General features: G+C 62.2%; 50 protein-coding genes (1 of these 50 only partly in view). 24 read left to right on the top strand and 26 right to left on the bottom strand.

The features are described 5' to 3' along the window. Positions 1–188: 188 nt before the first annotated feature. Both BMZ24_RS05820 and BMZ24_RS05825 read left to right on the top strand, forming a co-directional pair. Positions 189–797, top strand: a complete 609-nt coding sequence (locus BMZ24_RS05820) for a hypothetical protein (protein ID WP_092190254.1) — start codon at positions 189–191, stop codon at positions 795–797. After that, positions 794–1,567, top strand: coding sequence for a septal ring lytic transglycosylase RlpA family protein (locus BMZ24_RS05825; protein WP_092190256.1), 774 nt, complete (start codon positions 794–796; stop codon positions 1,565–1,567). The genes BMZ24_RS05820 and BMZ24_RS05825 overlap by 4 nt, the downstream gene beginning before the upstream one ends. Here the strand turns inward: BMZ24_RS05825 and BMZ24_RS05830 are convergent. Continuing rightward, entirely contained in the window at positions 1,554–1,847 is a 294-nt protein-coding gene (locus BMZ24_RS05830; protein ID WP_092190258.1) for an integration host factor subunit alpha, read from the bottom strand. The genes BMZ24_RS05825 and BMZ24_RS05830 overlap by 14 nt on opposite strands. Positions 1,848–2,026: 179 nt before the next feature. Between BMZ24_RS05830 and BMZ24_RS05835 the strand changes: the two genes are divergently transcribed. The 7 genes from BMZ24_RS05835 to malQ all read left to right on the top strand — a co-directional run bounded on the left by BMZ24_RS05835 (position 2,027) and on the right by malQ (position 11,299). Further along, entirely contained in the window at positions 2,027–3,058 is a 1,032-nt protein-coding gene (locus BMZ24_RS05835; protein ID WP_092190260.1) for an elongator complex protein 3, read from the top strand. Further along, on the top strand, positions 3,058–4,383 hold the full coding sequence (gene rimO, locus BMZ24_RS05840) for a 30S ribosomal protein S12 methylthiotransferase RimO (protein ID WP_208599810.1): 1,326 nt from the start codon (positions 3,058–3,060) through the stop codon (positions 4,381–4,383). The genes BMZ24_RS05835 and rimO overlap by 1 nt, the downstream gene beginning before the upstream one ends. Before the next feature lie 159 nt (positions 4,384–4,542). Next, a complete protein-coding gene (locus tag BMZ24_RS05845) occupies positions 4,543–6,324 on the top strand; it encodes a 30S ribosomal protein S1 (RefSeq protein ID WP_092190263.1) in 1,782 nt (593 codons plus the stop codon). 92 nt (positions 6,325–6,416) lie between these two features. After that, positions 6,417–7,499: an aminofutalosine synthase MqnE gene (gene mqnE, locus BMZ24_RS05850; protein ID WP_092190265.1), complete on the top strand. Its 1,083-nt coding sequence runs from the start codon at positions 6,417–6,419 to the stop codon at positions 7,497–7,499. Between the two features lie 120 nt (positions 7,500–7,619). Beyond that, positions 7,620–7,763 (top strand): hypothetical protein, encoded by a 144-nt coding sequence (locus BMZ24_RS19875; RefSeq protein WP_167364135.1) that lies wholly within the window; start codon positions 7,620–7,622, stop codon positions 7,761–7,763. Between the two features lie 129 nt (positions 7,764–7,892). Further along, the gene (glgB, locus tag BMZ24_RS05855; RefSeq protein WP_092190267.1) at positions 7,893–9,794 is read left to right on the top strand and encodes a 1,4-alpha-glucan branching protein GlgB; all 1,902 of its coding nucleotides are present in this window, start codon (positions 7,893–7,895) and stop codon (positions 9,792–9,794) included. Next, on the top strand, positions 9,791–11,299 hold the full coding sequence (malQ, locus tag BMZ24_RS05860; protein ID WP_092190269.1) for a 4-alpha-glucanotransferase: 1,509 nt from the start codon (positions 9,791–9,793) through the stop codon (positions 11,297–11,299). Before glgB ends, malQ begins: the two co-directional genes overlap by 4 nt. 75 nt (positions 11,300–11,374) lie before the next feature. On the opposite strand, the gene BMZ24_RS05865 is transcribed toward malQ, so the two are convergent. The 5 genes from BMZ24_RS05865 to BMZ24_RS05885 form a co-directional block, all read right to left on the bottom strand. Beyond that, on the bottom strand, positions 11,375–11,692 hold the full coding sequence (locus BMZ24_RS05865; protein ID WP_015775122.1) for a TusE/DsrC/DsvC family sulfur relay protein: 318 nt from the start codon (positions 11,690–11,692) through the stop codon (positions 11,375–11,377). Between the two features lie 400 nt (positions 11,693–12,092). Then, on the bottom strand, positions 12,093–12,311 hold the full coding sequence (locus tag BMZ24_RS05870; RefSeq protein WP_092190271.1) for a hypothetical protein: 219 nt from the start codon (positions 12,309–12,311) through the stop codon (positions 12,093–12,095). A 140-nt stretch (positions 12,312–12,451) separates the two neighbouring features. After that, positions 12,452–13,882 carry a phospholipase D-like domain-containing protein gene (locus BMZ24_RS05875; RefSeq protein WP_092190273.1) on the bottom strand — a complete coding sequence of 477 codons (1,431 nt, stop codon included), beginning with the start codon at positions 13,880–13,882 and terminating at the stop codon, positions 12,452–12,454. A gap of 42 nt (positions 13,883–13,924) precedes the next feature. Next, positions 13,925–15,463 (bottom strand): PAS domain-containing protein, encoded by a 1,539-nt coding sequence (locus BMZ24_RS05880; protein WP_092190275.1) that lies wholly within the window; start codon positions 15,461–15,463, stop codon positions 13,925–13,927. 170 nt (positions 15,464–15,633) lie between these two features. Next, positions 15,634–16,146, bottom strand: a complete 513-nt coding sequence (locus tag BMZ24_RS05885; protein ID WP_092190277.1) for a lipocalin family protein — start codon at positions 16,144–16,146, stop codon at positions 15,634–15,636. A 264-nt stretch (positions 16,147–16,410) separates the two neighbouring features. On the opposite strand from BMZ24_RS05885, the gene BMZ24_RS05890 reads away from it, so the two are divergent. Genes BMZ24_RS05890 through BMZ24_RS05905 form a run of 4 tightly spaced genes read left to right on the top strand, consistent with a single transcriptional unit; the run spans position 16,411 to position 22,337 of the window. Next, positions 16,411–17,535, top strand: coding sequence for an efflux RND transporter periplasmic adaptor subunit (locus BMZ24_RS05890; protein ID WP_092190279.1), 1,125 nt, complete (start codon positions 16,411–16,413; stop codon positions 17,533–17,535). A 40-nt stretch (positions 17,536–17,575) separates the two neighbouring features. Then, positions 17,576–20,689: an efflux RND transporter permease subunit gene (locus BMZ24_RS05895; protein WP_092190281.1), complete on the top strand. Its 3,114-nt coding sequence runs from the start codon at positions 17,576–17,578 to the stop codon at positions 20,687–20,689. Then, positions 20,689–21,306 carry a methyltransferase family protein gene (locus tag BMZ24_RS05900; protein WP_092190283.1) on the top strand — a complete coding sequence of 206 codons (618 nt, stop codon included), beginning with the start codon at positions 20,689–20,691 and terminating at the stop codon, positions 21,304–21,306. The genes BMZ24_RS05895 and BMZ24_RS05900 overlap by 1 nt, the downstream gene beginning before the upstream one ends. Beyond that, on the top strand, positions 21,303–22,337 hold the full coding sequence (locus BMZ24_RS05905) for a glycosyltransferase (RefSeq protein WP_092190285.1): 1,035 nt from the start codon (positions 21,303–21,305) through the stop codon (positions 22,335–22,337). Before BMZ24_RS05900 ends, BMZ24_RS05905 begins: the two co-directional genes overlap by 4 nt. On the opposite strand, the gene BMZ24_RS05910 is transcribed toward BMZ24_RS05905, so the two are convergent. The 5 genes from BMZ24_RS05910 to BMZ24_RS05930 form a co-directional block, all read right to left on the bottom strand. Then, positions 22,282–23,406, bottom strand: a complete 1,125-nt coding sequence (locus BMZ24_RS05910; RefSeq protein ID WP_092190287.1) for a 4Fe-4S dicluster domain-containing protein — start codon at positions 23,404–23,406, stop codon at positions 22,282–22,284. The two genes, BMZ24_RS05905 and BMZ24_RS05910, sit on opposite strands and share 56 nt — an antisense overlap. Before the next feature lie 4 nt (positions 23,407–23,410). Next, on the bottom strand, positions 23,411–24,004 hold the full coding sequence (locus tag BMZ24_RS05915) for a MarC family protein (protein ID WP_092190289.1): 594 nt from the start codon (positions 24,002–24,004) through the stop codon (positions 23,411–23,413). Between the two features lie 121 nt (positions 24,005–24,125). Beyond that, positions 24,126–25,013, bottom strand: a complete 888-nt coding sequence (locus BMZ24_RS05920; protein WP_092190291.1) for a DMT family transporter — start codon at positions 25,011–25,013, stop codon at positions 24,126–24,128. A gap of 111 nt (positions 25,014–25,124) precedes the next feature. Beyond that, positions 25,125–25,682, bottom strand: a complete 558-nt coding sequence (locus BMZ24_RS05925; protein ID WP_092190293.1) for a periplasmic heavy metal sensor — start codon at positions 25,680–25,682, stop codon at positions 25,125–25,127. 83 nt (positions 25,683–25,765) lie between these two features. Continuing rightward, positions 25,766–25,996 carry an SHOCT domain-containing protein gene (locus BMZ24_RS05930; RefSeq protein ID WP_244150296.1) on the bottom strand — a complete coding sequence of 77 codons (231 nt, stop codon included), beginning with the start codon at positions 25,994–25,996 and terminating at the stop codon, positions 25,766–25,768. Between the two features lie 214 nt (positions 25,997–26,210). Between BMZ24_RS05930 and BMZ24_RS05935 the strand changes: the two genes are divergently transcribed. Further along, the gene (locus BMZ24_RS05935; protein WP_092190295.1) at positions 26,211–27,965 is read left to right on the top strand and encodes a PAS domain-containing sensor histidine kinase; all 1,755 of its coding nucleotides are present in this window, start codon (positions 26,211–26,213) and stop codon (positions 27,963–27,965) included. Then, positions 27,962–29,314, top strand: coding sequence for a sigma-54-dependent transcriptional regulator (locus BMZ24_RS05940; RefSeq protein WP_092190297.1), 1,353 nt, complete (start codon positions 27,962–27,964; stop codon positions 29,312–29,314). The genes BMZ24_RS05935 and BMZ24_RS05940 overlap by 4 nt, the downstream gene beginning before the upstream one ends. 167 nt (positions 29,315–29,481) lie before the next feature. On the opposite strand, the gene BMZ24_RS05945 is transcribed toward BMZ24_RS05940, so the two are convergent. Next, on the bottom strand, positions 29,482–30,618 hold the full coding sequence (locus BMZ24_RS05945) for an MFS transporter (RefSeq protein ID WP_092190299.1): 1,137 nt from the start codon (positions 30,616–30,618) through the stop codon (positions 29,482–29,484). Between the two features lie 242 nt (positions 30,619–30,860). Between BMZ24_RS05945 and BMZ24_RS19775 the strand changes: the two genes are divergently transcribed. Then, positions 30,861–31,211 carry a GrlR family regulatory protein gene (locus BMZ24_RS19775; RefSeq protein WP_161949057.1) on the top strand — a complete coding sequence of 117 codons (351 nt, stop codon included), beginning with the start codon at positions 30,861–30,863 and terminating at the stop codon, positions 31,209–31,211. Between the two features lie 23 nt (positions 31,212–31,234). Here BMZ24_RS19775 and BMZ24_RS05955 read toward each other — a convergent pair whose 3' ends face one another. From BMZ24_RS05955 to BMZ24_RS05975, 5 genes are all read right to left on the bottom strand, one after another. Then, positions 31,235–32,503 carry an amidohydrolase family protein gene (locus BMZ24_RS05955; RefSeq protein WP_092190303.1) on the bottom strand — a complete coding sequence of 423 codons (1,269 nt, stop codon included), beginning with the start codon at positions 32,501–32,503 and terminating at the stop codon, positions 31,235–31,237. 126 nt (positions 32,504–32,629) lie between these two features. Beyond that, positions 32,630–33,571 carry an ABC transporter permease gene (locus BMZ24_RS05960; RefSeq protein ID WP_092190305.1) on the bottom strand — a complete coding sequence of 314 codons (942 nt, stop codon included), beginning with the start codon at positions 33,569–33,571 and terminating at the stop codon, positions 32,630–32,632. Position 33,572: 1 nt separating this feature from the next. Then, on the bottom strand, positions 33,573–34,622 hold the full coding sequence (locus BMZ24_RS05965; RefSeq protein ID WP_092190307.1) for an ABC transporter permease: 1,050 nt from the start codon (positions 34,620–34,622) through the stop codon (positions 33,573–33,575). After that, positions 34,619–36,148 (bottom strand): ABC transporter ATP-binding protein, encoded by a 1,530-nt coding sequence (locus BMZ24_RS05970; RefSeq protein WP_092190309.1) that lies wholly within the window; start codon positions 36,146–36,148, stop codon positions 34,619–34,621. The genes BMZ24_RS05965 and BMZ24_RS05970 overlap by 4 nt, the downstream gene beginning before the upstream one ends. A gap of 44 nt (positions 36,149–36,192) precedes the next feature. Then, complete coding sequence (locus BMZ24_RS05975; RefSeq protein ID WP_092190311.1) at positions 36,193–37,176, bottom strand: BMP family protein; 984 nt, start codon at positions 37,174–37,176, stop codon at positions 36,193–36,195. A gap of 716 nt (positions 37,177–37,892) precedes the next feature. Here BMZ24_RS05975 and BMZ24_RS05980 point away from each other — a divergent pair. The 6 genes from BMZ24_RS05980 (at position 37,893) to eutC (ending at position 45,006) form a co-directional block, all read left to right on the top strand. Next, entirely contained in the window at positions 37,893–38,948 is a 1,056-nt protein-coding gene (locus BMZ24_RS05980; protein ID WP_092190313.1) for a TRAP transporter substrate-binding protein, read from the top strand. A 151-nt stretch (positions 38,949–39,099) separates the two neighbouring features. Further along, a complete protein-coding gene (locus tag BMZ24_RS05985; RefSeq protein WP_092190315.1) occupies positions 39,100–39,636 on the top strand; it encodes a TRAP transporter small permease subunit in 537 nt (178 codons plus the stop codon). Beyond that, positions 39,633–40,958 carry a TRAP transporter large permease gene (locus BMZ24_RS05990; RefSeq protein ID WP_092190317.1) on the top strand — a complete coding sequence of 442 codons (1,326 nt, stop codon included), beginning with the start codon at positions 39,633–39,635 and terminating at the stop codon, positions 40,956–40,958. The genes BMZ24_RS05985 and BMZ24_RS05990 overlap by 4 nt, the downstream gene beginning before the upstream one ends. Before the next feature lie 80 nt (positions 40,959–41,038). Beyond that, on the top strand, positions 41,039–42,259 hold the full coding sequence (locus BMZ24_RS05995; protein ID WP_244150297.1) for a glycoside hydrolase family 3 protein: 1,221 nt from the start codon (positions 41,039–41,041) through the stop codon (positions 42,257–42,259). A gap of 72 nt (positions 42,260–42,331) precedes the next feature. Then, a complete protein-coding gene (locus BMZ24_RS06000; protein WP_092190319.1) occupies positions 42,332–43,690 on the top strand; it encodes an ethanolamine ammonia-lyase subunit EutB in 1,359 nt (452 codons plus the stop codon). Continuing rightward, positions 43,687–45,006, top strand: coding sequence for an ethanolamine ammonia-lyase subunit EutC (eutC, locus tag BMZ24_RS20410; protein WP_161949058.1), 1,320 nt, complete (start codon positions 43,687–43,689; stop codon positions 45,004–45,006). The genes BMZ24_RS06000 and eutC overlap by 4 nt, the downstream gene beginning before the upstream one ends. Before the next feature lie 249 nt (positions 45,007–45,255). Here the strand turns inward: eutC and BMZ24_RS06010 are convergent, their stop codons facing one another. Genes BMZ24_RS06010 through BMZ24_RS06035 form a run of 6 tightly spaced genes read right to left on the bottom strand, consistent with a single transcriptional unit; the run spans position 45,256 to position 51,504 of the window. Continuing rightward, on the bottom strand, positions 45,256–46,080 hold the full coding sequence (locus tag BMZ24_RS06010) for a M55 family metallopeptidase (RefSeq protein ID WP_161949059.1): 825 nt from the start codon (positions 46,078–46,080) through the stop codon (positions 45,256–45,258). Then, positions 46,077–47,060, bottom strand: coding sequence for an ABC transporter ATP-binding protein (locus BMZ24_RS06015; protein WP_092190323.1), 984 nt, complete (start codon positions 47,058–47,060; stop codon positions 46,077–46,079). Before BMZ24_RS06015 ends, BMZ24_RS06010 begins: the two co-directional genes overlap by 4 nt. Further along, the gene (locus BMZ24_RS06020; RefSeq protein WP_092190325.1) at positions 47,057–48,037 is read right to left on the bottom strand and encodes an ABC transporter ATP-binding protein; all 981 of its coding nucleotides are present in this window, start codon (positions 48,035–48,037) and stop codon (positions 47,057–47,059) included. The genes BMZ24_RS06015 and BMZ24_RS06020 overlap by 4 nt, the downstream gene beginning before the upstream one ends. Beyond that, the gene (locus BMZ24_RS06025) at positions 48,034–48,891 is read right to left on the bottom strand and encodes an ABC transporter permease (protein ID WP_092190327.1); all 858 of its coding nucleotides are present in this window, start codon (positions 48,889–48,891) and stop codon (positions 48,034–48,036) included. Before BMZ24_RS06025 ends, BMZ24_RS06020 begins: the two co-directional genes overlap by 4 nt. Before the next feature lie 9 nt (positions 48,892–48,900). After that, entirely contained in the window at positions 48,901–49,911 is a 1,011-nt protein-coding gene (locus BMZ24_RS06030) for an ABC transporter permease (RefSeq protein ID WP_092190329.1), read from the bottom strand. Between the two features lie 51 nt (positions 49,912–49,962). Continuing rightward, a complete protein-coding gene (locus BMZ24_RS06035) occupies positions 49,963–51,504 on the bottom strand; it encodes an ABC transporter substrate-binding protein (protein ID WP_092190331.1) in 1,542 nt (513 codons plus the stop codon). Between the two features lie 215 nt (positions 51,505–51,719). Here BMZ24_RS06035 and BMZ24_RS06040 point away from each other — a divergent pair, with 215 nt between their 5' ends. Both BMZ24_RS06040 and BMZ24_RS06045 read left to right on the top strand, forming a co-directional pair. Next, the gene (locus tag BMZ24_RS06040; protein WP_092190333.1) at positions 51,720–52,139 is read left to right on the top strand and encodes an HIT family protein; all 420 of its coding nucleotides are present in this window, start codon (positions 51,720–51,722) and stop codon (positions 52,137–52,139) included. Further along, a complete protein-coding gene (locus BMZ24_RS06045) occupies positions 52,136–53,080 on the top strand; it encodes a prenyltransferase (protein ID WP_208599811.1) in 945 nt (314 codons plus the stop codon). Before BMZ24_RS06040 ends, BMZ24_RS06045 begins: the two co-directional genes overlap by 4 nt. 87 nt (positions 53,081–53,167) lie before the next feature. Here BMZ24_RS06045 and BMZ24_RS06050 read toward each other — a convergent pair whose 3' ends face one another. The 3 genes in view from BMZ24_RS06050 to BMZ24_RS06060 are tightly spaced (at most 11 nt apart) and all read right to left on the bottom strand, a layout consistent with a single transcriptional unit that may run on beyond the window. Further along, positions 53,168–55,120, bottom strand: a complete 1,953-nt coding sequence (locus BMZ24_RS06050; RefSeq protein ID WP_092190335.1) for an alpha-amylase family glycosyl hydrolase — start codon at positions 55,118–55,120, stop codon at positions 53,168–53,170. A gap of 11 nt (positions 55,121–55,131) precedes the next feature. Further along, positions 55,132–55,965 carry an HAD-IIB family hydrolase gene (locus tag BMZ24_RS06055; protein WP_092190338.1) on the bottom strand — a complete coding sequence of 278 codons (834 nt, stop codon included), beginning with the start codon at positions 55,963–55,965 and terminating at the stop codon, positions 55,132–55,134. After that, positions 55,962–56,625 carry the end of an HAD family hydrolase gene (locus tag BMZ24_RS06060; RefSeq protein WP_092190340.1) on the bottom strand. The gene runs 1,493 nt beyond the window's last position, so 664 of the gene's 2,157 nt are visible here — the last part of the coding sequence; the start codon falls outside the window, past its right edge; the stop codon is at positions 55,962–55,964. Before BMZ24_RS06060 ends, BMZ24_RS06055 begins: the two co-directional genes overlap by 4 nt.

The following is a 56,625-nucleotide window of genomic DNA, read 5'->3' on the forward strand; positions in this document are numbered from 1 at the left end:
CACGACCTCCAAGACCGGCCAGCTCGCCGAGTTCTTCAAACTTGAAGCTTTTGGTTCTGGTATTGATGCGTAGGATTTTCATGAAGACTCCTTGAAGGTTGAGCGCGGTTGCGCGTGTTGAACTTGCTTTTAGGTGCATGTTAGCAGACAGTCTTCATGGAAAGTCAAGAAAAAAGGGGGTTTATGTCATGGAAGGCATAACTTGTGCGGCGTCAAATCAACTGGTTCTGACCATTCCGGAAAATTCGGCCAAAATCTGGCACGGCCTGCTCAGGCGCGGGGTGGGTGTTTTTCTGGAACAGGCGGTCAGTGTGCGTGATTTCATGACCGAAATTCTCGGGATGGATTTGCACTATGCGACCAACAGCGTGCCGGGGCTCTTTCTCAACAACGCGCCCGTTGACGAATGGCGTGAGGAGCTTGTCGGCGACGGTGACGAATTGGGCATGAGCGGGACCATGCCGGGCCTGTGCGGCATCGCCCTACGCCGGTCGAGTCCCATCAGGGCGTTTCGCCCCGACCTGGTCAGTCGGCATGACGATGAGAAGAGCAAGGGCGGAGTGGCCGTGGTCAAGATGTTCAATTTCGTGGCGCTGGATTGCTTCAAGCCGGTCCTGAAGCGCGGGGTTGTCGTCTCCCCGCAGGCTGTGTTGCAATACGTGGACGATCAGCAGATCGATCTGCAAGAATGCGATTGCGAGTGGAACGGATCGTCCGCGAGTCCCTCCGAGGTGCGCGAGATTCTGGCCGGAGCGTGCGAGGACATAACCCTTGTGGTAAGGATGAACGCTGCATGATCCCGGACATGTTCCGGGGACGTGGTGGTTGCGGATGGCTGGCCGCGTTGCTGGCCATCGCGCTTTTGTGCGCAGGCCTGAGCGGATGCGGCTCGAAGTATGTTCCCGGAATCAGCATTCCCCCGGCCCCATCGAAGAAGACCGCTCCCGCGCCTGCCGGCAAGGGAGGAACATACAAGCCCTACACCGTGCTCGGGCAGACCTATTATCCGCTGGGTTCCGCCGAAGGATACTCCGAAACGGGGGTCGCCTCCTGGTATGGTTCGGATTTTCACGGCAAGAAGACGGCCAACGGCGAGCGTTACGACATGTATCAGATGACGGCCGCGCATCGCATCCTGCCCATGCACACGCGTCTGGTGGTCAGGAATCTGGACAACGGGCGCACGACCGAGGTGCGGGTTAACGACCGCGGCCCGTTCGTGGGCAATCGCATCATCGATCTGTCATATGCGGCGGCGAGCGTTCTGGGAGTTGTCGGCCCGGGCACGGCGCGGGTCAGTTTGCAGACCATTGCCGGACAGCGCATTCAGTATGTGGGACCTTTCTATGTGCAGTATGGGGCGTTCGTGGTCGAGGAAAATGCGCGCAGACTCAGATCGCGTCTTGTTTCCCGGGGCTTTGCGGGCACCAGGATCGCGAAAGGCGAGTTGCACGGCACTACGTTCTGGCGGGTGCAGGTCGGGGCTTTCTCCAGCCTTGGCGAAGCGGAGTCGATGCGGCTGCGTTTGACCAAAGAAAGCCCGGGGTGCTTTATTATTGCGGATTGAGCTCGGCTCGCAGCTTACGCGAAATGCGGAAGACCACAACCTTGCGCTCGGACAGGATTATGGATTCGCTGGTCTGGGGGTTGCGGCCCTTGCGCGCGTCTTTTTCGTAGGCTTCGAACTTGCCGAATCCGCTGATGAGAAGGGAGTGGTCTTTCTTGACCGCTTCCTTCATGATGTCGAGCATGGTTTCAACCTGCGCCTTGACCTCGGCACGATTGCGCTCCGACTTTTCGTAAATGTTGTCGACAATTTCTGCTTTCGTCAGCGTATTGTTGCTCATCAGTCCTCCTGGTCCGGGAAGCTCCCGGATGACGATATGTCTATCTTCCTGAAATAAATGCGATTTTTGGAAGAATGGTCGTAAGTTGCCGCTTGAAATGGCTATTCTTGAATGTGCAATATCCAACGTAGGTTTTTTTTTCAAGCCTAACAGCTTGTTTTTTTTTCTTTTTGGCAAATATGACAAAAATTTCCAGGCATCATTTTTCCCATCCTGAACCGTCGCAAAAGAGACTCAGGCTTCTTCCGGTTTTTTTGCCTTTTGCCGGCTGTCCCAGCCGTTGCGTTTTCTGCGATCAGCATGCCCAGACAGGGCTTGGGGGCCTTCGGCTTGAAGACGCCCTGGATGCGCTGAGCGAACGTCTGTCCCTGGAAAGCGGGCCATTTGGGCTGGGATTTTTCGGGGGCACGTTCACGGGCCTTGATCCTGCCTGGCAGGAACGGTTTCTGGAGCTTGCGGCGCGTTTCGCGGGGCCGGGTGGCCTGGTTCATTTGCGCGTCTCCACGCGCCCCGATCGCGTGGACCTTGAATCCCTCGGGCGTTTGCGCGAGCACGGCGTGTCCATGATCGAGCTTGGCGTGCAGACCTTCTCTTCGTCCGTGCTGGAGGCGAGCGGGCGCGGCTACGACGGGGCCGTGGCCGAAAGGGCCTGCGCCATGGTCCGGGAGGCCGGTCTTGAGCTTGGCATTCAGCTTCTGCCGGGGCTGCCCGGACATGATGCGCTCTTGTGGCGGGAGGATGTACGCAAGACCCTGGCCCTGGGCCCGGACGTGGTGCGCATCTATCCGTGCGTGGTGGTGCGGGGCACGGGCCTTGCGGACATGTACCTTCGCGGCGAATACGCGCCCTGGCCGCTTGAGGCTGCCGTGGAAGAGACCGGTCGTGCGTTGCTTGATTTCTGGAAGGCGGGAGTGCGGGTCATCCGTCTGGGCCTTGCCGGAGAACCGGGATTGCTCGAACGCCTCCTGGCAGGCCCCTGGCATCCGGCCTTCGGCAACATGGCGCGCTCTCTGGCCTTGAGGCTTTTCCTGGAGGAGAGGCTCGCCGGTCGGGCTGGGCGGGTGACAAAAATTTTTCTGCCCTTACGTTTCGGTGGCGAGCTTTGGGGGCATGGCCGGGTCAATGCCGAGGCGTTGGCCCGGCTTGGCATCGTAAGGGAAAACGTGAATTTCTGGTCCGAGCCGGACATTGCCCTGGAATTGGAGGAATAATGAAACAAGTGCGTATACATACCATAAGCCTGGGCTGTCCCAAGAACCAGGTGGACACGGAGTGGATGCTGGGCGGGTTCGGCTCGTCCTTCGTCAACGCCGCCGAACCCGAGGACGCGGACGTTGTGCTGATCAACACCTGCGGCTTCATCGAGCCTGCGGTCAGCGAATCCCTTCAGGTCATTCTCGACATGGCGCAGCATCTGACCGACCTTGATCCCCGGCCCAGCCTCGTGGTCACGGGTTGTCTGGTCTCCCGTTACGGCCAGGATCTGCGCGGCGAGTTGCCGGAAGTGGACCTTTTTTTGGAAATCGGACGTCAGGGGGAGCTTGGCCAGCGGTTGCAGGAGCTTGCCGCACTGCGGGAAAACGTGCGGCCGGGACTTGAGTCCGCTCTTGGCGGGTTTTCAGCGGCGCGTCTTTTGACCACGCCGTCCAGCTTTGCCTACCTGAAGATCGCGGAAGGGTGCGACAACCGTTGCCGCTTCTGCACCATCCCCTCCATCCGCGGCCCGCTGGTCAGCCGGGACGAGGCGCGGATTCTCGACGATGCGCGTCGCTGTCTGGACCAGGGCCGCAAGGAGCTGGTGCTCATTGCCCAGGATGTGACCGCCTATGGCCGGGATCGGGGGCAAAAGGCACTGCGTGGGCTGCTTGAAAAACTTGCGCCCTTGAACGGGCTTGAATGGATGCGGCTCATGTACCTGTACCCGGCCGGGCTTGACGGCGACCTGCTGCGTTTTCTGTCCGAGCTCGGCAAGCCCTTCATTCCCTACTTCGACATTCCGCTGCAGCACGCCCACCCGGATATCCTGGCCTCCATGGGGCGTCCTTTCCAGCGCGATCCCCGGGCCGTCGTGGAGCAGGTCCGTGAATTTTTCCCCGAGGCGGCGCTGCGCACGACCTTCATCGTCGGCTATCCCGGAGAGACCGAGGAGCGTTTTCAGGCTTTGGAGTCTTTTGTGCGCGATGCGAGGTTCATGCATCTGGGGGTTTTCCCCTACTACGCCGAGGACGGATCCGAGGCGGCGCTCCTGCCGGATCAGTTGCCCGAGGAGGTCAAGGAAGAGCGCCGGGACCGCATCATGCAGATGCAGGCCGAAATCAGCGAGGACCTGCTCGCCGGATTCGAAGGTCAGGAGCTTGACGTGCTGGTGGACCGGGCTCATGAGGAGTGGCCCGGGCTTTACGAAGGCCGGGTCTGGTTTCAGGCCCCGGAGGTGGACGGGATCACCTATGTCAGCGGCGATATTGTCGGGCCCGGCAAGATGGTCCGGGCCGTGATCGAGGAGGTCAAGACATACGATCTGGTGGCCCTGGCGTAAGCGCCGAAAGGGGCGTGAAATGCTTTTTACGCCAAAATGATTTTTGATCTCAATGTATTATATACATGAATTGGATATTTTTCCGGAGATTATTCTGGTTGTCAAGGTAGATTCACTCTGCTAGGACTGCCCAAATTTATTTTGTTAGGGGGTAAACATATGAACAACACTCAAACCACGCCAGAGTCCATGAATGATTTCGACATGGAGATGGATTTTGAGTCTCAACTCGAGAACTATCTCAACTCCGATTTCGGTGACATCGAAGAGGGAGTGATCGTTTCGGGCGAGGTCGTGAAGATTGATGACAGCTACATTCTCGTGGATGTCAATTTCAAGTCCGAAGGTCAGATTCCGCTCGATGAGTTCATGGAAAACGGCCAGGTGACCGTCAAAGTTGGCGACACAGTCGACGTATATGTTGTCCGTAAAAATGAGCGTGAAGGCTCCATTGTCCTGTCCAGGGAAAAAGCCAAGCGCATGCAGGTCCTGGACGAACTGGAAAAGCTGCTCGACTCCGGCGATGTCGTGGTCGGCCGCATCGTGCGCCGCATCAAGGGCGGCTATGTTGTCGAAATCAAGGGGATCGAGGCCTTCCTGCCTGGCTCCCACGTCGATCTTCGTCCGGTTCCGGACATGGATGCCCTGGTCAACCAGGATTTCGAATTTCGCGTGCTGAAGATCAATCGCCGCCGCAGCAACGTTATTGTTTCCCGTCGTGTGCTTCTTGAAGAAGATCGCGACCGCAAGCGCGGCGAATTGCTGACCACCCTCGAAGAGGGCCAGTCCGTCAGCGGCGTGGTCAAGAACATCACCGAATACGGTGTGTTCATCGACCTCGGCGGCCTCGACGGTCTGCTGCACATCACCGACATGTCCTGGAAGCGCATCAAGCATCCCAAGGAAATGGTCCAGCTGGGCGACGAGCTGACCCTGAAGGTTCTTTCCTTCGACAAGGACGAAAAGAAGGTTTCCCTGGGCCTGAAGCAGCTGGTCATGGACCCCTGGGCCAACATCTCCGAGAAGTACCCCGAGGGCCACAAGCTCACCGGCAAGGTCACCAACCTGGTCGACTATGGTGCGTTCGTGGAGCTGGAAGCCGGAGTCGAAGGTCTGGTGCACATCTCCGAGATGTCCTGGACCCGCAAGCTGCGTCATCCCTCCCAGATGGTCCGTCCCGGCGACGAAGTGGATGTCATCATCCTTGGCGTCGACGTGGACCGCAAGCGCATCTCCCTTGGCATGAAGCAGGTCGCTCCCAATCCTTGGGATCTGGTGGCCGAGAAGTACCCCGAGGGCACCATCCTTGAAGCCAGCGTCAAGAACATCACCGAATTCGGTCTGTTCATCGGCATCGAGGACGGCATCGACGGCCTGATCCACGTGTCCGACCTGTCCTGGACCAAGAAGATCCGTCACCCCAACGAGCTCTACAAGGTGGGCGACGTTGTCCGCGCCAAGGTTCTGACCGTGGACAAGGAGAACGAGAAGTTCACCCTGGGCATCAAGCAGCTGGCCGACGATCCGTGGCTGGACGTGCCCAACCGCTACCCCGTGGGCACCATGCTGACCGGCACCATCACCAACATCACGGACTTCGGTCTGTTTGTTGAGGTCGAGGAAGGCATCGAAGGTCTGGTTCACGTCAGCGAGATGAGCAAGAAGAAGATCAAGAGCCCCAAGGAAGCCTTCAACGAAGGTGACTCCATCGAGGCCAAGGTCATCCATGTCAGCGCCGATGAGCGCCGTCTGGGTCTCTCCCTCAAGGCGCAGGAGCCCGAGCGCAAGCGCAGCGGTGGCGCCGGTGAATTCCGCACCACTCAGAGCGGTTCCATGACCGGCAGCAACCTCGGCGACATGATCCGTCAGAAGATGGAAGAGAATGCCGAAAACGGCTCCGAGCCCGAAGCCGAGACCGAAGCCGGGACCGAAGAAGAATAGCCTGACGGCAGCTTCGTGCCCGATATCCAAGCATGACGCGAGGCTGCATCCGTAAAGGGTGCGGCCTCGCTTTTTTTTAAAGGACCATGAAGATGATTGAAAGCAGACTCGACAGCGCCGCCAAAAAGCGGCTGGCCACGTTGAACGCCGGAGAGCGCATCGACCCGGAGTTCGCCCTGAAAATTGCACGCGACGCCTCGGTGCACGAGCTGGGCGAGGCGGCCCTCAAGCAGCGCCGGGCGCGGCACGGGGACAAGGCCTACTACGTCTACAACCAGCATCTCAACTATACCAACGTGTGCCGCAACCAGTGCCGTTTCTGCGCATTTTTCAAGAAGGCCGGGGAGGAAGGGGGCTACACCTACTCGCTGGAAGAGGCCAGAAAGCGCCTCATGGACCGCATCCACGAGCCCATCCGCGAGATCCACATCACGGGCGGTCTGAATCCGGATCTGCCCTATCAGTACTACCTCGATCTTTTGGCCCTGTGCAAGGAAGTGCGCCCTCAGGCCGTGGTCAAGGCCTTCACCGCCGTGGAAGTGGCTCACTTCGCCGACACTTTGGGCACGGACGAGGCGACGGTGCTCCGCGAGATGATGGCTGTGGGGCTGGATGCCCTGCCCGGCGGCGGCGCCGAGGTCTTTTCCCCCGCCATGCGCGAGCGGCTGTGCCCGGAAAAAGTCACCGCCGATCGCTGGCTGCACATTCACGGCCTTGCTCACGACATGGGCATGAAGACCAATTCCACCATGCTTTTCGGGCACATCGAGTCCTGGGAGGACCGCATCCATCACATGGAACGCCTGCGCGCCGCAGAGGACGAGAAGCCCGGCTTCATCGTCTTCATTCCCCTGGCCTATCAGCCGCACAACAACGAACTCGGTGCCGCCGGCCCCACGGGCGAGGAATACCTGCGCACCATTTCTGTGGCACGCCTCTTTCTGGACAATATCCCGCACATCAAGGCCTACTGGGCGTTTTCCGGCATCAAGGCCGCGCAGATGGCGCTGTGGGCCGGAGCCGACGATTTCGACGGAACCATCGTGGAAGAGAAGATCGGCCATGCGGCGGGCGCCGATTCGCCCAAGGGGATGACCATCTCCGAGTTGGTCGAAACCATCTCCGCCACGGGATTCACTCCGGTTGAGCGGGATACATTCTTCAACGAACTGTAGATTTCCGTCTGCCCGTCGCCACAGGCCGGATCGGGCGTTTTTCCTTGACTTTTTTGGTCAAGATATGGTTGTGAAAAGTTCCACATACGAATTTCTGGGACACGTTACGAGGAGGGAGTCATGCTGGGTGAGCTTTTTGGGAACATGCTGCACAGTACGGTGCAGGGCTTCATCGGGGTCATCGGGATTTTCACGTATCTCGCGGCCATTGTCATTGCGGCGATTTACCGCATCAAGGAAGGCATGAAGGAAGGCCATCATTAGAAAGGCTTCCTTGCGGGATTTTTTAAGCGCGGCTCTGTCCGCGCTTTTTTTATGTCCGATCCTCATCCGGCCTTGCCAATAGACCTCTCTCTTCCCTATCGTGATAGTCAGAATCATCGGAGGTTATTCATGGACGCAAGGCACAGTCTCGGCGATCTCGACATTTATCTCTTCAAACAGGGGCGGCATACCCGCCTGTACGAACATTTCGGAGCGCACCCAGAGTCCCTGGGGCCGGAATCAGCAGGAACACGTTTCGTGGTTTGGGCCCCCAACGCCGCGTTTGTCTCGGTCATCGGGGATTTCAATGCCTGGGACCGCAACGCCGCGCCCATGACCATGCGCGCGGACAGTTCCGGAGTGTGGGAATGCTTCGTGCCCAAGGCGAAACACGGGCAGCGCTACAAATACTATCTTTCCTGGCCTGGCGGTGAAGGAGAGCGGGCCGATCCCTTTGCCCTTTTAAGCGAGGAGCCTCCAGCCACGGCCTCCATCATCTGGGACCTGGATTATGTCTGGGAGGATGGGGATTGGATGCAAACCCGCTCCGGACGCAACGCCCTTGACAGCCCATGGTCCATTTACGAGCTGCACCTGGGATCCTGGCGGCGCGACGAGCACGGGAACTTTCTCGGCTATCGCCAAATGGCTCATGATCTGGCGGCCTACGTCAAGGATGCCGGCTTCACCCACGTGGAGATCATGCCCGTGGCGGAGCATCCTTTTTACGGCTCCTGGGGTTACCAGAGCACGGGCTATTTTGCGCCCTCCAGCCGTTACGGCAGCCCGCAGGATTTCCGTTACCTGGTCGATGTCCTGCACCGCGAAGGGATTGGGGTCATCCTGGACTGGGTCCCCGGACATTTTCCAACGGATGTTCATGGGTTGGCCAACTTTGACGGGACGGCCCTGTTCGAACACGCCGACCCGCGTCAGGGTTTTCACCCCGAATGGAAGAGCGCAATCTTCAATTACGGTCGCTACGAGGTGGCTGGATTTCTCATCTGCAACGCCATGTACTGGATCCGCGAGTTTCACCTCGACGGGCTGCGCGTCGATGGTGTGGCATCCATGCTGTATCTTGATTATGCGCGTCAGCATGACGAATGGGTGCCCAACCGCTACGGTGGGCGCGAGAATCTCGCTGCCATTGAGCTTCTGCAGGAACTGAATAAGGCCATCTACGAGGAATTTCCCGATGTGCAGACCATAGCCGAAGAGTCCACCTCCTGGCCCATGGTTTCAAAGCCCGTCTACTTGGGGGGGCTGGGGTTCGGGCTCAAATGGAACATGGGGTGGATGAACGATTCCCTGACCTACATGGAGCTTGATCCGATTTTTCGCAAATTCCACCACAACCTGCTCACCTTTGCCCTGTGGTACGCCTACGCCGAAAACTTTGTCCTGCCTCTCTCCCACGACGAGGTGGTCTATGGAAAGAAGTCGCTGCTGTCGAAGATGCCCGGGGATTACTGGCAGAAGATGGCCGGGCTGCGGGCCCTTTTCGGTTACATGTACGGGTTGCCGGGCAAGAAGCTGCTCTTCATGGGCGCGGAATTCGGACAATGGCGCGAGTGGAATCACGATCTTTCCCTGGATTGGGATTTACTGAATTTTCCGGCTCATGATGGAATCCGCGCCTGGGTCCGGGACCTGAACCGGGTTTACCGGGAATGCGGGGCCCTGCACGAGCTTGATTTCAGCCCGGAGGGGTTTGCCTGGGAAAATTGTCATGATTCCGACCAGAGCGTGCTGAGCTTCTTCCGCAGGGACAAGGCGGGGCGGCCGGTCCTGGTGATCTGCAATTTTACCCCGGTGCCCCGCGAAAACTATGCAGTGGGCGTGGACACAGGCGGCACGTGGCGCGAGATCCTGAACTCCGACAGCCATGCCTACGGTGGCAGCGGGGCGGGCAACATGGGGCAGGTCCGGGCCGAGCCCATTCCCGTGCACGGGTTTGCCTACTCCGTGAACCTGATCCTTCCGCCCCTGAGTGTGCTCTTTTTTCAACCGGCGGAGGGTGGCGCATGACTCTTGCGCGAAGATGCGGGGTGCTGCTGCATGTCTCTTCCCTGCCAAATCGGCACGGGGTCGGTGATTTTGGCCCCCGCGCCCATGAATTCATCGATTTTCTGGCCGATGGCGGGCAGGAGGTGTGGCAGATGCTCCCTCTTGCGCCCATCAATGCCGGAGCAGGCAATTCCCCATACAGCAGCTACTCGGCCTTTGCCGGGAACACGCTTTTCATAAGCCCCGAGCTTTTGGTGCGCCAGGGCGTGCTCCGGTCACGGGACGTGGAGCCGCCGCCGGATTTTCCCCTGGACCGTGTGGACTACCGGGCGGCTGCCGCCTGGCGTGAAAAGATTCTGGAGCAGGCCTTTGATAATGCATTCCCCGGCTTGCGCGCGGACTCGGGCTTTGACGCCTTCTGCCGCAAGGCGGATTTCTGGCTAGACGACTACTGCCTGTTCGCGGCCCTGAAGCGTGAGCACAAAGGGGTGCCGTGGCTTAGCTGGCCGCGCGGTCTGCGTCTGCGGGAGCCTGCCGCTCTGGAGCAGGCCCGCGAGCGCCTTGGCTACGATATTTTGCGGGAACGCTATTTTCAGTATCTTTTCAGCCTGCATTGGAAAAATTTGCGCGATTATGCAGCCGAGCGAGGGGTATCCCTACTTGGGGACGTGCCCATTTACGTCAGCCTCGACAGCAGTGACGTCTGGGCGCACAGGGAGCTTTTTGAACTCGACCGCGAAGGCCTGCCCATCTATTGCGCCGGCGCGCCTCCGGATTATTTTTCCGAAACCGGGCAGATGTGGGGCAATCCCGTCTATGATTGGGCTTTTCAGGAAAAGGACGGTTTTTCATGGTGGGCCAGGCGGCTGCAACACGAGAGCGAGCGCTTCGACATGATCAGGCTCGATCATTTCCGGGGGTTTTGCGGGTTCTGGCAGGTGCCGGCCTGTGAGCCCACGGCGGAAAACGGACTCTGGATTCCAGGACCCGGAGCGCGGTTCTTCAATGCCATGAAGGAGCGGGTGCCGGGCTTGTGCATTCTGGCCGAGGACCTGGGCGTCATCACCGAGGACGTGGTAGCGCTCATGAGCGAGTTCGGATTTCCCGGCATGAAGATTCTGCAATTCGCATTTTCACCGGACATTGGAAAAAACGCTTACATTCCGCACAACATGCCCGTGCAAAGCGCGGTCTACACCGGCACTCATGACAACAACACCACTCGGGGCTGGTTTTCGGACGAGCTGGATGAGGAGGGGCGGAGGCGCTTCTGCGATTATGCTGGGCGACAGGTGTCCGCGGATAGCGCGGCCGACGTCATGATCCGCATGGCGCTCGGCAGCGTGGCGGCCCTTTGCATCATTCCCATGCAGGATTATTTGAACCTTGGCGCGGACGGTCGGATGAATATGCCGGGAGTCGCGGGTGGCAACTGGGGCTGGCGATTGCAGCCTGACATGGCCACGAGGGGGCTGTCGGAAAGAATGCTTTTTATGGCCCGGATTTATGGACGCACGGAAGGCTGATCCATGCGTACCGGGCTGGCCAAAGCATAAAAAAAACCCTGCGTGAGCAGGGCTTTTTTTGGAAAAACAGCTGAATTAAACGCAGCCGGTGGGCTTGGGCAGGCCAGCCATCTTGCAGGCGCCTTTGCCGGGGCCGGAGGGGAAAAGTTCGTAGATCTGCTTCAGCTTGTAGCCGGTGGACTTGGAAAGAATACGGACCATGGGGGCAATACCGTTTTTCTTGTAGTAGTCCTGCAGGAAGTCGAGGATCTGCTGGTGAGCTTCGGTGATTTCGGAAATGCCTTCGCTCTCCTTGACGTATTCAGCCCATTCCGGACCCCAGTCTTCAAACTTCAGCAGAAAACCGTCTTCGTCGATCTCGAAACTTTTACCCTTGAATTCGATCATTGCCATGCTCAATTCCTCCTTAGATGTTGTTCCTCAAAATTTTTCCTTCCGGAAAAAGAGTTTGCAAAGACTCCCCCTATGGGGAAGGACTATTTTTGTCAATGAGAGTCGGCATCCTTCCCCGTCAAGTCAACACTACCGGCCTCTCTAGCAGATAGGGGACTACACTTCAACAGGAAAGACGAAAGTCGACCCGGGGGAGAGGCTACTTGAAATCCCGGATAATTATCTGTTCCTTGCGCATTCTGCACCAGGTGGGGCGCTCGTCTGCCTCAGGGATGGGACGCTGGCTCGGGGGCCCGACATTGCAGACCCGCTGACCTTCCACATAGCTGAGCAAGGGACAATTCGCGCATTTGGTCACGACGAAAATCATGTTTTTTCCGTGGTTTATGAAGTTTACGCCCTAGACGTCGGCGGGCAGGGGGATTTCATGACAGTACTCGTCCCACTCCGCGCAGGCCAGGCCCACGGGCTGTTCGAAACTGGCCTGACAATGGGCGCACAGTATCTTGATAGTCGCATCATTGCCGAACGCTTCCTGCATGGCTTCTTTCGTGTGATGCGCCTCGGTGCGATGTCCGCACTCGGGGCAGGTGGCGGATACGGTGAATTCCTTGGTCACGGAGTTTCTCCTCTTGGATGGTGAATCTGTATCTGGGATGAATGACTCATAAGTACTCGCGGCGTGCGCGTCAAAGTCAAATCCGATAAGCCCCGGAAGGTCCTTGCCGGGAGCGGTTTGTCCGCCCCATGCGGACCTGACTAGAGGTACGGTGAGAAAAGCCAGAAAAAAGCGTCCCGCAGGCGCACGGGCAGGGAGCGTCCATTGAGTTCCTGGCGGGTCACCGGACGGCTCTTGGCCATGATGGTGTCGAAATGCCGCGTCAACTGTATGGCCAGGTGCTGGTCCAGGACTTCCAGGGTCAGTTCGAAATTGAGCCGCAGGCTGCGGCTGTCCAGATTGGCCGAGCCAAGGTGCACATAGCAGCCGTCCACGAGCATGAGCTTGGTGTGATTGAAGGGCGCGGGCTGGAAGGCGATGCTGATTCCGGCGCGCAGCAGCTCGTCGAGGATGTGTCTGCAAGCCCAGTGTACAAAGGGGATGTTGTTGCGGCCCGGCAGCAGGATCTCGACCGTGACCCCACGGTAGCGGGCCGACATCAGGGCGCTCAGGAACGTGCGCGGGGGAAGGAAGTAGGGGGTCATGATCCTGATGCTCGTCGTCGCGGCGGAGATGATTCCGGTCAGCAGCGTCTTCAGGTGGTCTTCACCGAGGTTGGGTCCGTCGACAACGGTGCGGCACAGGCAGTCACCCGTCGGTTCCGTGAAGAGAACGGGTGGGTGGATGCGTTCCTTGGTTGCGAAAAACCAGTCATCGACAAAGGAGTCCTGCAAAAGGTTTGCGACTGGGCCGTGCACGATGAAATGCAGATCCTTGACCGGCCAGGGCGGTTTTGCTTCAAGCACATGCTTCTGGGTTATGTTCATGCCGCCCGTGAAGCCAAGGCAGCCGTCGACGACCAGGATCTTGCGGTGATTGCGCAGATTGAAGTGCAGGTCGGGCGGGAAGAGGCGGGGCGGGATGAAGAGGGCGTTTGGCACGCCTTTCTTCGCGAGCATCCGGGAGGCCCGGGGCCATGAGTACTTCTCGCCCACCCCGTCGATGAGCACCCGCACGTCCACTCCACGTTGTACGGCCCGGGCCAGGGCGTCGATGAATTTGAGGCCGAGGTTGTCGGTGTCGAGAATGTAGGTGGTCAGATAGATGCTGTGCCTGGCGTCTTCCATGGCCCGCAGCATGACGGGATAGGCCTCGTCTCCGTTGAACAGGGGCTCGACGCAGTTGCCCCCGACCAGTTCCGTGCCGAGGATGTTGTGCCCGACGCGTTCCAGGCGCTGGAACGCGTGGTGCAAAACCGTGGGATTGATGGCCGCGCTCGGATACGAAGGGACGCTCGGCGGAACGTTGGCGGACAGGGCGTCGACTTCCTTCCGCATGCGCGACGCGCTGCGCCGGACCCGGTTCACGCCGAAGAGGATGTACAGAATGGGGCCGGCCAGAGGAAAAGTCAGACAGACGCCAACCCAGCCCAGGGCCGAGCGGGAATCGCTTTTGCGCAGCAGGGCGTGCCCGGCCGCGCCCAGGGCCAGGGCGGCCAGGAGCAGCAGGCCGAGCCAGTTCAGGACGTGCATGCCTCGCTCACCAGGTTCGGCAGGGTGGAGAAGCCGCGTGCGTCATTCATGTGCATCCTTTTTTCTGTCCGGGAGAGCTTGCCTGCTGCATTCCAGCGGGTCTCCCAGGCAGGAATTGAAGATGTCGAGGATTGCCTTGTCCAGATAGGATTCCTCCTTGTAGGTCAGGAAGGCGGAGTTGAAGGCCTTGGTCACGGCCGTGATCTTGCGGTAGGCAAGGTCGAGCCCCTCGCAATAGGCGTGCAGGGAAGAGGCGGCGGCTGTCCATGTCGCCCTGGTGTTTTCGGGCAGGGCCTTGGCGGTTTCGTCCAGGCTCTCGATCTCTTCCCGGATGCCGTCCTTGGCGTTGACGATGTGCATGAGGTGTGTGTTCAGATAGTGGCACATGCCCCCGGCGGCGTTTCTGAGCACCCGGTTGCTCTGGTCTTCCATGGCCTGGGTGATGTTGTGCGCGATGCCCTCGTAATAGAGCAGGTATCCGGATTCATCGGTCTTGGCCCGGGCCGTGATGGCCACCTCGATGGATCTTCCGTCCTTGAGGCGGAAGCGGATGTGCTTGTCCGTGACAAAACCCTCTTCGTTGATCTGGGCCAGCAGGTCGGCACGTTCGGACAGATTCTCGTAAAAATCCTTGAGGTTGGCACTAAGCGCCTCCTCGCGGCTGGAAAAGCCCAGCATCTGGATGCCGGCCTCGTTGATGTCGATGAAGGTGCCGTCCGGAGTCACGGAGTAGGCCATGTCCTTGGTGCTCTGAAAGAAGTCGCGATATTTTTCCTCGCTGCGGGTCAGGGCGTCGAGGGCTTCCTTTTGCTCGGTGATGTCGCGGATGACGTGATCGAGGCGGCGGATGGACCTGGTGGTGCAGTAGACCAGATGCCCTTCGTCGTGCACCCATTTGATGCGTCCGTTGCTGCTGATGATACGGTACTGCATTTCCCCGAACTCGTCGTCCACCAGGGACCGGTAGTACTTGCTCACCGCCTCCCGGTCCTCGGGATGGACGAAATGCATGAGCTGCATTTCCCCGGCGTTGAAGGCGCGTCTGGGGATGCCGTAGAGGGCTTCGGCGGCGGGGTTGATGGCCAGGATGGAATGATCCGTGGGAGAGATGGACACGACCACGTCGTTCAGGGCGTGCAGGATGCTTTCCAGCCTGTCCTTGACGCGCTGAAGCTCGATGCGGGTCTTGCGGCGTTCGGTGATGTCCGTGATGGCGGCCAGAATGGCCGGTGCGCCTCCGCAATCGACCACGGTCAGCTTCATCTCCACGATGGCGTCTTCGCCGGGCCGTGAGATGGAAAACTCGATCCGGTCCGAGAGGTCGGAGGTGTAGAGTTTGTCGACGCAGTGCCGGATGACGCGATTCTGGTCTTCGGGAATGACAAAGTCGGCAAATGGCTTGCCCAGAAGCCCTTCCAGATTGGATCCGACGATTTCGCAAAACGCTCCGTTGGTGAAGACTATGTTGCCTTCACGCAGGATGAGCACACCGTCGTTGATGTGTCTGACAATGCCCTGGTAGTCGATGCTGTCCAGGCAGACATTCAGCAAATTCGCTTCTTCGAAACAAGATCCGTTCATGCCCCGTGCTCCTGATTCCCGACGGGTTCATCATTTTCGGTTGCCGTCGTTCCCCTCTCAATACGCATTTTGCCCCGAGCAGGGCCAGCAATTTTTTACCAACCCCCGGTTTGCGGGGATTTGCAGGCCTTGTCCTCAAACTCCCGCAAACGGGACGCGGAAAATGCGGATCAATCGTGTTCGACAAAGATCAGGGCGCTCGTGTCGAAGCCGCGTGCGGCGGCCTTGGCCACGAGTTCGCGTCTTAGCGCTTCATCCAGGCGCTTCTCCCTGGCCAGTATCCAGAGATAGGATGTGTCCGGCCCGCTGACCACGGCATGACGGTAGCCTTCGTGATCAAGTTCAAAGATCACGTAGGCGCCGTAGAATGGTCCGAAAAAGGAGACCTTGAGGAATCCCGTTTGCGGGTCTTCAACGAAAAACGCCTTCCCTTCGGCTTGCTCCCATTTTCCTGTCTTGGCGTTGTAGCCGCGATTGACGACCCGAACCCCGCCATCCTCACGCAGGCTGTATTCGGCGCTCACGCGGCTCAGACCCCGCTCGAAGGAGTGATCGAGGCGCGCGATCTCATACCAAGTGCCAAGGTAACGCTCCAGCTGGAAATTTCCGACGGGGCGCACTGTGTCCGGCACGCCTACGCATCCGCCAAGCAGCATGGCGAGAATGGTGACGAGTGTTTTCATGGTTCCTCCGGGAGTCGTATTTATATCGAGATGGCGAAAATCCTTTTGCCGACGTTGAGAACTTCCCCCGGCATTGGGGAGATGTCAATTGTGGCGGGGATTTTGGATACGCATTAGTTCGTATTTTTTTAAAACGAAATGCGTTCAACCTGTACGAAGATTGCGATGCTGAGTGGGTGGGTTCTTTACGATGAGTGGGATTGAATGTAAGTGCCCAAATTGGCCGCACTGGGCGGATCGCATCAACTCAAGCCCCGGAATGTCATGATCAAAAAAATACTCATCGCCATCTTGCTTGTGGCCGTCGTGGCCGGTGTCCTTGTCGGAATCAAGGCCATGCAGATCAGGGCAATGATCGCCCAGGGAGAATCCTTCTCCATGCCCCCGGCCGTGGTTTCCACGGTGAACTCCACTTCCGCCAGTTGGGATACGGTTTATACCGCCGTGGGTTCCGTCACCGCCGTGCAAGGCGTGACCATGACCGCCGAGACTCCGGGCAAGGTCGTGCGTATCGATTTCGAATCCGGGGACCGGGTCGAGGCCGGGGATGTGCTCGTACAGCTCGACATTTCCGAGGAGGCGGCCCGGCTGCGGGCTCTGGAGGCCACGGAAAACTTGGCCCGCCTCAACCTGCGGCGCATCGAGTCCCTGGTGGCCCAGCGCTCCACGGCCAAGTCCGAATATGACGCGGCCCTGGCCGAACACCGTCAGATTCTGGCCCAGATGGATGCGCTCAGGGCCGTCATCGCCAAAAAGACCATCCGCGCGCCTTTTCAGGGCGTCCTTGGTATCCGTGAGGTCAACCTGGGGCAGAATCTTGGGGATTCGGACGTCATTGTCAGCTTGCAGCGCCTGGACCGGGTGCATGTCGAATTCGCCCTGCCGCAGCAGCAGGTCGGCGCGGTTCTGCCCGGGGCCACGGTGCGCGTGACCAGCGACGCCCTTCCGGGGCAAACAATCGAAGGGCGGCTCTCGGCCGTGGAACCTCTGGCCGACACTGCCACGCGCACGGTGCGCATGCAGGCCGAACTGGCCAATTCCGGGGAGATCCTGCGGCCGGGCATGTTCGTCAATGTGGACGTAGTCCTGCCTGAGAAACGGGAACTGGTCCTGATTCCGGCCACGGCGGTGCTCTATGCCGCGTACAGCGATTCGGTTTTCATCGTTGAGCAAGCGCAGGGGAACGGAACGGAAGGCCTTGTGCTCAGGCAGCAGTTTGTGACCCTGGGCGAGCGGCGTGGAGATTTCGTGGCCGTGGCCCGGGGACTTGCGTCGGGTCAGAGCGTGGTCAGCACCGGCGTCTTCAAGTACCGCAACGGGCAGTCCGTGGTCGTGGACAACTCCCTGGCCCCGGAATTCAACATCTCTCCCACGCCGGAAAATTCCTGATGCGGGCCGCCGGGAAAGAGCTCCGATACGGAACGACTTCATGAAATTCACAGATATCTTTATCCACCGTCCGGTCCTGGCCATCGTCGTCAGCCTGCTCATCGTCATCGCCGGACTCCAGGCCGCTTTCACCCTCACTGTGCGACAATACCCGCGCAGCGAAAACGCCATGGTCTCGGTCAGCACGACCTATGTCGGGGCCAGCGCCGAACTCGTGCGCGGGTTCATCACCACGCCTTTGGAGCGGGCCATCGCAGCGGCCGACGGCATTGACTACATCCAGTCCGAGAGCACGCAAAATCTCTCGACCATCAATGTGCGCCTCAAGCTCAACTACGATCCCATCAAGGCGCTGTCCGAGATCAGCTCCAAGGTCGACCAGGTCCGGGGCGACCTGCCGCCCGAGGCCGAGGTGCCCATCATCAACGTGGAGTCGGCCGACAGCCAGTTCGCCTCGGCCTACCTGAGCTTCACATCGCCTGATCTGGATCAGAACCAGATCACAGATTATCTCATGCGCGTGGTCCAGCCGCGTCTCTCGGCCCTGGAAGGGGTGCAGCGGGCCGACATCCTGGGCGCGCGTACATTCGCCATGCGCATCTGGCTCAAGCCCGACCGCATGGCCGCCCTGAACGTCAGCCCCGCCGCCGTGCGCCAGGCCCTGGCTGCGGGCAACTACCTTGCGGCCCTGGGGCAGACCAAGGGTCAGCTTATCCAGATCAACCTGACCGCCGATACGGACCTGCGCTCCGCCGAGGAGTTCCGCCGGTTGGCCATCCGTTCGCAGAACGGCGCGGTGGTTCGTCTTGGCGATATCGCCGACGTGGTCCTGGGCGCCGAGGACTACGGGGCCGAGGTTCGCTTCACCGGGCAGACGGCCGTATTCATCGGCGTCTGGCCGTTGCCCAACGCCAATTCCATAGAAGTGCTGGAGCTGGTGCAGGCCGAGATGAAGGATATCCAGAAATCCCTGCCCACGGGCATGGAGGGCCGGGTCGGGTACGACGCCACCGAGTACATCAACAACGCCCTGAAAGAGGTGCGCACCACGCTGGTGGAAACTTTGGCCATCGTCGTGGTCATCATTTTCCTTTTTCTGGGGTCGGTGCGGTCCGTGCTCATTCCCATCGTGGCCATCCCCATCTCTCTCATCGGGGGCGTGTTTCTCATGCAGGTCTTCGGATTTACGGTCAACCTATTGACTTTGCTTGCTTTTGTTCTCTCCGTGGGCGTCCTGGTGGACGACGTCATCGTCATCGTCGAGAATGTCTCAAGGCACCTGAGCGAGGGCAAGACGCCCCTTGAAGCGTCTCTGATCGGCGCACGCGAGCTGGTGCGGCCCATCATCGCCATGAATGTGGTGCTCATCGCCGTCTACGCGCCCATCGGCTTGCAGGGCGGGCTGACGGGTTCGCTCTTCCGGGAGTTCGCCTTCACGCTGGCCGGCACCGTGGCCATGTCCGGGGTGGTGGCCTTGACGCTCTCGCCGTTCATGGCCTCGCGCATCCTCGTCGCGGGCATAGAGGAGCGGGGGCTGTCCGGGCGCATCTATCGCGATTTCAACCGGCTCAAGAATTTCTACGGTCGCCTCCTGGCCGGGACGCTCAACTCCCGGCCGGCGGTGTATCTGGTCTGGGTCCTGATCGCCGTGCTGACCGTGCCCATGTTCATGATGTCGTCCAAGGAGCTAGCTCCCTCCGAGGACCAGGGCGTCATCTTCGGCATCCTCGATGCCTCGGCCGACGCATCCCTCGATCAGACCAGGCAGTTCGCGGCGGCGGCCAACGATGTATTCATGAGCACGCCCGAGGCCGAGTTCACGTTTCAGATTACCTTTCCTTCCAGTGGATTCGGCGGTTTGGTGGTCAAGCCGTGGGAACAGCGCGAGCGGACCGTCGCGCAGATCCTGCCCGAGGTGCAGGCCGGTCTGGCCGCCATTCCGGGCATCCGGATGTTCCCGGTCACCCCGGCGGCCTTGCCGGGCGGCGGCGATTTTCCCGTGGAGTTCATCATCGCGTCCACGGCCGACCCGGAGCAGATCCTGGCCTTTGCAGAACAGGTTCAGTTCAAGGCCATGCAGAGCGGCATGTTCGCCTTTCCGCCGCTCATCGACGTGAAGATCGACAAGCCCCAGGCCGAGCTGATCATCGATCGCGACAAGGTCGCCGCCATGGGGCTGAGCCTCGCATCCGTGGGCGCAGACGTGTCGGCCATGCTCGGTGGGGCCTATGTCAACCGCTTCAATATCGACGGGCGCAGTTACAAGGTCATCCCCCAGGTCCAGCGCGTGGATCGCCTGAACCCCGAGCAGCTGAAAAATATTCATGTGACCGGACCAAATGGCGAGCTCGTGCCCTTGTCCTCGGTGGCGACCATCAAGAACACCACCGTGGCCCGTTCCCTGAACCGCTTTCAGCAGCTCAACGCCGTGAAGATCAGCGGTGTGGCGGTGCGTCCCCTGGACGAGGCCCTGCGCTTTCTGGAGGACGAGGCGGTGAAGATCCTGCCCCAGGGATACGTTCTCGACTACACGGGTGACTCGCGCCAGCTGCGCACCGAGGGCAACACCTTTCTCTTCTCCTTCGGCCTGGCCGTGGTGCTCATCTTCCTGACGCTCGCGGCGCAGTTCAACAGCTTTCGCGATCCCTTCATCATCCTGGCCGGGTCCGTGCCCCTGGGCATGTTCGGAGCGCTCATCTTCACCTTCCTGAAGATGCCCGACCCCAACGTCGCCTTCTGGACCGAGGGTTGGACCACTACCCTGAACATCTACTCCCAGGTCGGGCTGGTCACGCTGGTCGGGCTGGTGGCCAAGAACGGCATTCTCATCGTGGAGTTCGCCAACCAGCTCCAGCTCGGCGGCATGCCCAAGCTGCAGGCCGTGCACGAGGCATCCATGACCCGCTTGCGGCCCATCCTCATGACCGCCGGTTCGACCATCGCCGGATTCTTTCCGCTGGTGCTCATCTCCGGCGCCGGGGCCGCGGCCCGCAACTCCATAGGGCTTGTCCTGGTGGGCGGCATGACCACCGGCACGCTCTTCACGCTCTTCGTCATCCCGTCCATCTACGTGCTGGTGGCCAGGGACCACTCCGCGGACAGGAAGAACGACGAGGTTTCGCTGCATCTTCAGGAAGAGGGGCAGGCGGGGTGATGCCCCTTGTCCTCCTCGCCCTGGGCTGGGTAGTGTGGGGGAGCCTGCACAGCCTGCTCATCAGCCCGTCCTGGATGCGGCTGGTCTCGAACCGCTTTCCCCGGCTTTGTCCATGGTACCGGCTGGGCTATAACGTCCTGGCGGTCCTGAGCATCCTTCCGCTGTTGTACTTCAAGGAGGCGCTGGCCGGTGACGCGTTCCTCGGGTGGGGCGGCGTCCTGGCCCTGCCGCGTTTTTTGCTGCTGGGCGCGGCCCTGTGGCTGTTCTGGGCCGGGGCCCGGGAATACGATCTTGGCGTGGTCGGCGGTCTGGCGCAGCTGCGGTCGAGCTGCTCCTTTGCCGGCAGCCCGTACGCCGAGGAGCTTCGTACCACGGGCATCCTGAGGCGGGTGCGCCACCCGTGGTACGGCGGGGCGCTTCTTTTGCTCTGGACACGCACGGGAACCTTCGATGCGGCGGAGCTGGTCACGAGTCTGGTTTTGACCGGATACGTGCTCGTCGGCGCCTGGCTTGAGGAGCGCAAGCTCCTCCATGTTCACGGCCAGGCCTACCGGGACTACCAGCGCGGCACGCCCATGTTCTTTCCCTGGCCGCGTCGCGGGGATGGCAGGCGATGAAGCGTGTCTGGTGGCACCTTTCGGACTACATCAGCCATCGCAGGGCCGGCGAGGCCTACAGGAGATGCCTGGTCCTGGCCGGATTTGAGATCGTGGAGCGGCCCGAGGAGGCGGATCTGGCCGTGCTGCACGATGACCCGATGAATTGGTCCGATATCCTGGAGCGATACCCTGCCGCCCGCGCGAAGCCCAAAGTCGGATTTGCGGTCTGGGAAGGGCTTGCGTTGCCCGATGTCTATCGTGCGGGATTTGCATTGGTGGACGAGATCTGGACGGCGTCGGCGTTTTCCGCAGAGGCGCTCGGCCAGGGTCATGTCCAGGTGAAGGTGCTGCCGCATGTGGTCGAGCTTGCGACGTTTGCGCCCGAGGACCTGGAGTGGGCGCGCACACGCTTGGGCGTGCAGTCCAGGGGACGTTATTTTTTCAGCATTGTCGATGCGATCAACCCGCGCAAGAACCTCGATGCGTTGTTGCGGGTCTTTGCTCGATTGGCGCATTCCAATCCGGATGTAGTTCTTGTTCTCAAGCAGTATCGGATGAGCGTATCTTTCGGCGGGGGGGCGCAGATTGTGAGCATAGGGGAGAGCGTGAGCGATGCCCGCATGGCCGCCCTGCACTCGGGGGCCCTGGCCTATGTCGCCCCGCATCGGGGCGAGGCCTGGGGGCTGGGGCTCAGCGAAGCCATGAGCCACGGGGTGCCGGTCCTGGCCACGGGCTGGTCCGGGAACATGGAGTTCATGGACCAGCGCAACTCCGTGCCCTTGCGTTTCGAATTGGAGCCGGTGGGGGAGCGCATGTCGAGGATGCTGCCCCATTTTCGGCCCGAGATGCTATGGGCTCGGGTCGACGAGGAGCATCTGCTGCGGGAGATGCTGCGCCTGGTGCGCCGCGGCCCTGACCCGGGCATGTGTAAACGGGCCCGCGCCGTGGCCGAGAGGTTTTCGCCGCGTCGCGTGTCCCGGATTCTGACCGGACTTATCCGCGAGTTCGAAGAGAAGGCCGGTTCCGGGGCGACCAGAATTTCCATTTGAAGAGTAGCCGGTGCAGATAACTGCCAAGGCCCTTGGGTCTGGCGAGTGTTCCCCGCAACGCCGCCTGCGGGAAAAAAATCAGATCCAGCAGATGGATGGCGCGTGTGCTTTGCGCGAGGGTCTGGACACACCCCGCGCATGAGGTCAGCACAATCCGTCCTTGCGCGCGTGTCTTTATGTCCCCGGTCCAATTTTCCGCGTAATCCGCCCGTAACGCGCTGACGGCGCCCCCGGCCCCGCAACATGGCGCCAGGGATCCATCCTGTCTTGTCTTCTCTACGTCCAGCCCCGATTCGCGGGCTAATCCCAGAAGGTCGTCCTGCACCTTTTTTTCAAATCTCAAGGGGCACGGCGTGTGCACAATGGCCGTGCCGTGCAGCCGGGGCAGGCCGATGGGGGGATTTTCGGCCAGCGACTCGAACACGCTGCGCACGGCAAGCCCGTCTCCGTACTGGTCGAATATCTTGAAGCAGTTGGGGCAGGCCGTGAGCACCGTGCGCACCCCGCGCGCCAGGAGGTTCGCGCGCAATGCGCCAAAACGTTTCTCGAAGAATTTTTGCCGACCAAGGTCGTGCGAAGGCTTGAAGCAGCAGCCCAGAACCAGGCCCAGGGCAGGGTCGCTCGCGCGCAGGTGCCTGTACAGGGCAAGGGCGGTGTCCGGGTGGGCACCGGGAAAGGCGCAGCCGGGGAAAAGGACGGTGTGGCCCCCGTCCGGCAATCTGAAAAGACGGAACAGGGCGGAGGCTCCCACCGCTTCATAGTTCAGTATTGAACGGTATGGAGTCAGGCTGCCCCGCCCTGCCTTCAGCGCGGCCCGGCGCATGGCCAGGAAAAAGTCGGGCAGGGGCAGGCCCAGGGGGCAGACGGCTTGGCACAGCCCGCACAGGCTGCATTCATAGGCGCGGGCCAGGTCGATGCCGCTTGCGAGCAGACGCTCGGCAAGCTCTCCGGGCGTGCCGTGCTCCTTGAGGAACGCGCAGCGGATCTGGCAGGCCAGACACCGCGTGCATTTTGAGGAAATGTTCCGGGCCAGCGTGAGCAGTTCTGGAGTCAGCTTCGGGATATTCATGGACCTACTGAAGGAAGTTTCTGATCCCCGTGAAGACAATCTGCGCGGCCATGGCCGAGAGGACCAGCCCCGTGATCTTGGTCATGACGGACAGGCCCACGGAGCCGAGCAGCTTTTTCAGGGGCCTGGCCGAACGCAGCAACACTCCCACGGCCAGGCAGGAACAGACCAGTGCCCCTGCGCCCACGGCCTGTTCCGCGGCACCGCCCAACTCCGCACCGAGGATGAGCAGGGTACCGATGGTTGCCGGGCCCACGGTGATGGGGATGGCCAGGGGCACCACGGCGAAATCCACGTCGGGAGCCGCCTCCTGGGCGGAACGCTTGCCCGAGACAAGAGACACGGCCGAGAGGAAGAGCAGGCTCCCCGCGCCGATGCGGAATCCGTCCAGGGTGATGCCCAGGGTCGAGAATATGGGGTTGCCCGCGAAGTAGAGGATGAGGCTGATGACCATGACGGCCATGGTGGTGCGGATGGCCACCTTGCGCTGCTCGGCCTTGGTCATGTGCTCGGTCATGGACAGGAACACGGTCAGGACGAAAAAGGGGGTGAGCAGGAAAAAGAGTTTCATGCTCAAACTGATGAAAAGGGTGATCATGGCTGTATCCATCTGCGCCGCGAGGCGCGGTTGTTCGTTTGGTTCCCGGCCGGATGCCGGGACGAGCCGTCTTTAGAACCGGTGTCGAGGAAAGGCAATACCGGGAGAGACCCTAGAATCTTTATCCGCGCGTGGCCAGCAGAATGCCGCCGAGGATGCAGCCGGCGCTGCCCAGATGGATAAGGCCCATGGGTTCGCCAAGCAGCACAAAGGCCGAGACTCCGCTGAAAAGCGGCAGGGTATAGTAGATGAGCCCGGCCAGGGACGGGCCGATGGAGGTCACGGCGCTGTTCCACATGGCGTAGGCGGCCAGCGACGCGCCGAGGCCAACGTAGAGGATGGCGCCTGCCGCGCCGAGGGTGACCGACGGGAGTCCATGAGTGAAGATCTCCCATCCTGCCCAGGGGATCAGGAAAATGATGCCCGTGCCGAAAAGCGTCAGCAGAAACACGGACTGGCTCAGGCCGCCCGGGAAACGGCGCACCAGAATGCTGTAGGCTGCAAAGATCACGGCGGCCAGGCTCATCCACAGATCCCCGATGGAAAATTCCAGGCTGGTCAGGCGCTTTGGGTCGCCACCGGTAATGAGCAACACGACCCCTGCCAGCGCAACGGTCAGGCCGGTCATTTTTCGGACGGTCAGGCTTTCGCGCAGAAAGATGCGGGCCAGGAGAATGATGAACACCGGCGTGGACGTGGCGATGAGCGAAAGATTCAGGGCCGAGGTGGTGTGGGCCGCCTTGTAGAGCAGGGCATTGAAGGTCGTGACGCCGAGGAGCGCCATGGGAATCATGGCCGGCATGCTCTGCTTGATGGCCGCGCGCTGTGACCATGCCGCGCGGCAGGCGAACGGCAAAAGCCCCAGAAAGGCCGTGGCCCATCGCAAAAGGGAGAGGGTGGCGGGCTCGACGCTCTGGTTCAGGCTGCGGGCCACGATGAAGTTGCCGGACCAGATGACGGTCGCGCCGAGGGCGAAAAGGGCGCCGCGTAGGGAGGGTGATATGTTCATGGGATTTCAGGCAACAGGGTGGATAGGGACGGTACAACGGACAATTCCCCCGAGTCTGTTCGAACTCGGGGGAATTGTCGAGGGTTCAGTGCGCCGCTGACGGCGCGCCGGTTACTGCTGGGCCGGGGTGCCATGGGCCGAGTGATCCACGGGGGCCTGTCCGGCGGTGCCGTTGCCGGGCATGCCATGCATCATTCCGCCCATCATGCCGTGCTGCATGCCGCCACCCATTTTGCCGTGATTCATGCCACCGCCCATCATGGGGCAGTCGCCCATTCCGCCCATCATGCCCTTGCCACCCATGGGCATGATCCCTTCCTTGGCCATGACCTTGTGCATCCTGATCCGCTCGGCGAAGATCTTTGCGTTGAGTGCATTGATGTCATTGGTCAGAGCCTCGACTTTTTTCTCGTCGGTTCTTTCACCGTAGAGTTCGGCGTTCAGTTCGGATTCCTTGGCGAAAAGCTGTTTCCTGAGATCGGCTGTTGCCGCGTCGTAATCCGCGTGCAGCTTCTGCATTACAGCCTGTTTTTCCGGGGTCATGCCGCCCATTGTTCCGTGCTGCATGCCGCCCTTCATTCCATGCCCCTGCGCCGCGGCAAGGCCGGCAAAGGCGGTGACGAAAGCCAGAGTCAGGATCGTGGCGATGGTGTTACGGTACGTTTTCATGTGAATTCTCCTTGATGTTATTGGTGTCTGATTCCGGCCGGAAAGGCCGGAAGTGTTTGCTTCCTGATCTCGTCGTGAACGTCTCAGATCATCGATTTCAATGTGTTGTACTCTTCGATGGTGATCTCGCCCCGGGCCAGCCGGAGCTTGAGTATCTCCAGGGAGTCGGACCTGTCCGCCTTGGGGCCTGGCGTCCGTCTGGGTCTGAAGGCCGCCCAGAGCAGTGCCCCCAGGCCGACCAGAAGCAGAAATCCCCAGAGGGAGTGTCCGATCATCCAGCCCCCGGACCAGGGGAGTGTGCCGCAATTCCACATGATGTTCTCCTCCGCGTTGTTCGTCGTGTTCTGCATCTTGTAAAGCAAGGGGCGTGCCAAGGCTGGCTTTTTGTTTCAATATATTGAAATCATAAAGAATTTGTAAAAAAAGAAGGCGCAGTGTACAGCCTGCGGACTTGAGGGCGGGTAAAGTGGTGACAGTTGTCTGGACAATACGGGTAAAAAAGTTACATGTGCGGGCATGAGGTGATCGATGAACACATTTTCCGGCACAACGAAGCGGACAAGAACAGCGCCCTGGCTCATGGCGGGCCTTGTGCTCATCCTCGGGCTCGCGGTCGGCTTTTTCGCGGTGCGCAATGTCCAGCGAACCAAATCGCACATGCTCGCAAACTATCTCGACCATGCCGACGCCCTTTTCTGGGCCCTGGAGGCCGGGACGCGCATCGGCATGGGCATGCACGGTGGCCCGGGGTATTTCCAGTCGCTGGTGGAGGAAACGGCCAGGCAGCATGGCATCGTCTATCTGGCCGTGACCGACGAGCAAGGCAAGATTCTGGCCCACAGCGACGCCTCCCGCATCGGTTCGAGCCTGCATTCGAGCGAGTCCCTGTCGGGCATCTCGCCGGGAGACCTGCGGCGGGGGCATTTCCGGCAAGACGCGGAAGGGACTCGGGTCTTTGAGGCCTACAAGTCGTTTTCGCCGCTGCCGGGCATGCCCCATTCCATGTGGTGCGGCCCCATGGCGGGGGACGGGCGTAGCGGCGCGGGCCATCCACACATGGAAAACGCGCGCGACCACGCGGTCATCTTCGTCGGCCTGGACGCGGGTCCGCTGGATGAGGCCATGGCCGACGAGCTCCGCACCAGCGCCATCATCGCCCTGCTGACGGTGTTCTTCGGCGCTGGAGGTTTCATGGCGCTCTTCTGGGCCGAACGCTCCCGGCACTCGCGCCGCCTGCTGAAGGATACGCAGGCGTTCGCATCGGAGGTCGTCACCTGCCTGCCCCTGGGGCTCTTGACCACGGATCGGGAGGGACGGGTCGCCCTGGTCAATTCCGCAGCCGCCGCACTGTTCGGCAGGCAGGCAGAGGGGATGGACGGCGAAATGCTCACCAGCCTCGGGGGACTGGACTGGGAGGGGGTGGTCTCTGAACTCGCGGGCCGGGACAGCGTGTTGGAGCGGGACACGGGATTTGAGGTTCCGGGGGGGCGCAGTGTCCCGGTCAGTGTGGCCGCGTCGCGCATCGTGAGCAGCGACGGCCGTTTTCTGGGCCATCTCTTTCTGCTGCGCGACCTTGGGGAGCTGCGCCGCCTGCAGGAGCAGGTGCGGCGCAACGAGCGCCTTTCCGCCCTGGGAAACCTGGCCGCCGGCGTGGCCCACGAGATTCGCAACCCCCTGAGCTCCATCAAGGGCTTCGCCACATATCTCGCCGGGAAGGTTCAGGGGCAGGACAGGGAGGCCGCGCGAGCCATGGTCCAGGAGACGGACCGCCTGAACCGCGTCGTTTCGGAGTTGCTGGAGTTCGCCCGGCCCGGCGAGGCGACGCTGCGGGACCGGGACCTCGAAGAGGTCGTGGAACGGGCTCTGCGCCTGGTCAGGGCGGATATCGAGGCCAAGGGCGTAACGGTGGACTTTGTCCGCGATGCATCCCTGCCGCCGGTTCCCATTGATGCCGAGCGCCTGACCCAGGCCTTGCTCAACCTGTTCCTCAATGCCGTCCAGGCCATGGAGCCGGGAGGCGAGCTGCGGATCGCCTCCACCCTCGACGCCGAGGCCGGAGCCGTGGCCTTGCGCATCGAGGATACGGGGAGCGGGATGCCTCCGGATGTCCTCAAGGAAATCTTCAACCCCTATTTCACGACCAAAGGCACCGGCACCGGCCTCGGACTGGCCGTGGTGCACCGCATCGTCGAAGCCCACGGCGCGGACATCAAGGTCGAAAGCACCGTGGGCAGGGGCTCGGCCTTCACCATCCTGCTGCCCCTGACCGGGAGAAGCGCATGAAACCATCCCGAATCACCGTACTTGTCGTCGACGACGATCCCGGCCACCGCAACATGCTCACGACCCTGCTGGCCGACTGGGGCTTCCGCGTGGAGGGGGCAGAGGACGGCGAGACGGCCGTCGACCGCTGCCGGGAGCGCGCCTACGATCTCATTCTCATGGACGTGCGCATGGCCGGTATCTCCGGTATCGAGGCGCTCAGGGAAATCAAGGGCTACAACCCGGCCATCCCCATCTTGATCATGACCGCCTACTCCAACGTCGAGACTGCGGTGGAGGCCATCAAGGCCGGGGCCTACGACTATCTGACCAAGCCCCTGGATTTCGAGGACCTCCGCCAGACCATGGATCGCGCCCTGGACCACGCCGCCCTGCGCGACGAGAACAGGGCGTTGCGCCAGACCCTGTCAGCTTCCTTCGATTCCGGAGGGATGATCGGACAGAGCCTGCCCATGCATCGCCTTATGGAGATGCTGGCGACCATCGCCCCGTCCGAAGCCACGGTGATGATCACGGGCGAATCGGGCACGGGCAAGGAGCTCATCGCCCGGGCCATCCACGCCAACAGCCCGCGCCGCAAGGGGCCGTACATTGCCGTGAACTGCGCGGCCCTGACCGAGACCCTGCTCGAGTCCGAGCTCTTCGGCCACGAGAAGGGCGCCTTCACCGGGGCGGAGCGGCGGCGGGAGGGGCGTTTTTTGGCGGCGGACAAGGGCACGATCTTTCTCGACGAGATCGGCGAGATGCCCCTGTCCATGCAGGTCAAGCTGCTGCGGGTCATCCAGGAGCGCGAGATCCAGCGAGTGGGCGGAGACCAGACTCTCAAGGTCGACGTGCGCATCGTGGCCGCCACCAACCGCGACCTCCTGGCCGAGGTTGAGGCGGGACGCTTCCGCCAGGACCTCTACTACCGCCTGAACGTGGTCGCCCTGGCCTTGCCTCCACTGCGTGATCGCGAGGAGGACATCCCGCTTTTGGCGGCGCACTTCCTCAAACGGTTCGCCGATACGAACGATAAGCGTATCAAGGGCTTCACCCCCGAGGCCATGGATCGTCTCCTCAAGCATTCGTGGCCAGGCAATGTGCGCGAACTGGAGAATGCGGTGGAGCGGGCCGTGGTCCTGGCCCTTGGCGAATACGTGGGCGAACGCGAGCTGCCGCCAACACTTGTCGGAGGGGAAGAGCAAAGTCTTGAAGGCGGTTTCGGGCATCTCACCCTGGAAGAACTGGAACGGCGGGCCATCCTCGATGCGCTGGAGGCAGCCGGCGGCAACAAGAGTGAGGCCGCCCGCCGTCTGGGCATCACCCGCAAGACGCTGCACGCCAAGCTGAACAGATACGGGGAGTGACCGCGCCCAGGTCTGCCGCAAACCGGCCACAAACCGTGGTCAGGCGCATAACATATTGAGAAGACGTATTTTTTTGATTCAGGCCAAAGAACGCCCCGGCTCCTTGGAACCGGGGCGTTTGCTGTTTCTGGCGCAGGGCTTTCGAGGCGCGGGCTTCGGCGCAAGTTTCACCTTTTCTCCGTGCGGATGCACTGCACGAAGGCCAGGGATACGAGGCTCAGCACCGCGCCGCCCACGAAGGGGATGCGGTAGTCCACCATCCAGAGCAGGCCTCCGGCGATGGGGATGACGACGGCCACGATGTGGTTGATGGTGAAGCCCACGGCCATGCTCGGCGCGATGTCGCGCGGGTCGGCGATTTTCTGGAAGAAGGAGCGGATGGCCATGGCGAAATTGTAGAAGATGTGATCGAGGATGTAGAGGACGGCCACCATGAGTTTGCTGTCGGTGAAGGCGTAGCCGAGGAAGACGAAGAACAGGCTGGCGTACTCCAGGGTCAGCACCCTGCGCTCCCCGAAGCGGTTCACGGCGCGGCCGATCATGGGGCTCAGGAAGTAGTTCACGGCGTTGTTGAGCATGAAAAGCATGGCCACTTCCGAGACGGTGTATCCGAACTTCTTGACCATCAGGAACACGGCGAAGGCCACGAAGATCTGCCGCCTGGCCCCGGACAGGAAGGTCAGGACGTAGAAGAGCCAGTAGCGCGAGCGCAGGACCATGTTTTTGCGCTGCAGCGGGAGATCCTTGCGAGTGGGATTGACGAGCAGGAAGAACGCGGCGCCCCCCATGATGAAGATGCCCAGGGTCACGTACAGGGTCTGGTAGGTGACATGATTCACGACCAGCAGGAAGATGAGCCCGATGACGATGTTCGCGGCCGATCCCACGGCGCGCAGTCTGCCCATGACCACGGGACTCTGGGTGATGTCGAAGTACTGCAGGGTCAGGGACTGGTTCAGGGTTTCATAGTAGTGGAAGCCGAAGGACATGACCAGGGTGGCCACGACCAGACCGGTGTAGGTGGGCATGAGGCCGGTCATGATCACGCCCAGGCCCATGACCATGAGCGAGAGCGCCGCCAGGCGATGCTCGCGCACGAAGAGCAGCAGGTAGATCACGAGCAGGGCCAGGAAGCCCGGTACCTCGCGCAGGCCCTGGATGACGCCCATCTGCTGGCCGGTCACCTGCGCGATTTCCACGGCGTAGTTGTTGAAAAGCGTGCGCCAGCCCTGGAAGCCGAGGGCGCTCAGAACGGCAAGCCCGATGAGGAAGAGATACATGGGCCGGTTTTGCGGGGTGTTCATGGGCGTATGTCCCGATGCGCCGTCAGGCGTGGATGGTTGTTCATTGCCGTGAAGATGACCGGACGCCGCGTCTCATGGGGCCGGGCGCATGGTCGAGGGAACGGCATGAGACGGTTGGCGGCGGGTGTCAAGTTCGGGATCGGGTGAATTTCTCGCCGGTTTGCTTTTGCGGCAACCATGCGGCACAATGCAAGGTCCTGCCGGCCGGCATATGCCTGCCGGAAAAACAAGGGAGGTTTATGATGCAGGATGGGATGTACTGGCTGCGCCTTGAGGCATACGACAAGTCCGAAGAAGGCGTGGCGGTCGTCAGGCAGGGATTCGTGAACGGCGGCGGGCCGGGTTATGTCTGGCAGGGGCGGTTGACAGTGCTGGATGGGGCCGTGCGCGGGAATCTGGTCGTGCGCAAATGGAATCCACAGGCTCCGCCGGATCTGGGCATGTTCAAAGCGGGCAATCTGGCCATTGATGGTCGCCATGATGCATCGTCCCGCTCTTTCGAGCTGGAAGGGCACGCGCATGGGCACCATGTGGTACATCTGCGCATCAGCGGGCAGTGGCTCGAAGAATTGACGGATGAAGGGCCTCGGTGAAGGACGCCAAGGCCATCCCCCTTTTATGTGAAGTCCACCAGTTCTTCGCCCTTGCCCAGGTCCACGCTCGCCACCACTTCCGGGGTCCGGCTTATGACCTTGCCCCGGCGAATGACCCACAGCCGCGCCGGACGCAGGCGCAGCGCTTCGAGTTCGTTTGCCGCCTGCAGGATGACCATGTCCGCCTTGCAGCCGGGCTCAAGTCCGTAACCGTTCAGCCCCAGAACCTTGGCCCCGTTCGTGGTCACCGCCGCGAACATCTTTTCAAGCCCTTCCGTTCCGGTCATGTGCAGGGCGTGCGCCCCCATGTGCGCCACTTCGAGCATGTCGTGGGTGCCCATGGGATACCACGGATCCATGACGTCGTCGTGGCCGAAGGCCACGTTGATGCCCATGGCCATCAGCTCCGGCACGCGCATGAGCCCCCGCCTCTTGGGATACGTGTCGTGTCGGCCCTGCAGATTCATGTTCACCAGCGGGTTGCACACGCAGTGCATCCGCGCTTCGGCCATGAGCGGCATCAGCTTCGACACGTAATAATTGTCCATGGAATGCATGCTCGTCAGATGCGATCCCGTGACCCGGCCGTGCAGTCCCAGCCGTTGGGTCTCATGGGCCAGGCTCTCCACATGCCTTGAGAGCGGATCGTCGGACTCGTCGCAGTGCATGTCCACCATGAGCCCCCGTTTTGCGGCCAGCTCGCACAGCACCCGTACCGACTCCCGCCCCTGGTCCATGGTCCGCTCGAAATGCGGGATGCCGCCCACGACATCCACGCCCTTGTCCAGCGCCCGTTCCAGCAGTTCCAACCCGTTCGGCGAACGAAGCACTCCGTCCTGAGGAAAGGCCACCAGCTGGATGTCCACGAAATCCTTCATCTCTTCGCGTACTTCCAAAAGCACGTCCACGGCCATGAGGCTCGGGTCCGTGGTGTCCACATGCGTGCGGATGGCCAGGTTTCCCTTGGCCACGGACCAATGCAGCAGCTTCATGGCCCGGTCCTTGATCGCCTCGGCCGTGAGATCGGGCTTGAGCTCGCCCCAGATGCGGATGCCTTCCAGCAGCGTGCCGGTCTCGTTCCTGCGCGGCAGCCCCGCGGACAGGGTCGCGTCCATGTGAAAATGGCTGTCCACGAAAGGCGCGGTGACTAGATATCCCTTGGCGTCAATGGTCTCGGCAGCCTCGGCCTTGATGCTCGGTTCGACGGCAACAATCCGGCCGTCCTTGCAGCCGATCTCGGTCAGCGAATCCTGACCGGGCAGGGCGGCGTTGATGATAAGCAGATCCAGCATTGTAATCACCTCGTATTAAGAGTGCCTCCGGCGGGCAGGGGATGATCCCCTGCACCCCATAATCGGGTCAAGGGACGAGTCCCTTGCGGGATGTGGGGCGGCGCCCCGCGTCTCTTCTTCCCTCACCTATCTCTCACCTTTGCGAAAGGGAACCAGCAAAGCCTTCGGGTAGGCGGCTTTGCGGGACATGACGATGAGGGCGAGGATGGAGCAGATGTAGGGCAGCATCAGGTAGAACTGGTAGGGGATGCCGGTCATGGATTGTTGTTGCACGCGCATCTGGATGGCGTCGAAGGCGGCGAAGAGGAGCGCGCCGAGGAGCGCCTTGCCGGGTTTCCAGGAGGAGAAGACGACCAGCGCGATGCAGATCCAGCCCCGGCCGTTGACCATGCCGATGTAGTAGGCGTCGAAGGCGGCCAGTGTCAGGAACGCGCCGCCCACGGCCATGAAGGCCGAGCCGACCATGACCGCGCCGGTGCGCAGGCCCAGGACCGAGAGGCCTTGCGCCTCGGCGGCCAGCGGGTGTTCGCCGACCATGCGCAGGGCCAGGCCGAGCGGTGTGCGCAGCAGCACGTAGGCCGTGACGCCGACCAGGACGAAGGCCAGGAGCGTCAGCGCGGTCTGGCTGAAGAGGACCGGGCCGATGAAGGGCAGGCCGGAGAGCAACGGGATGTCCAGCGGCGCGAAGGGGGTGATCTTGGGCGGGGTGGTGACCTGGGGCAGGAGCATGCGGAAGACGAAGGAGCTTAAGCTCGCGCCGAGCATGGTGATGCCGAGGCCGGTGACATGCTGGGAGAGGCCCAGATGCACAGTGAAGACCGCGTGCAGGAGGCCGAGGCACGCGCCGACCATGGCGGCGAAGAGCACGCCGCCCCAGAGGGTTCCGCCCAGGAAGACCCAGGTCCAGCCGGACATGCATCCGGCGGCCATGATGCCCTCGATGCCGAGGTTCAGGACTCCGGCCCGTTCACAGATGAGTTCGCCCATGGTGCCGAAGATGAGCGGGGTAGCCATGCGCACGGTGGCCAGCCAGAATCCGGTTTCGAGAAAAAGGGAGAGGATGTCCATGTTATTTCCAGCGGATGCGGTAGCGGGTCAGAAACATGGCCAGGAGCACCATGAGCAGGCTCACTGCCGTGGTCACGTCCGCGATGTAGTTGGAGATGGTGATGGCGCGGCTCATGGAATCGGCGCCGATGTAGATGACGGCGATGAAGATGGCCGAGAGCACCACTCCGAGGGGATGCAGGGCGGCCAGCATGGCCACGACGATGCCGGAGTAGCCGAATCCCGGGGACAGATCGAGGGTCAGGTAGCCCTTCACGCCGCACAGTTCGCTGACCCCGGCCATGGCGGCGAGTCCGCCGCTCAGGAGCGCGGTGCGGATGATGGTGGCCTGCACGGGCATACCCGCGAAGGTGCTGGCCTTGAGGCTTGCGCCGACCGCCCGGATTTCGAAGCCCCAGATGGTGAAGCGCATCATCCACCAGACCGCCAGGGCGCAGGCCAGGGCCAGGATGAATCCGAGGTGCAGGCTCGACTTGGGGATCAGGATGGGCAGCATGGCCTGGTCGATGACGGGGGCGGCCTGGGGCCAGCCCATGGCCATGGGGTCTTTCCAGGGGCCGAAAACCAGCCAGTTGACGACCAGCAGGACCACGAAATTGAGGAGCAGGGTGGTGACCACCTCGTCGGCCTTGAGGTGCGTCTTGAGCCAGGTCGGGATGAGCAGGAACAGGCCTCCGGCCAGGGCACCGGACAGGAAGAGAAAGGGGATCATGAGCCAGGCGGGCAGGGTGATTATCCCCGTTCCGAGCCAGGTGGCCATGCAGGCCCCGACATAGAACTGGCCTTCGCCGCCGATGTTCCAGAGCTTGGCCCTGAAGGCCACGGCCGCGGCAAGGCCGGTGAAGATGAGCGGGGTGGCGCGGGTCAGGGTCTCGGTCAGGGCGAAGGTTGAACCCATGGCCCCTTTGATGAGGAGCCGCCATGCGCTCAAGGGGTCCGCTCCGGCCCAGAGGATGAGTCCGGAGCAGAGCAGCATGGAACCGAGCACGGCCAGGAGCGGCGCGCCGACTTGCCAGCCGAGGGTTACTGATTCGCGGGGTTCGAATCTCATGCGAACCCCCTGTGGTCGAAGGTTTGGCCGCTCATCATGAGTCCGAGCTTGGCCCGGTCCACGGTGGCCGTGTTTTCCGGAGGGGAAAGACGGCCCTGGTACATGACCTGGATGCGGTCGGAGAGTTGGAAGAGTTCGTCCAGGTCCTCGGAAATGAGGACTACTCCGGCCCCGCGCCGGGCGGCGTCCAGAAGATGCTGGTGCACGGCGGCCGTGGCCCCGACATCAAGGCCCCAGGTCGGCTGGTTGGCCAGGATGAGGTGGGGCCCCTGCGACAGGATCCGGGCCAGGATGAGTTTTTGCATGTTCCCGCCGGAAAGTTTGCGCACCGGGGCGTCCTTGCCAGAGCAGCGGATGTCGAAGACCTCCATGAGCTGCGCGGCCCGGGACGACAGGGCCTTGAAGTTGAGCATGCCGCGCCTGGAGAAACCGGGCAGGCGGTAGATCTCCGTGGACAGGTTTTCCATGACCGTCATGTCCGCAACCAGGCCCGTCCCGGTGCGGTCGTCGGGCACGCGGCCGACGCCGGCTCGGATCATGGCCGCCGGGCTTGGGCGGCTCACGGTCTGCCCGCGCAGCACCACGCTGCCCCCGCTCGGGGCGACAAGGCCGGACAAGAGGTCCGCCAGAAGCGCCTGGCCGTTTCCGGAGACGCCCGCGATGCCGAGGACTTCGTGGGCCTTCACGGAAAGGCACAGTTCGCACAGGCCAGGTCTGCGGTCCGGGGCGTCGGCGCGGACGCGGTCCAGAAAAAGGACCTCCTCGCCGGGCGTGAGCTTGCTGCGTGTGGCCTTCGGGATGTTGGCTCCGACCATGGCCTTGGCCAGTTCCTCGGCGCAGGTCTGTCCGGTGGGAGTCTCAAGCACCACGCGACCATGGCGCAGCACCACGCAGCGGTCGCTGGCGGCCATGACTTCGCGCAGCTTGTGGGTGATGAAGATGACGCTCAGCCCTTGCTCGACGAGACCGCGCAGGGTGGCGAAGAGATGGTCGCTTTCCTGCGGGGTGAGCACGGCAGTGGGTTCGTCGAGGATGAGGATGCGTGCGTCCCGGTACATGACCTTCAGGATTTCGACCCGTTGCCGTTCGCCCACGGACAGGCCGCGTACCAAGGCGTGCGGATTTACGTGCAGTCTGAAGCGGTCCATGAGCGACCCCAGCTTGGCCAGGGCGCGTGCCGAACCCCGGCGCAGCCCCCACAGGGATTCTGTGCCGAGCATGATGTTTTCGAGCACGGTCATGTTTCCGGCCAGGGTGAAGTGCTGGTGGACCATGCCCACGCCCGCTTCGAGCGCGGCCCGGGGCGATCCAGGGGGCAGGGGTTTGCCCTGCACTTCCACGTTGCCGGCGTCGGCCACGTAGTGTCCGAAGAGGATGGACATGAGGGTGGTCTTGCCTGCGCCGTTTTCTCCGAGCAGGGCCAGCATTTCGCCTTGGGCCAGGGTCAGGGAGATGTCGTCGTTGGCTTTGAGCGCACCGAAATTCTTGGTTATGCCGGAAAGTTTCAGCAAAGGTGTGATGGACATGATTGCCGGGAAAAGGGGGCCGAACGGTTTCGGCCCCCTTGGGATCAGAAGGTGGATTTGGGTTCGTCGTCGTTGATTTCGATGACCAGGGTTCCGGCCTTGATGGCGGCTTCGGTCTCGGCGATCTTGGCCTTGACGTCGGCGGGGACCTTGTCCTCGAAGTCGTGGAGGGGCGCCAGGGAGGCTCCGCCCTTGGCCATCATGGTCCATTCCCGATAGTCCTCGGCGGCGAAGGTTCCGGCCTTGACCCGCTCGATGGCGTGGTTCAGGGCCGCTTCCATGTGCCACAGGGCGGAGGTCACGACCACGCCCTGGCCGTTTTCTTCCTTGTTCATGTCATTGACGTTGCCGAAGGCGATGATGCCCTTTTCGCGGGCGGCATCGACCACTCCGGAGCGCTCGGCGTAGAGCACGTCCACGCCGGACTCGACCTGGGCGTAGGCAAATTCCTTGGCTTTTGGCGGATCGTACCAGGAGCCGATGAAGGAGACCTTGAACTGGACGGCCGGATTGACGGCCTTGGCGCCGGCCATGAAGGCGTGAAAGAGGCGGTTCACTTCACCGATGGGGTAGCCGCCGACCATGCCGATCTTGCCCGATTTGCTCATGGAACCCGCGATCATGCCCATGAGGTAGCAGGGCTCGTGGATGTAGTTGTCGAAGACGGACAGATTTGCGCCGTCGGGACCGAAGGTGTCACCCATGAGATAGGCCACGTTCGGGTAATCCTTGGCCACCTTGCGCACGTCGCGGGAGATGCCGAAGGCCTCGCCCACGATGAGTTGCACGCCGGCTTCGGAGTATTCGCGCAGGACACGGATGTAGTCGGTATTGGAGACTTTTTCGCTCCAGACATATTCGATTTCACCGGCCGCTTCGGCCTTTAAAAGAGCCTTGTGCAGGGTCGCGTCCCATTTCTGCTGGATGGGCTGGGTGTAAATGCCCGCGACCTTGATTTTTTCGGCCATGGCCGTGCTGCCCATGAACAATGCCAGGCCGAGCACGGCCAGGAACAGGGTACGTTTCATTTGTGTCCTCGTGTTTCAAGATTGTGTGGAGAAGGGCCAGACCGGTATTAGCAGTATGCATGCCAGAGGATTCAGGCAGGCACGGTGCGCTTTGCGTTCGGTCCGCACCCGGTCCGCGAGAGGTGAAAGACCGGACTTTGTGTCATACGGCTGATGCCCAATGGCGCAACTTTTGTCCATGAAAAAAGGGTATGCGCTGCTCGGAACCGATCGGTTTCGCAGGTATTCGTGGGCGGTACGGGTCAATTCCGAAAATTATTAATTACAAAAATGGATAATTTTTGGTCACAAGTGAAAATGTTGTGCGATTCCGAAAGGATTTTTTTTTCAAAGGGCGGGGAGGGATGTTTTGGCGCTTGTTTTCGGTTCCTCTCGAACCAGTTTCGGGTGTCCCGAGTTGGTGCGCAAAGAGCGTGTATGACAATTTTATTCAATTTTGTAAAATAACATCTTGAAATGTGACTCAATTGGGCAAAAAATACGACATTTATTCTGGAAATACGAGTTTTTTGATAGATTAATAAGTCATTACTTAGCGTAATCATGAGTTAAATTCAAAATTGAAAAGTATTGGCCGAGTTATTGCTTTTTTCAGGTTTGTCAGCAGGGACATGCGCTGACGCAAGCGTCATGAGAATGGAAAGCCATTCATGGAACGCCAAAAAAGCGATAATTTTTGGTTTTTATACAGAAACGGTCAACACGGAGCAGGACTCATGAAAAGAAGAGATTTCGTCAAAATGGCTGGCCTTGGAGCCACGGCCGCTGCGGCATCAACCGTGGTCAACGCGCCTTTTGTGCACGCGTCCAAAAAAACGCCTATCCGCTGGCGTCTTCAGACCTATGCCGGACCTGCCCTGGCCGAGCATGTCATCAAGCCGCAGATCGACGCATTCAACAAGATCGCAAGCGGCGACATGGTCATCGAACTCTATAACGCGGACCAGCTCGTGCCCACGCCCGAACTGTTCAGGGCCATGCAGCGCGGAACCATCGACGCCGTGCAGAGCGACGACGACTCCATCGCCGCGCCCGTCGATGTGGCCGTCTTCGCCGCCTACTTTCCCTTTGCCACGCGCTACTCCCTCGATGTGCCCACCCTTTTCAACCATTACGGATTGAACGAAATCTGGCAGGAGGCCTACAGCGAAGTCAAGGGCGTGACCTGGCTTGGCGCCGGCGCCTGGGACCCGTGCAACTTCGCCACCAAACAGCCCATCCGCTCCCTTGCCGACCTGAAGGGCAAGCGGGTCTTCACCTTTCCCACCGGCGGCAAGTTCATGCAGCGTTTCGGCGTGGTGCCGGTGACCCTGCCTTGGGAAGACGTCGAGGTGGCCCTGCAGACTGGAGAGCTGGACGGCATCGCCTGGTCGGGAATCACCGAGGACTACACCGTGGGCTGGGCCGATGTGACGAAATACTATCTGACCAATAACATAAACGGTGCCTGGGTCGGTTCCTATTTCGCCAATTCCGACAAGTGGGAACAGGTTCCCGAGCATCTGAAGACTCTCTTCAAGGTCACCATGGACAGCTCCAATTACTACCGTCAGCATTGGTACTGGTGGGGAGAGGCACACTACCGCACCAAGGGCGGAAAGCTTGAGCTGACCACCATTCCCGAGGAGGAATGGGCCCAGGTCGAGGCGGAAGCCATCAAGTACTGGGACGAGATCGCGGCCACCAGCCCCCGCTGTGCAAAGGTTGTCCAGATCCTCAAGGATTACACCGAGACCATGAAAAAGGCGGGCAAGCCCTACCGTTACGCCTGACGCGACAGCAACCCCCCGATCGGAAATGAACCTGCCCGGCTCCCGATGGAGCCGGGCCTTTCCCGCTCCCCGGATTCGGGGACCGATTCCCCCGGTGCGCTCTGAAGGGCCGCCGCTCTGGGATCAGCCATAATCCTTTGCGAGGTGCCCTGTGTTCAAAGCATTGGTGACATATACGAAATACGTGGACGCCTTGAACCGTCTGGTCGGCAAGGTGGCCATGTATCTGATGTTCGTGATGATGTTCATTCTTCTTTATGCGTCGTTTTCACGAAGCATGCTCAACTCTCCCGTGGTCTGGGCCGTGGAGATGGCGCAGTTCACCATGGCCGCCTACTACCTTCTTGGTGGGGGCTATTCGGTCATTCTGCGCGGGCACGTGCGCATGGACGTGCTCTACAGCACCTGGTCGCCAAAGACGCGGGCCATCATCGATGCGCTCACGTCCTTTTTCCTGCTCTTCTATCTCGGCATGCTGCTCTACGGCGGCATATCGAGCACCGCCTATTCCCTTGAGTACGGGCAGAAGAACTATTCCGCCTGGGCTCCGCCGCTCTCGCCGATCAAGATCATCATGGTCGTGGGCATCGTGCTCATGATTCTGCAATGCGTGTCGCGTCTCATCAAGGACATCTCCAAATTCATGGGCGTGGACATGCTCAAAACCTACGGAGACGTGATGCCATGAGCTATGAAATGATCGCTCTTTTGATGTGCACGACCCTCATGGTGCTGCTTCTGACCGGCCAGAGGGTTTTCGGCGCGGTGGGTTTCGTCGGTGCGGCCGCTTCGCTCCTGCTGTGGGGCGACGGCGGTTCGGAGATGCCTTTCAACGCGAGCATGGTGCTCCTGAACTGGTTTCCGCTCCTGACCCTGCCGCTTTTCATCTTCATGGGCTACATGCTCAGCGAATCGGGCATCGCCAACGACCTCTACAAGATGTTCCACGTCTGGATGGGCCCCCTGAACGGCGGCCTGGCCATCGGCACTGTGGTGCTCATGGTCGCCATCTCGGCCATGAACGGGCTGTCCGTCGCGGGCATGGCCATCGGCACGAGCATAGCCCTGCCGGAAATGCTCAAGCGCGGCTACGACAAGAAGATGATCACCGGCGTGATCCAGGCCGGAAGCTCGCTCGGGATCATGGTGCCGCCGAGCATCGTGCTGGTCCTCTACGGCATGATCGCGCGTCAGCCCGTCAGCCAGCTCTGGCTGGCCGGAGTGTTTCCGGGGCTTTTGCTGGCGGTGCTGTTCATTGGTTACATCGTGGTCCGCTGCAAGCTCAACCCGGCCCTTGGGCCCTCCCTTTCCTTCGAGGAGCGTTCCAGCATTTCCCGCCGGGAGAAGATCGCGCTCTTGCGTGCGGGTATCGTCCCCATAGCCATCGTGTTCATGGTCACCGGCCTTTTCATGCTGGGCGTGACCAGTCTGGTCGAAAGCTCCGCCGTGGGCGCGGCCGCGGCCATGATCGCGGCCATGGCCAAGGGACGGCTGAGCCGTCCGGTGCTCGACGCCTCGCTGCACAAGACCCTGTCCGTGAGTTGCATGTTCATGTGGATCATCCTTGCGGCCCTCTGTTATGGAGCGGTTTTCGACGGGCTGGGCGCGGTGCACGCCATCGAGATCCTGTTTCTGGAAAAATGGGGCCTGTCCCCCTGGGGCGTGCTGATCATGATGCAGGTCTCCTACATCATCATGGGCATGTTTCTGGACGACACGGCCATGCTGGTCATCGTCGCGCCGCTGTACATTCCGCTCATCATCGCTCTAGGATTCAACCCCATCTGGTACGGGGTGCTCTATACGGTGACCTGCCAAATTGCCTACATGACGCCGCCCTTCGGCTACAACCTCTTCCTGATGAAGGCCATGGCTCCCAAGGAAGTCACCCTGGTGGACATCTACGGTTCCATCGTGCCCTTCGTCACCCTGATGGTGATCGGCCTCGGCCTCATCATCACCTTTCCGCAGATCGCCCTCTACTTGCCGGAGCTGTACTTTCCCAAGTAACACATGCGCGAACACGGCCGGGAGGCTCCCTCCCGGCCATCAGCAACGGGGGGAACGACATGATTCGAGGGATGGTGGGGATGTTTGATAGGCCGGCGGGCAAACGTCTTTTCAACGGAGTGCGGCAGCCACGGCCTGCCGGTGTTTTTCATGACGGCATAACGTCCACCGGGATGCTTTTTTTTCTTGGAGCGATGCTGTTCCTGATCCCGGCCTCGTCCGGGTTCGCCATGGACACGTCCGCGCTTCGGGCCATGGCGGGGCAGATGCTGCTGGTCGGTTTTCGCGGGACGGCGGTGAACAACGACTCGCCCATCCTGCGAGACATTCGGGAGCACAATCTGGGGGGCGTGATCCTCTTTGACCGCGACGTGCAGCTAAAAAGCACGGAGCGCAACATTCAAGGCCCCGGGCAGGTTCGGGCGCTGACCGCGAGCCTGCAGGCCAACGCCCGGACCACGCTTTTTGTCGCCGTGGACCAGGAAGGCGGAAGGGTGCGGCGCTTCCGGGAGGATCGGGGCTTTGCGCCAAATCCTTCGGCCAAGGCCATGGGACAGGGCAGTCCGGAGCAGACACGACTTGAAGGCGAACGGACCGGGAAGCTTCTGGCGGGCCTTGGCGTGAACCTGAATTTCGCGCCCGTGGCGGATGTGGACGTCAATCCGCAAAGTCCGGCCATCGGAGCCCTGGAGCGCAGTTTTTCCGCTGATCCAGACCAAGTCGCGCTCCATGCCCATGCCTTCAGCCGGGGGCTGCTCTCGCAGGGCGTTTTGCCCTGTCTCAAGCATTTCCCTGGGCATGGCAGCGCCACGGCGGATTCGCATCTTGGGCTGACCGACATCAGCAAGACCTGGACCCCGGCGGAGCTGCGCCCCTATGAGCTGCTGATCCCGCTCAAGGCCAGCCCCCTGATCATGACCGGACACCTTTTTTTGCGCCGGTTCGACGAGAACCATCCGAGCACCCTGTCCAGTGCCGTGCTCACGGGGCTTTTGCGGCAGCGTTTGGGATTCGAGGGCGTGATCGTCTCCGACGACATGCAGATGAGGGCCATCGCCGAACATTACGGCCAGGACGAAGCGATCCTCCTGGCTGTTGAGGCCGGGGTGGATATTCTGGTTTTCGGCAACAATCTGGACTACGACCCCGACATTGTGCCCAAGGCCGTCGATGTCCTGGTCAAGGCCGTGGAGGAGGGACGCCTCTCCGCCGAACGGATCGAGGCCTCGCATCGGCGCATTCAGGCCGCCAAGCAGCAGCTCCTGACCAGCCTTGCCTGGGGGCCGCAGGTACAGCCATGACAGCGTCCGCGATTTGCGGGCGTGAAGAAAGACCAAAGGTGCACGGCTTTGCCTTGCCCGACAGGACATGAAATGAAACGAACTTTGAAGGAGCTTTTGGCCAAGGCCTCGCCCCTGCGCTCGGGCGATGTCCTGGCCGGAGTGGCGGCCGCCACGGAAGAGGAGCGCGTGCTGGCCCAGATGGAGCTGGCCGGGGTGCCCCTGACCCGTTTTCTGGAAGAACACGTCGTCCCCTACGAGGAAGACGAGGTCACGCGGCTGATTATCGACACGCACGATCAAGTGGCCTTTGCGCCTATCAGTGGATTCACCGTGGGCGAGTTTCGCGACTGGCTCCTGACCGACGAGGTCGACAGCGTGGCATTGGCTCGCCTGGCCCCGGGCGTGACCCCGGAGATGGCCGCGGCCGTGTCCAAGCTCATGCGCCTGCAGGACCTGGTGCTGGTCGGCTCCAAATGCCGGGTCACGACGCGCTTCCGCAACACCATCGGCCTGCCTGGCAGCTTTTCGGTCCGCCTGCAGCCCAACCATCCCACCGACAACCTTTCGGGCATCGCGGCCTCGACCCTGGACGGCCTGTGCTACGGCTGCGGGGACGCGGTCATCGGCGTCAACCCGGCCACGGACAGCCTGGACAACATCTGCCGCATCTCCGACATGCTGGGCGGGCTCATCGCCCGGTACGCCATCCCGACCCAGAGCTGCGTGCTGACCCACGTGACCACGACCATGGAGGCAATCGAACGCGGCGCGCCCGTGGACCTGTGCTTCCAGTCCATCGCCGGGACCGAGGCCGCCAACGCGAGCTTCGGCGTGTCGCTCCCCCTGCTGCAGGAGGCGCTGGAGGCTACGCGGTCCCTGGGGCGCGGTACGGTGGGGGACAACGTCATGTATTTCGAGACGGGTCAGGGCAGCGCCCTCTCGGCCGGGGCGCACCACGGGGTGGACCAGCAGACCCTGGAGGCCCGCGCCTACGCCGTGGCCCGCCGGTTCGAGCCGCTGCTGGTCAACACGGTGGTCGGTTTCATCGGGCCCGAGTACTTGCTGAACGGCAAGCAGATCACCCGCGCTGGCCTCGAGGACCATTTCTGCGGCAAGCTCCTGGGCCTGCCCATGGGTGTGGACGTCTGCTACACCAACCACGCCGAGGCCGACCAGGACGACATGGACGCCCTCTTGACCCTGCTGGGCGCGGCGGGTTGCACCTTTGTCATGGGCGTGCCCGGGGCCGACGACATCATGCTCAACTATCAGTCCACGTCCTTCCACGACGCGGCCTACCTGCGCAAGCTCCTGGGCCGCAAACCAGCGCCGGAGTTCGCGGCCTGGCTCGAGTCTTCGGGGGTGATGGACGGGGCCGGGCGGCTTGTGCCCATCGAAAAAGGCAACCGCCTGCTGGGCCTGCCGGGCGCCGTACGGGAGGACTCATGAGCGATCGGACCACGGCGCCCGTTACGGTCTGCGCAGACCCCTGGGCGGAACTCAGGCGGTTCACGGCGGCCCGCATCGCCGTCGGGCGGAGCGGGTCGAGCCTGCCCCTGGCCGAGAGCCTGTCCTTCAGGCTCGATCACGCCCGGGCCCGCGACGCCGTGCACACCCCGTTCCGGCGGGCGGAGCTGGCTGAGAGCCTGCGCACGGCGGGCATCGCCTGCGTCGAGCTGGAGTCGGGAGTGGGCGGGCGGGAAGAATACCTGACCCGGCCCGACAAGGGCCGGCGTTTGAGCGAACGGTCGGTTGCGGTCCTGCAGGGGCTGGACAAGGGCTTCGACATCTGCCTGGCGGTGGGCGACGGCCTCTCGGCCCGGGCCATCCACGAGAACGCCCCGGACTTCGTGCCGGCCTGCGTTCGCATGTTCGGTCAGGCCGGGCTGAGCGTGGCCCCGGTCTGTCTGGTGGAAAACGCGCGCGTGGCCGTGGCCGACGAGATCGGGGAAATCCTGAGGGCCCGCCTGTCCGTCATCCTCATCGGCGAACGCCCGGGCCTTTCCTCGCCCAACTCCATGGGCGTCTACCTGACCATGAACCCCCGAGTGGGCATCACGGACGAGGCCCGCAACTGCATCTCCAACGTGCGCGAGGGCGGTTTGAGCCTGGCCGAGGGCGTGCGCAAGCTCGGGTATCTCGTGGAGGAGGCTTTGAGGCTCGGAGTGAGCGGGGTGGCGCTCAAGGACAGGATGGCTCCGGGGCATTTGCCCTTTGGCAAGCCTTTGCCGAAACTCCCGGATTCCGGAAAAGATACGGCAATGATCATCAGAAAGGAAAAGGGCGTCGACGTCCCCGAGATATCAAGGCTGCAGCACGCGGCCTTCCTGAACCACCCCCAGCACGCTCCCGGCGCGGAGCCCACGGAGCATCTGATCGTGGAGCGCCTGCGACAGGCGGGGGGCCTCACCCTGTCGCTTGTGGCCGAGGAGGGCGGGAGGCTGACGGGACATATCGCCCTGTCCCCGGCTCGCGTCGGGGACTGCGCCGATGGCTGGCTCCTGCTTGGGCCAGTGGGCGTGCTGCCAGAACTTCAGGGTCGGGGCATCGGTTCCGCCCTGGTCCGCGAGGCCCTGCGGGAGGCTCGGGACGCAGGCGCGTGCGGAGTCGTCTTGGTGGGCGATTCCGAGTTCTACTCAAGGTTCGTCTTCAGGAGCTACGAGACCCTCAGATATGCGGGCGTCCCGCAGATGTACGTCCTGGCCATGCCTTTTGGGGAAGAGATGCCGACGGGAGAGATATCGGCGCATTCCGCGTTTTGCTGATCCGGCAAAGGTGCAGCGGTCTTGAAATGAAGACGCCCCGTTTCCGTTGTCTGGAGACGGGGCGTTCTGCGTCTGGCTGGCGTCGAAGGTAAGAATGATTGATGCCGGTTGATGGCCGCTTGCGAGCTCCGCATCCGTTGCCTGATCCTGAAATAAGGCTGTCCGTTATTTTAGGATAACCCGTTAACCTAAAATAACGGACAACAAGGGATAGCGAAAGACCTCATTAACCCCCGAACAGGCGAGCCCTTAGATGAACGGGACCAGCTCCACCAGGCAGCTCATGGTGTTGAAGGCCTGGAAGGCCTCGACCACGTCGGCGCCGACGTAGCTGACCGTCAGGTCGTCCAGGCGCCTGGCGCGCGGGATCATGCCGGCGCGGTCGGCGCCCGAGGCCGTGGTGCAGCGCACCGTCAGTTCCACCTCTCCCGCGAAGACCAGCGGTTCGACCTTGGGCGGGTTTGCCACGGCCTCCCTGGCCGCGGCCTCGATGGCCCGGCAGCATCTGGCCGGATGCTCGCAGACGGCGGCGTAGGCCCCGATGGCCTCCTTGACGGCCAGGGTGCGCACGCCCGGCAGCAGCCTCTCGGCCTCGCGGCAGGCGGCCAGGTCGCCGGCCACGAAGGTCACGGGCACGCCGAAGTGCCCGGCCAGGGCGGCGTTCAGCCCGATCTCCCCGACCTTGACCCCGTTCAGGCGGACCTCCTGCAGGCGGCCCGTGAAGGTGTGCACGATGCTCGCGTTCATGGTCCCGCCCATGGCGTGGTAGCCGACGAAGAAGGCGGCGGCGAAGGATTCGTCGATGCCGTGCATCATGGACAGGGGGCGCGGCGAGCCCATGACCAGGCGGGCGCGTTCGTCGAGTTCCTCAGGCAGGAGGTTCAGGCCGACGTTGTGGGAGTCGGCCACGGTCACGCCCAAAGCCCCGGCCCCGAAGGCGCCGCGGATGGCGGCGTTGACCTCGTTCGTCATCAGCCGGCGCGCCAGGGGGTATTCCCGGCCGTCGACGCGGGAGTGCTCGTGGCGGGCCACGCCGCCAACGCCTTCGATGTCTGCGCTGATATAGATCTTCATGGTGTGTTCCTCTGGTTGTGGAGATGACAGACGGCCATGTGCCCGGGCGAGAGCTCGACCCTCGGAGGCTCGACGCTTGCGCAGCATGGCATGGCCTCGGGGCAGCGCGGGTGGAAGCGGCAGCCCGGCGGCAGGTCCACGGGGCTCGGCACGTCGCCGGTCAGGCGGGCCAGGTTGCGGCGCTGGGCCGGGTCGGGCACGGGCACCGAGGCCAGCAGGGCCCGCGTGTAGGGGTGCCCCGGGGTCTCGAAAAGCTTTTCCGTGGGCGCGGTCTCGACGATGGCGCCCAGGTACATGACCGCGATGCGCCGGCTGACATGCCGGACCACGGTCAGGTCGTGGGAGATGAACAGGTAGGCGTGGCCGCGCCGGGCCTGCAGGTCGCCCATGAGGTTCAGGATCTGGGCCTGGACCGAGACGTCCAGGGCGCTGGTGGGCTCGTCCATGACCACGAAGGCCGGGTCGGCCACCAGGGCGCGGGCCAGTCCGATGCGCTGGCGCTGGCCGCCGGAGAATTCGTGGGGGTAGCGGTCCAGGCATTCGGGCCCCAGGCCCACCTCGGCCAGGCTGGCGGCGGCGCGTTCGCGCAGTTCACCCCCCTTGGCCAGCCCGAGGATCTTCAGCGGCAGGGAGACGATGTTGCCCACGGTCATGCGCGGGTCCAGGGAACTCTGCGGGTCCTGGAAAACGACCTGCATGCGCGCCCTGGCCCGGGTCAGCTCCGCCCCCTTGAGCCGCGTCACGTCCACGCCCTCGAAGCGCACGGAGCCGCTGTCGGCGTCCAGCAGGCGCAGGATGAGGTTGCCGACGGTGCTCTTGCCGCTGCCCGACTCGCCGACCAGGCCCAGGGTTTCGCCTTTTTCCAGATGCAGGGAAACGCGGTCCACGGCCTTGAGCCAGCGTTTTTTCCCCTCCAGGAAGCCGCCGCCGAGGGGGAAGGCCTTGCACAGGTTCTCCACGCGAAGCAGTTCGCCGCTCATGACAGGCCGTCCTGGTTGAAAAGATGGCAGGCCACGCTGTGATCCGGGACGACCCTGATCATTTCCGGGGCGACGTTGCGGCAGTCACCGGTTGCCTTGAGGCACCGGTCATGGAAGCGGCAGCCCGGCGGCGGGTCGATGGGGTTCGGGACGCTGCCCGGGATGGCGTAAAGCTCCCCGCCCGAGGACCGCCCCGGGATGGAGGCGATGAGGCCACGGGTGTACGGGTGCGCCGGCCGGGCGAAGATGCTCTGCACGTCGGCGACCTCCACCACCTGCCCGGCGTACATGACGGCCACGCGGTTGCAGAGCTGGGCGACCACGCCCATGTCGTGGGTCACGAAAAGGATGGACAGCCCCTGGCGCTCGGCCAGTTCGGCCAGGATGGCCAGAATCTGTCCCTGCACGGTCACGTCCAGGGCCGTGGTCGGTTCGTCGGCCAGGAGCAGGGACGGGTTGCAGATCAGCGCCATGGCGATCATGACCCGCTGGCGCATGCCGCCCGAAAGTTCGTGAGGGTAGGCCCGGAGCACGGATCCGGGCTCTGGCAGGCGCACGGCGGCGAGCATCTCCAGGCAGGCGTCCGTGGCCTCGGACCGGCTCGCCTTCCGGTGGGCGCGTACGACCTCGCGCATCTGGTTGCCCACGGTGAAGACGGGATTGAGGCTGTTCATGGGCTCCTGGAAGATCATGGAGATGCGCTCGCCGCGCAGCCGGCGCATGTCCGTGCGCGGAAGCGTGAGCAGATCCCGCCCCTCGAAGAGGATCTCGCCGCCGTCGATGCTGCCCGGGGGGGAGGGGATGATGCGCAGCACGGCCCGCGAGAGCACGGACTTGCCGCAGCCCGTCTCGCCCACCAGCCCCATGACCTCGCCCCGGTTCACGGTCAGGCAGGCCCTGTCGAGGACGTGCGCCCGGCCCTGGTAGGTGCGGAAGCTGACCGAGAGGTCGCGGATGTCGAGCAGCGGGGCGCTCATCGCCTGATCCTCGGGTCCAGGACGTCGCGCAGGGCGTCGCCGAAGATGTTGAAGCCGATGACCGTCGCGAGGATGAACAGCCCCGGGAAGGTCGCGTACCACCACTGGTCCATGAGGAACTTGCGCCCCGAGGCGATCATGGCGCCCCATTCCGGGGTCGGCGGCTGGGCGCCCAGGCCGATGAAGGATAGGGACGCGGCGATGAGGATGGCGTCGCCCAGGGTCAGGGTGGCCAGGACGATGGCGGAGTTCAGGCAGTTGGGCAGGATGTGGCGGCGGATGATGAAGCCGTGCCCTGCCCCGGCCACGCGGCTGGCGGCGACGTACGGCATTTCGCGCACCACCAGGGCCTCGCCGCGCACCAGGCGGGCGAACTTGGGGATCATGACGAAGGCCGTGGCCAGGATGGCGTTGACGAGGCTCGGCCCCATGGCCGCGGCCAGGGCCAGGGCCAGGATCAGCGACGGGAAGGACAGGATGACGTCCATGAGGCGCATGATGGCGTTGTCGATTTTCCCGCCAAAATACCCGGACGTCGCGCCGATGAGGGCCCCCGTCACGCCGGCGACGGTGATGACCAGCAGGCCGATGGAGAGGGAGATGCGCGCGCCGTAGATCACGCGGGAAAAGATGTCGCGGCCGAGTTCGTCCGTGCCGAAGAAATGGGCCGCGCCGGGCGGCATGAGACGCTCGCCGAGGGACAGTTTGACCGGATCGTAGGGGGCGACGAGGGGCGCGGCCACGGCCAGCAGGACCATGGCGGCGATGACCGCGCCGCCGATCACGGCCGAGGGGTTGTGCGAGAGGATGCGCAGGGTGAGCTTCAGCTCGCGGAAGATCGGGTGTGCGGCCACGTCGTTCCCCTAGTAGCGGATGCGCGGGTTGAGGAAAGCGTAGAGCACGTCCACCGCGAGGTTGATGACCACGTAGGCCGTGCTGGCCAGCAGGGTGAAGCCCATGATGGCCGGAAAATCGAGGGAGTTGATGGAGTCCACCACGTACTTGCCCATGCCCGGCCAGGCGAAGATGGTCTCCGTCAGGATGGCCCCGCCAAGCAGTTCGCCCAGGGACAGGCCGGCGATGGTCACGGTGGGGATGAGCGAGTTCTTGAAGGCGTGCTTGAAAATGACCCGAGCCGTGGACAGCCCGTTGGCCTTGGCCGTGGTGATGTAGTCCTGCCCGAGCACCGCGATCATGGACGAGCGCACGATGCGCGTGATGACCGCCAGGTACACGTACGACAGGCAGAAGGCCGGCAGGATGAGGTGGCTCAGCACTTCCCTGAGCAGCGCCCAGTCCCGGGCCAGGACGGCGTCGATGACGTAGAGGCCCGTCACGGCCGCCGGAGGCGAGCTGGTGATGTCCACGCGGCCCGAGCCCGGGAGCCAGCCGAGGTTGCGGTAGAAGAGCAGCAAAAGCATGAGCCCCAGCCAGAAGACCGGGGTGGACACGCCGATGACCGAGAAGACCCGCGCCACGTGGTCGGCCAGGCGGTTGCGCCGCACGGCGGCCAGGATGCCCAAGGGGATGCCCACGGCCAGGCAGAGGACGAGGCTGGCCAGGGTCAGTTCGAGGGTGGCCGGGAAGAAGTCGGCCAGGTCTTTGGTCACGGGCCGGTGGTTGCGGATGGACTGCCCCAGGTCGCCCTGTACGAGGCCCTTCATGTAGCGCACGTATTGCACGGGCAGGGGCCTGTCCAGGCCGTGCTCCCTGCGGATGGTCTCCACGGCCTCCTTGCTGGCTTTTGGCCCGACGATGATGCGTGCCGGGTCGCCGGGGATGGCGTGGGAGATGATGAACGTCAGGACGCTCACCCCGATGAGCACCGGGATGGCGGCCAGGACGCGCTTGATGATGTAGGCGAGTATCCGCATTCGGTCCAAGGGGTCCCGGCCGGTTGCAGCCGGCCGGGACGGGATGTCGGGTTATTTCTTCGAGATGGACTCGAAGTTGTACATGGATTCGAGCATGGGGTTGAACACGTAGCCCTGCACGTTGGCCCGCAGGGGTACGATGGTCTGGATCTGGTACAGGAAGATGTAGGGGGCGTCCTGCATGATGATGTCCTGTGCCTCGCTGTAGAGCTTCTTGCGCTCCTCCACGTCGGACAGGGTTTCGGCCTTGCGGACGAGTTCGTCAACCTTTTCGTTCGTGTAGAAGCTGCGGTTGCCGGGCAGGCCCTGCTTGGCCGAGTCGAACCAGAAGTTCATGAACATGTAGGGGTCGGCGAAGTCCGGGCTCCAGGCGCCCAGGCACAGCTCGAAGTCGCCCTTGTCGATCTTGTCGCGCAGGGTCGGGTTGGCCATGAGCTCCAGGTTCAGCTTCACGCCGATGTCGGCCAGGTTGGCCTGCATGACCAGGGCGATCTGCTCCCAGGTGGCGCGGCGCTCGGAGTAGATGAGGGTCAGCTCCAGGTTCTCGGCGCCGGCGGACTTGAGCAGTTCCTTGGCCTTGGCGGCATCGAGCGTGTACTGGAAGACATCCTTGCGGTGCCCCCACATGCCGTCGGGGATGGGGCCGCGCATCTGCACGCCGTTGCCCTGCAGGACGTGGTCGATAATGCCTTTGTAATCCACGGCGTAGGACAGGGCCTGGCGCACGGCGGGGTTCTTGAGTTTCTCGTTCTGGCAGTTGACGTAGACGTACTCGACCATCTGCGAGGGGAAGCGGTTCACGACGACGTCCTTGTTCTTCTCCAGGGCCGGAATCTGGTCGATGAGGATGTTCTCGGCGATGTCCACGTCGCCCTGTTCCAGGGCCATGCGGCGGTCGGCGGACTCGGACATGAAGCGGATGATGACCTTCTTGAGCTTCGGCTTGTCACCCCAGTAGTTTTCCTTGGCCTCGAGCACGCAACGCTGGCCGCGGGTCCACTCGGCGATGCGGAAGGGGCCGCTGCCGTCCACGTTTTCGGCCAGGAAGGCCTGGGCCTTGTCGTCGCCAACGGCCTTGGCCGCGACCTTGGGATTGACGATGGACGCGCCGTCGGTGGCCAGGGTCTGCAGGAACGGGCCGTAGGGGTTTTTCAGAGTGATTTCGAGGGTGTATTCGTCAAGGGCGGTCATGGAGGCGATGGCGCTGATGTTGTCGGCCGGTCCCTTGCCGATGGCCATGGTGCGGTCCAGGGAGAAGCGCACGGCCTCGGCGTTCAGGGGCGTGCCGTCGTCGAAGGCGATGCCCTTGCGGATCTTGAAGGTCCATTTCAGGCCGTCTTCGGACACGGCCCAGGATTCGGCGGCCATGGGCTCCACCTCGGTCAGGCCGACGCCGTTCTCGACCTTGTACTTCACCAGGCGGTCGTAGCAGGGGTAGATCTGCCGCCAGTCGTAGTTGTCGCTCGACACGCCCGGGTCCAGGGTGTGGATGTCCGAGGACACGGCGACGACGAGGGTGTCCTTGTCCGCGGCGAAGGCCGCGGGCGCCATGGACCCGATCAGCAGGAGAAGACAAAGTGTCCAGATGCGCATGCTCCCATACCTCCGTAAGTGATTATGGAAAAAGTGACGCCACGGACTGCGACTAGCACCGGATTGCGTTGCCTGTAAAGTACTCGTCTTTTTATGCTTATTGGGAATTGTTGTGTGCAGACAGATTTGTACATTCTTGCCGAACAGATGGCGAATGTTTCGGGATGCCAAAGGAGTGTCTTGCCGCCCGAACCCGCCTGCCGTAGCGTGTCTCCATGAACCATTTCACGCTTCACCCCACTCTGGCCGCGGACTGCCATGTTCTCGGCAGCTGGCGGGACATCCGCCTTCTGCTGCACCGGGACGCCCAGGTACGCTGGCTCATCCTGGTGCCCGAAACCTCGGCCGGGGACTGGCACGAGCTGCCCGGCGGGCTTCGGGACCGGCTGGTCGCGGCTTCGTCCGCCCTGTCGGCCATGCTCCGGTCGGACTTCACCTGCGACAAGGTTAATGTCGCCGCCATCGGCAATCTGGTGCCGCAGTTTCATTTCCACGTCATCGGGCGCTGGCGGAGCGACCCTTACTGGCCGGGCGTCGTCTGGGGCAGGGTCGTGCCGGGGTGCGTGTACACCGACGGGGAGATCGGACGCGTGAAGGAGCGGGCTCTGGAATGCCTGCAGGGGAGCGGTGCATGACCGCGTCCGCCCGTCCCGACCCCGAGGATGCTCTTCCGAAGCCCACCACGCCCGCCTGGCGGGCGTGGCTTCAGGCGGCGCGCCTGCCTTCGCAGATGTACATCTTCTGGCCCCTGCTCCTGGGGCAGGCCCTGGCCATGGGCGATGGGTTTTCCTGGGAGGTCGTCCTAGTCTGCCATCTCTACGGCCTGGCCAGCCAGCTCTACATCGTCTTCGCCAACGACGTGGCCGACATGGCCACGGACCGCAGGAATTTTACCTTCACCCCTTTTTCCGGTGGCTCAAGGGTCCTTGTGGATGGGCTGCTGTCGCGGCGGCAGCTGGCTCGGGCGGCTGTCCTGTGCGCCGTGCTGTCGGCTCTGGCCGGGGTCTTTCTGGGGGGTCGGCATGGCACCTGGCTGCCCCTGCCGCTCATCCTCTTCGGCCTGGCCCTGCTGTGGGCCTACAGCTATCCGCCTTTGCGCCTGTCCTACCGGGGCGGCGGGGAATACCTACAGATGGTCGGCGTGGGGCTCGTGTTGCCCATGATCGGCTTCAGCGCCCACGCCGGGACCCTCGCCGGGCTGCCCTGGGCGATCATGCCGCTCATGCTCGCCCTGTCCCTGTCCTGTGCCATGGCCACCGCCTTGCCCGACGAGCCGTCCGACCGGGCCGACGGCAAGCGTACCCACGCCGTGCGGTTCGGCATTGCGGGGAGCCGGCGGACCATCCTGCGGCTGAACGCCCTGGCTTTGGTCTGGTTCGTGTTCGTGCCGCTGCCGGGGGTGACGCTGTTCGCGAGGGCAGCGCTGGCCCTGCCCTGCCTGATCCTCTGTCTGGTCAGCCTGATCCTGGCCGGGGCCCGGCCGGGAGAGCGCGGCATGCTCGTCTTTGTGACCGCCCAGGTGGCCTTCTCCCTGACGCCCATGATCGGCCTGGCGATCCTGTTTCTGGCTTCCTGATTTTTGCCTCACACCGTCGGGCCGATCATCCTTCGCCTTTATTGAGGCATCATCACGGCCGGGAATTTTCGGAGAATTTCCCGGCCGTCAATCCTTGAGCCAGTAGAAAGAGAGGGCCGGGATCAGAAGCCGTCCATCTTCCACGGGCACGCGCTCGCCGGTACACAGGTCAGTCATGCTATCGTTTGTGAAGAATCCGTGCGGCGTCAGGGCGTCAACGGGAAGCGGCTGCGCTTCGACGTTGAAATTGTTGATGACGAGCACCCGGCTGCGGCAGTTTTCCGGGTCCGTGCGGTAGAAGACCAGCAGATTCGGGTTCTCGATGAGCAGCAGGTGACGATTGTCGAAATCCGCGAAGGCCGGGATTTCCTTGCGCAGGGCGATCATTTTCTTGAGCGAAGAGAAGATCCGCTGTTCGACCGTGCCGCTCTGATGGCGTTTTTCCGCCTTGTCCCAGTCGAAACGGGAACGGTGCACCCAACGCGAATCGTGCTGGGTGGCCGGATCGGACAGGAACTCCAGATTGTTCAGCGTGCCAATGGCGTCGCCGTAATACAAGAGCGGCAGACCGCCAAAAGAGAGTATTACGCTGTGCAGCAGCGTGATGGTTTTGGTTGCGGCGGTGATGGCGTCCTCATCCTCGGACTCCAGCGCCGATTCCAGGCCGACCAGCGAAGCCAGCGAACCGGAGATGCGTGCGTCGCCGGTTTTCAGGTTCGTGCCGAACGGCATGCCCCTGGCCGGTGACTCCGGAAATCTGCCCGTGAAATAGTCGACCAGAAAGGCCCGGTGCAGGGTCGGATCGTATCCTGCCAGGGCCACGTCGCTGTCGTCGAAACCAAGCCCGATGTCGTCATGGCAGCGCACGTAATTGAGCCAGGTCGCCCGCTCCAGCTTGTTCGGCAGGTTCTTGACCCCAAGATTGAGCAGGTTTGCGTTCTTGGTGGCCACGGCATCCCAGAGCAGGGCCATGAGAGAGGCGTTGTAGGCGATCTCGCATTCCTTGGAATAGATCGCGTCCTCGCCGAAATACTTGGCGATTTCACCCGGCGCGACGATGGCCTCGGCGATGAACAGCACGCCGGGAGCCGTCACCTGGCAGCAGTCCTTCATGAGCCGCAGCAGCAGATGGGCTTCGCGCTCGTTCTGGCAGGTGCTGCCGATCTTCTTCCACAGGAAGGCTACGGCGTCGAGGCGCAGGATGTCCGCGCCCTTGTTGGCCCAGAAGAGGATGATGTCGAGCATTTCAATGAGTACCGCCGGATTGCGGTAGTTCAGGTCCCATTGGTAGTTGTTGAAAACCGTCATGACCCACTTGCCCATGGTCTCGTCCCAGGTGAAGTTCCCGGGAGCGGTGACCGGAAAGATTTCGGGCATGCCCTCCTCAAAGGCGTCGGGTGTTTCGCGGTTGTCGAAGACGTAGTAGTAGTCCTGATATTTTTTTTCACCCTGGCGCGCCCGCGTCGCCCATTCGTGTTCGTCGGAGGTGTGGTTGACCACGACGTCGAGGACCAGGAGGATTTCGCGGTTCTTGAGCGTGGCCGCCAGTTCCTCGACATCCTGCAGGGTGCCGTAGCGGGCGTCGATCTTGCGGAAGTCCCGCACCGCATAGCCGCCGTCGTTGTTTTCCGGCGGGCAGTCGAGAATGGGCATGACGTGCAGCATGTTCACGCCCAGTTCCTGGAAATAGGGGAGTTTTTCGCGCAGACCTTGCAGGTTGTCCGCGAAGCGGTCGCAGTACAGGGCCATGGCCACCCACTTCTGGTTCAGGAACCAGTTGTAGTGCACTTCACGCGCCAGATCGGATTTGCGCAGGGCGGGGGTGCGCTCCATGTAGCGCAGGGCAAGGGTCTCGACCAGACGAACCATCTGTTGCTTGAAGTCCGGACGGTCGCCATAGAGGAGTTTGAAGAGGGAATATATGGCGTAAAAATTCGCGCCCAGCCGGGTATAGAAATGGCGCAGCCGGAATTTGCCGATTTCGGGCCTGAGTCCGGCCAGGATTTCGTTCAGCAGGGCATGGGAAGCTTGTTCGTACATGTATTCATCCTTTATGATTCAGATTCTTGCAGCCACGCAGCGGCCTCGGGCCAGAAATGCGCGACTCCTTCCAAAATTCCTGCGCTGTAGTTCCCGTTCATGCCGAGATATTCGCCCGTGGCGATGTACAGCGCTTCGCGTCCTGTTGCCGCCACCCGTGATTTGATTTCGGGGTCGGCATTGGCCACCAGCACCGCCGGAATGTCGCTCAGGAGCACATCCAGGTCGTTGCCGCTGTCGCCGGCGAAGAGGGTGTCGTGCAGGGAAAAGTGTTGCCGCTCCATCATGAAGCGAATGGCGTGCAGCTTTCCGGCGCTTTGCGGCAGGACATCGAGCAGGCCGATATGCGCCAGTTCGTCGATGCTCCAGATCAGGTTGGCGCGGATGCCCTCGCGTTCCAAGCATTCGCGCATGCGGGCCGTCAGCGCGCCGGAGTCCACGTCCAGATGAACATAATAGCTGAGTTTGAAGGAGGCCTGCTTTTCCCGCTCCTGCAAGTGCAGCTCAGGGAAGCCGCGCAGTAGGCTCGCAAGACCTTCGGAGTGCATGCCGCCCCAATCCGGCGCGATGTGCCGTTCCCATGTGCTCCATGGTAGCCATTCTTCCGCCCTGATCTGATAGATGCTCGCCCCGACGTCGGCGATGGCGAAGTCAGGACACGGCAGCTCGAACTCCGCGATGGCGTCTTCGATCAGAGCACGGTGGCGTCCGGTCACGTAGGCAAGACAAATCTCCTCGCGTGCCGCCAGCTTCCGGAACAGGGCCTTGGCCGACGGCCACGGAGGATTTGGGCCGTTGGGGATCAGGGTTCGGTCCAGGTCGGTGCAGAGCAGAAACCGTCTCATGACGCGCCTTCCTCCTGGGCGGGAAATCCGTAATGGGCCATGGCGTCGAGAATCCCCGCCGCAAAGGAGGCCTCCGAGAAGTGGATGCCCTCGATGTTCGCAAGCTCGGACAGTTCAGTGATATGCCGGTTGTCCACCACGGTGCCCAAGGTGTTGCCGCGCAGCATGTCGGCGTCGGCTCCGGTGACCCCGGCCACCAGGGTGCTTTCCAGCGGAAAGTCGAGCTGCTCGGAGCACCAGCGCAGCGCCAGCCCCTTGGAGGCCCGAAGCGGCAGCACGTCCAGGTATTGGCCGAAGGAGACGAGCACGTTCACGGCCTGCTCGTTGTGCTGGAGCAGCTGGCGAACCTGCTGTCCGCTGATCACGGAGGTATCGATGTAGTAGCTGATCTTGAACGCGCTCTGGTGCTTTTTGGGCTGCAGGGACAGGCCCGGAATGTCGCGCAGCGTCTTGCGCACTGCCCGAGGATCCCAGAGGTGGTTGATGTGTTGTTCCCAGATAGTGTCCTGGGTGAGGTTCGGTGCGTAATGGATTTCCGTGCCCTGACCCGAGATCAGCACGTCGGGTTGCGGGATCTTGTGCTTGCGCAAGGTGGCCAGGGCGTTGTCCAGGCGGCGTCCGGTGACGATGCCGAAGAGGACGGTCTTGCGGTGGGCGTGC

Origin of the sequence: Desulfomicrobium norvegicum (genome assembly GCF_900114595.1) — a bacterium.
Classification (GTDB): Bacteria; Desulfobacterota; Desulfovibrionia; order Desulfovibrionales; family Desulfomicrobiaceae; genus Desulfomicrobium; species Desulfomicrobium macestii.

Coding starts and splice junctions, on each gene's coding strand:
- BMZ24_RS05820 (WP_092190254.1), top strand. CDS start 189: ATGGAAGGCATAACTTGTGCGGCGTCAAATCAACTGGTTCTGACCATT.
- BMZ24_RS05825 (WP_092190256.1), top strand. CDS start 794: ATGATCCCGGACATGTTCCGGGGACGTGGTGGTTGCGGATGGCTGGCC.
- BMZ24_RS05830 (WP_092190258.1), bottom strand. CDS start 1,847: ATGAGCAACAATACGCTGACGAAAGCAGAAATTGTCGACAACATTTAC.
- BMZ24_RS05835 (WP_092190260.1), top strand. CDS start 2,027: ATGACAAAAATTTCCAGGCATCATTTTTCCCATCCTGAACCGTCGCAA.
- rimO (WP_208599810.1), top strand. CDS start 3,058: ATGAAACAAGTGCGTATACATACCATAAGCCTGGGCTGTCCCAAGAAC.
- BMZ24_RS05845 (WP_092190263.1), top strand. CDS start 4,543: ATGAACAACACTCAAACCACGCCAGAGTCCATGAATGATTTCGACATG.
- mqnE (WP_092190265.1), top strand. CDS start 6,417: ATGATTGAAAGCAGACTCGACAGCGCCGCCAAAAAGCGGCTGGCCACG.
- BMZ24_RS19875 (WP_167364135.1), top strand. CDS start 7,620: ATGCTGGGTGAGCTTTTTGGGAACATGCTGCACAGTACGGTGCAGGGC.
- glgB (WP_092190267.1), top strand. CDS start 7,893: ATGGACGCAAGGCACAGTCTCGGCGATCTCGACATTTATCTCTTCAAA.
- malQ (WP_092190269.1), top strand. CDS start 9,791: ATGACTCTTGCGCGAAGATGCGGGGTGCTGCTGCATGTCTCTTCCCTG.
- BMZ24_RS05865 (WP_015775122.1), bottom strand. CDS start 11,692: ATGGCAATGATCGAATTCAAGGGTAAAAGTTTCGAGATCGACGAAGAC.
- BMZ24_RS05875 (WP_092190273.1), bottom strand. CDS start 13,882: ATGCACGTCCTGAACTGGCTCGGCCTGCTGCTCCTGGCCGCCCTGGCC.
- BMZ24_RS05880 (WP_092190275.1), bottom strand. CDS start 15,463: ATGAACGGATCTTGTTTCGAAGAAGCGAATTTGCTGAATGTCTGCCTG.
- BMZ24_RS05885 (WP_092190277.1), bottom strand. CDS start 16,146: ATGAAAACACTCGTCACCATTCTCGCCATGCTGCTTGGCGGATGCGTA.
- BMZ24_RS05890 (WP_092190279.1), top strand. CDS start 16,411: ATGATCAAAAAAATACTCATCGCCATCTTGCTTGTGGCCGTCGTGGCC.
- BMZ24_RS05895 (WP_092190281.1), top strand. CDS start 17,576: ATGAAATTCACAGATATCTTTATCCACCGTCCGGTCCTGGCCATCGTC.
- BMZ24_RS05900 (WP_092190283.1), top strand. CDS start 20,689: ATGCCCCTTGTCCTCCTCGCCCTGGGCTGGGTAGTGTGGGGGAGCCTG.
- BMZ24_RS05905 (WP_092190285.1), top strand. CDS start 21,303: ATGAAGCGTGTCTGGTGGCACCTTTCGGACTACATCAGCCATCGCAGG.
- BMZ24_RS05910 (WP_092190287.1), bottom strand. CDS start 23,406: ATGAATATCCCGAAGCTGACTCCAGAACTGCTCACGCTGGCCCGGAAC.
- BMZ24_RS05915 (WP_092190289.1), bottom strand. CDS start 24,004: ATGATCACCCTTTTCATCAGTTTGAGCATGAAACTCTTTTTCCTGCTC.
- BMZ24_RS05920 (WP_092190291.1), bottom strand. CDS start 25,013: ATGAACATATCACCCTCCCTACGCGGCGCCCTTTTCGCCCTCGGCGCG.
- BMZ24_RS05925 (WP_092190293.1), bottom strand. CDS start 25,682: ATGAAAACGTACCGTAACACCATCGCCACGATCCTGACTCTGGCTTTC.
- BMZ24_RS05930 (WP_244150296.1), bottom strand. CDS start 25,996: ATGTGGAATTGCGGCACACTCCCCTGGTCCGGGGGCTGGATGATCGGA.
- BMZ24_RS05935 (WP_092190295.1), top strand. CDS start 26,211: ATGAACACATTTTCCGGCACAACGAAGCGGACAAGAACAGCGCCCTGG.
- BMZ24_RS05940 (WP_092190297.1), top strand. CDS start 27,962: ATGAAACCATCCCGAATCACCGTACTTGTCGTCGACGACGATCCCGGC.
- BMZ24_RS05945 (WP_092190299.1), bottom strand. CDS start 30,618: ATGAACACCCCGCAAAACCGGCCCATGTATCTCTTCCTCATCGGGCTT.
- BMZ24_RS19775 (WP_161949057.1), top strand. CDS start 30,861: ATGCAGGATGGGATGTACTGGCTGCGCCTTGAGGCATACGACAAGTCC.
- BMZ24_RS05955 (WP_092190303.1), bottom strand. CDS start 32,503: ATGCTGGATCTGCTTATCATCAACGCCGCCCTGCCCGGTCAGGATTCG.
- BMZ24_RS05960 (WP_092190305.1), bottom strand. CDS start 33,571: ATGGACATCCTCTCCCTTTTTCTCGAAACCGGATTCTGGCTGGCCACC.
- BMZ24_RS05965 (WP_092190307.1), bottom strand. CDS start 34,622: ATGAGATTCGAACCCCGCGAATCAGTAACCCTCGGCTGGCAAGTCGGC.
- BMZ24_RS05970 (WP_092190309.1), bottom strand. CDS start 36,148: ATGTCCATCACACCTTTGCTGAAACTTTCCGGCATAACCAAGAATTTC.
- BMZ24_RS05975 (WP_092190311.1), bottom strand. CDS start 37,176: ATGAAACGTACCCTGTTCCTGGCCGTGCTCGGCCTGGCATTGTTCATG.
- BMZ24_RS05980 (WP_092190313.1), top strand. CDS start 37,893: ATGAAAAGAAGAGATTTCGTCAAAATGGCTGGCCTTGGAGCCACGGCC.
- BMZ24_RS05990 (WP_092190317.1), top strand. CDS start 39,633: ATGAGCTATGAAATGATCGCTCTTTTGATGTGCACGACCCTCATGGTG.
- BMZ24_RS05995 (WP_244150297.1), top strand. CDS start 41,039: ATGTTTGATAGGCCGGCGGGCAAACGTCTTTTCAACGGAGTGCGGCAG.
- BMZ24_RS06000 (WP_092190319.1), top strand. CDS start 42,332: ATGAAACGAACTTTGAAGGAGCTTTTGGCCAAGGCCTCGCCCCTGCGC.
- eutC (WP_161949058.1), top strand. CDS start 43,687: ATGAGCGATCGGACCACGGCGCCCGTTACGGTCTGCGCAGACCCCTGG.
- BMZ24_RS06010 (WP_161949059.1), bottom strand. CDS start 46,080: ATGAAGATCTATATCAGCGCAGACATCGAAGGCGTTGGCGGCGTGGCC.
- BMZ24_RS06015 (WP_092190323.1), bottom strand. CDS start 47,060: ATGAGCGGCGAACTGCTTCGCGTGGAGAACCTGTGCAAGGCCTTCCCC.
- BMZ24_RS06020 (WP_092190325.1), bottom strand. CDS start 48,037: ATGAGCGCCCCGCTGCTCGACATCCGCGACCTCTCGGTCAGCTTCCGC.
- BMZ24_RS06030 (WP_092190329.1), bottom strand. CDS start 49,911: ATGCGGATACTCGCCTACATCATCAAGCGCGTCCTGGCCGCCATCCCG.
- BMZ24_RS06035 (WP_092190331.1), bottom strand. CDS start 51,504: ATGCGCATCTGGACACTTTGTCTTCTCCTGCTGATCGGGTCCATGGCG.
- BMZ24_RS06040 (WP_092190333.1), top strand. CDS start 51,720: ATGAACCATTTCACGCTTCACCCCACTCTGGCCGCGGACTGCCATGTT.
- BMZ24_RS06045 (WP_208599811.1), top strand. CDS start 52,136: ATGACCGCGTCCGCCCGTCCCGACCCCGAGGATGCTCTTCCGAAGCCC.
- BMZ24_RS06050 (WP_092190335.1), bottom strand. CDS start 55,120: ATGTACGAACAAGCTTCCCATGCCCTGCTGAACGAAATCCTGGCCGGA.
- BMZ24_RS06055 (WP_092190338.1), bottom strand. CDS start 55,965: ATGAGACGGTTTCTGCTCTGCACCGACCTGGACCGAACCCTGATCCCC.